General features: G+C 34.5%; 42 protein-coding genes and 3 tRNA genes (1 of these 45 running past the window's edge). 18 read left to right on the top strand and 27 right to left on the bottom strand.

What is annotated here, in order from left to right; translation table 11 throughout:
- The 4 genes from BT156_RS15880 to BT156_RS15865 form a co-directional block, all read right to left on the bottom strand.
- A partial coding sequence (locus tag BT156_RS15880) for an ISAon1 family transposase N-terminal region protein (RefSeq protein WP_449384798.1) occupies positions 1-221 on the bottom strand: 221 nt, incomplete at its 3' end.
- A gap of 197 nt (positions 222-418) precedes the next feature.
- A tRNA-Lys gene (locus tag BT156_RS15875) sits at positions 419-491 on the bottom strand.
- A gap of 76 nt (positions 492-567) precedes the next feature.
- Positions 568-650 (bottom strand) — tRNA-Leu (locus tag BT156_RS15870).
- Positions 651-691: 41 nt separating this feature from the next.
- Positions 692-764: transfer RNA gene (locus tag BT156_RS15865), tRNA-Lys, on the bottom strand.
- Between the two features lie 115 nt (positions 765-879).
- On the opposite strand from BT156_RS15865, the gene BT156_RS15860 reads away from it, so the two are divergent.
- Positions 880-1,395, top strand: coding sequence for a shikimate kinase (locus BT156_RS15860; RefSeq protein WP_072411495.1), 516 nt, complete (start codon positions 880-882; stop codon positions 1,393-1,395).
- Here BT156_RS15860 and BT156_RS15855 read toward each other — a convergent pair.
- On the bottom strand, positions 1,390-1,851 hold the full coding sequence (locus BT156_RS15855) for an RNA-binding S4 domain-containing protein (RefSeq protein WP_072411493.1): 462 nt from the start codon (positions 1,849-1,851) through the stop codon (positions 1,390-1,392). The two genes, BT156_RS15860 and BT156_RS15855, sit on opposite strands and share 6 nt — an antisense overlap.
- 55 nt (positions 1,852-1,906) lie before the next feature.
- On the opposite strand from BT156_RS15855, the gene BT156_RS15850 reads away from it, so the two are divergent.
- Positions 1,907-2,650 (top strand): hypothetical protein, encoded by a 744-nt coding sequence (locus BT156_RS15850; RefSeq protein WP_072411491.1) that lies wholly within the window; start codon positions 1,907-1,909, stop codon positions 2,648-2,650.
- Between the two features lie 77 nt (positions 2,651-2,727).
- Here the strand turns inward: BT156_RS15850 and BT156_RS15845 are convergent, their stop codons facing one another.
- The 3 genes from BT156_RS15845 to BT156_RS15835 form a co-directional block, all read right to left on the bottom strand.
- Positions 2,728-4,245, bottom strand: coding sequence for an FMN-binding glutamate synthase family protein (locus BT156_RS15845; RefSeq protein ID WP_072411489.1), 1,518 nt, complete (start codon positions 4,243-4,245; stop codon positions 2,728-2,730).
- A 54-nt stretch (positions 4,246-4,299) separates the two neighbouring features.
- The gene (gene mtaB / locus BT156_RS15840; protein WP_072411487.1) at positions 4,300-5,646 is read right to left on the bottom strand and encodes a tRNA (N(6)-L-threonylcarbamoyladenosine(37)-C(2))-methylthiotransferase MtaB; all 1,347 of its coding nucleotides are present in this window, start codon (positions 5,644-5,646) and stop codon (positions 4,300-4,302) included.
- A 67-nt stretch (positions 5,647-5,713) separates the two neighbouring features.
- On the bottom strand, positions 5,714-6,304 hold the full coding sequence (locus BT156_RS15835; protein WP_072411485.1) for a DUF1572 family protein: 591 nt from the start codon (positions 6,302-6,304) through the stop codon (positions 5,714-5,716).
- 59 nt (positions 6,305-6,363) lie between these two features.
- Here BT156_RS15835 and BT156_RS15830 point away from each other — a divergent pair, with 59 nt between their 5' ends.
- Complete coding sequence (locus BT156_RS15830; RefSeq protein WP_139255499.1) at positions 6,364-6,723, top strand: nuclear transport factor 2 family protein; 360 nt, start codon at positions 6,364-6,366, stop codon at positions 6,721-6,723.
- A 46-nt stretch (positions 6,724-6,769) separates the two neighbouring features.
- On the opposite strand, the gene BT156_RS15825 is transcribed toward BT156_RS15830, so the two are convergent.
- Entirely contained in the window at positions 6,770-8,875 is a 2,106-nt protein-coding gene (locus BT156_RS15825) for a T9SS type B sorting domain-containing protein (protein ID WP_072411481.1), read from the bottom strand.
- 159 nt (positions 8,876-9,034) lie between these two features.
- The gene (locus BT156_RS15820) at positions 9,035-9,832 is read right to left on the bottom strand and encodes a hypothetical protein (RefSeq protein WP_072411479.1); all 798 of its coding nucleotides are present in this window, start codon (positions 9,830-9,832) and stop codon (positions 9,035-9,037) included.
- A 204-nt stretch (positions 9,833-10,036) separates the two neighbouring features.
- On the opposite strand from BT156_RS15820, the gene glgP reads away from it, so the two are divergent.
- Positions 10,037-11,701, top strand: a complete 1,665-nt coding sequence (gene glgP, locus BT156_RS15815; RefSeq protein WP_072411477.1) for an alpha-glucan family phosphorylase — start codon at positions 10,037-10,039, stop codon at positions 11,699-11,701.
- Positions 11,702-11,875: 174 nt separating this feature from the next.
- Here glgP and BT156_RS15810 read toward each other — a convergent pair whose 3' ends face one another.
- Both BT156_RS15810 and BT156_RS15805 read right to left on the bottom strand, forming a co-directional pair.
- The gene (locus BT156_RS15810) at positions 11,876-12,058 is read right to left on the bottom strand and encodes a DUF6496 domain-containing protein (RefSeq protein ID WP_072411475.1); all 183 of its coding nucleotides are present in this window, start codon (positions 12,056-12,058) and stop codon (positions 11,876-11,878) included.
- Between the two features lie 11 nt (positions 12,059-12,069).
- Positions 12,070-12,543: a hypothetical protein gene (locus tag BT156_RS15805; RefSeq protein ID WP_072411473.1), complete on the bottom strand. Its 474-nt coding sequence runs from the start codon at positions 12,541-12,543 to the stop codon at positions 12,070-12,072.
- Between the two features lie 213 nt (positions 12,544-12,756).
- Between BT156_RS15805 and BT156_RS15800 the strand changes: the two genes are divergently transcribed.
- The 7 genes from BT156_RS15800 to BT156_RS15770 all read left to right on the top strand — a co-directional run bounded on the left by BT156_RS15800 (position 12,757) and on the right by BT156_RS15770 (position 23,531).
- On the top strand, positions 12,757-13,938 hold the full coding sequence (locus BT156_RS15800; RefSeq protein ID WP_072411471.1) for a hypothetical protein: 1,182 nt from the start codon (positions 12,757-12,759) through the stop codon (positions 13,936-13,938).
- Positions 13,939-13,944: 6 nt separating this feature from the next.
- Positions 13,945-15,333 (top strand): hypothetical protein, encoded by a 1,389-nt coding sequence (locus BT156_RS15795; RefSeq protein WP_072411469.1) that lies wholly within the window; start codon positions 13,945-13,947, stop codon positions 15,331-15,333.
- 132 nt (positions 15,334-15,465) lie between these two features.
- Positions 15,466-17,595: a S9 family peptidase gene (locus BT156_RS15790; RefSeq protein ID WP_072411468.1), complete on the top strand. Its 2,130-nt coding sequence runs from the start codon at positions 15,466-15,468 to the stop codon at positions 17,593-17,595.
- A 149-nt stretch (positions 17,596-17,744) separates the two neighbouring features.
- Entirely contained in the window at positions 17,745-19,400 is a 1,656-nt protein-coding gene (locus tag BT156_RS15785) for a peptide MFS transporter (protein WP_072411467.1), read from the top strand.
- A gap of 133 nt (positions 19,401-19,533) precedes the next feature.
- On the top strand, positions 19,534-21,288 hold the full coding sequence (locus BT156_RS15780) for a peptide MFS transporter (RefSeq protein ID WP_072411466.1): 1,755 nt from the start codon (positions 19,534-19,536) through the stop codon (positions 21,286-21,288).
- A 153-nt stretch (positions 21,289-21,441) separates the two neighbouring features.
- Complete coding sequence (locus tag BT156_RS15775) at positions 21,442-22,953, top strand: peptide MFS transporter (protein WP_072411465.1); 1,512 nt, start codon at positions 21,442-21,444, stop codon at positions 22,951-22,953.
- A 44-nt stretch (positions 22,954-22,997) separates the two neighbouring features.
- Positions 22,998-23,531: a thioredoxin family protein gene (locus BT156_RS15770; protein WP_072411464.1), complete on the top strand. Its 534-nt coding sequence runs from the start codon at positions 22,998-23,000 to the stop codon at positions 23,529-23,531.
- Positions 23,532-23,586: 55 nt separating this feature from the next.
- On the opposite strand, the gene BT156_RS15765 is transcribed toward BT156_RS15770, so the two are convergent.
- Positions 23,587-24,570, bottom strand: a complete 984-nt coding sequence (locus BT156_RS15765) for a hypothetical protein (protein ID WP_072411463.1) — start codon at positions 24,568-24,570, stop codon at positions 23,587-23,589.
- Positions 24,571-24,773: 203 nt separating this feature from the next.
- On the opposite strand from BT156_RS15765, the gene recG reads away from it, so the two are divergent.
- The gene (recG, locus tag BT156_RS15760) at positions 24,774-26,864 is read left to right on the top strand and encodes an ATP-dependent DNA helicase RecG (protein ID WP_072411462.1); all 2,091 of its coding nucleotides are present in this window, start codon (positions 24,774-24,776) and stop codon (positions 26,862-26,864) included.
- A 616-nt stretch (positions 26,865-27,480) separates the two neighbouring features.
- On the opposite strand, the gene BT156_RS15755 is transcribed toward recG, so the two are convergent.
- The 4 genes from BT156_RS15755 to dapA all read right to left on the bottom strand — a co-directional run bounded on the left by BT156_RS15755 (position 27,481) and on the right by dapA (position 30,378).
- Positions 27,481-27,927 (bottom strand): response regulator, encoded by a 447-nt coding sequence (locus tag BT156_RS15755; RefSeq protein ID WP_072411454.1) that lies wholly within the window; start codon positions 27,925-27,927, stop codon positions 27,481-27,483.
- Complete coding sequence (locus BT156_RS15750) at positions 27,920-28,501, bottom strand: helix-turn-helix domain-containing protein (RefSeq protein WP_072411453.1); 582 nt, start codon at positions 28,499-28,501, stop codon at positions 27,920-27,922. Before BT156_RS15750 ends, BT156_RS15755 begins: the two co-directional genes overlap by 8 nt.
- Positions 28,502-28,796: 295 nt before the next feature.
- A complete protein-coding gene (locus tag BT156_RS15745; RefSeq protein ID WP_072411452.1) occupies positions 28,797-29,300 on the bottom strand; it encodes a GNAT family N-acetyltransferase in 504 nt (167 codons plus the stop codon).
- 205 nt (positions 29,301-29,505) lie between these two features.
- Positions 29,506-30,378, bottom strand: coding sequence for a 4-hydroxy-tetrahydrodipicolinate synthase (gene dapA / locus BT156_RS15740; RefSeq protein ID WP_072411451.1), 873 nt, complete (start codon positions 30,376-30,378; stop codon positions 29,506-29,508).
- A 116-nt stretch (positions 30,379-30,494) separates the two neighbouring features.
- On the opposite strand from dapA, the gene BT156_RS15735 reads away from it, so the two are divergent.
- From BT156_RS15735 to recO, 4 genes are read left to right on the top strand one after another with little or no spacing between them, the layout of a single operon-like run.
- The gene (locus tag BT156_RS15735; RefSeq protein WP_072411450.1) at positions 30,495-31,253 is read left to right on the top strand and encodes a 5'-nucleotidase C-terminal domain-containing protein; all 759 of its coding nucleotides are present in this window, start codon (positions 30,495-30,497) and stop codon (positions 31,251-31,253) included.
- A complete protein-coding gene (locus tag BT156_RS15730) occupies positions 31,253-32,203 on the top strand; it encodes a bifunctional metallophosphatase/5'-nucleotidase (RefSeq protein ID WP_072411449.1) in 951 nt (316 codons plus the stop codon). The genes BT156_RS15735 and BT156_RS15730 overlap by 1 nt, the downstream gene beginning before the upstream one ends.
- 1 nt (position 32,204) lies before the next feature.
- Positions 32,205-34,484 (top strand): type IX secretion system anionic LPS delivery protein PorZ, encoded by a 2,280-nt coding sequence (gene porZ, locus BT156_RS15725; protein WP_072411447.1) that lies wholly within the window; start codon positions 32,205-32,207, stop codon positions 34,482-34,484.
- Positions 34,484-35,170: a DNA repair protein RecO gene (gene recO, locus BT156_RS15720; protein WP_072411445.1), complete on the top strand. Its 687-nt coding sequence runs from the start codon at positions 34,484-34,486 to the stop codon at positions 35,168-35,170. The genes porZ and recO overlap by 1 nt, the downstream gene beginning before the upstream one ends.
- 19 nt (positions 35,171-35,189) lie before the next feature.
- Here the strand turns inward: recO and BT156_RS15715 are convergent, their stop codons facing one another.
- From BT156_RS15715 to BT156_RS15700, 4 genes are all read right to left on the bottom strand, one after another.
- A complete protein-coding gene (locus tag BT156_RS15715) occupies positions 35,190-37,844 on the bottom strand; it encodes an MGH1-like glycoside hydrolase domain-containing protein (protein WP_170857331.1) in 2,655 nt (884 codons plus the stop codon).
- Between the two features lie 326 nt (positions 37,845-38,170).
- On the bottom strand, positions 38,171-38,980 hold the full coding sequence (locus tag BT156_RS15710; protein WP_072411443.1) for a glucose 1-dehydrogenase: 810 nt from the start codon (positions 38,978-38,980) through the stop codon (positions 38,171-38,173).
- Positions 38,981-39,055: 75 nt separating this feature from the next.
- Positions 39,056-39,529, bottom strand: coding sequence for a GNAT family N-acetyltransferase (locus BT156_RS15705; RefSeq protein WP_072411509.1), 474 nt, complete (start codon positions 39,527-39,529; stop codon positions 39,056-39,058).
- Between the two features lie 7 nt (positions 39,530-39,536).
- Positions 39,537-40,154 carry a DUF1684 domain-containing protein gene (locus BT156_RS15700; RefSeq protein ID WP_072411441.1) on the bottom strand — a complete coding sequence of 206 codons (618 nt, stop codon included), beginning with the start codon at positions 40,152-40,154 and terminating at the stop codon, positions 39,537-39,539.
- Between the two features lie 265 nt (positions 40,155-40,419).
- Between BT156_RS15700 and BT156_RS15695 the strand changes: the two genes are divergently transcribed.
- Positions 40,420-41,997, top strand: a complete 1,578-nt coding sequence (locus tag BT156_RS15695; protein ID WP_072411439.1) for a GMC family oxidoreductase N-terminal domain-containing protein — start codon at positions 40,420-40,422, stop codon at positions 41,995-41,997.
- A 229-nt stretch (positions 41,998-42,226) separates the two neighbouring features.
- On the opposite strand, the gene BT156_RS15690 is transcribed toward BT156_RS15695, so the two are convergent.
- The 4 genes from BT156_RS15690 to BT156_RS15675 all read right to left on the bottom strand — a co-directional run bounded on the left by BT156_RS15690 (position 42,227) and on the right by BT156_RS15675 (position 47,533).
- Positions 42,227-42,628: a hypothetical protein gene (locus BT156_RS15690; protein ID WP_072411437.1), complete on the bottom strand. Its 402-nt coding sequence runs from the start codon at positions 42,626-42,628 to the stop codon at positions 42,227-42,229.
- 96 nt (positions 42,629-42,724) lie between these two features.
- Positions 42,725-44,230, bottom strand: coding sequence for a malate dehydrogenase (quinone) (gene mqo, locus BT156_RS15685; RefSeq protein WP_072411435.1), 1,506 nt, complete (start codon positions 44,228-44,230; stop codon positions 42,725-42,727).
- 297 nt (positions 44,231-44,527) lie between these two features.
- Positions 44,528-45,568 carry an NAD(P)H-dependent glycerol-3-phosphate dehydrogenase gene (locus BT156_RS15680; RefSeq protein ID WP_072411433.1) on the bottom strand — a complete coding sequence of 347 codons (1,041 nt, stop codon included), beginning with the start codon at positions 45,566-45,568 and terminating at the stop codon, positions 44,528-44,530.
- A gap of 339 nt (positions 45,569-45,907) precedes the next feature.
- Positions 45,908-47,533, bottom strand: a complete 1,626-nt coding sequence (locus tag BT156_RS15675) for a helix-turn-helix domain-containing protein (protein WP_072411431.1) — start codon at positions 47,531-47,533, stop codon at positions 45,908-45,910.
- A gap of 451 nt (positions 47,534-47,984) precedes the next feature.
- Here BT156_RS15675 and BT156_RS15670 point away from each other — a divergent pair, with 451 nt between their 5' ends.
- Positions 47,985-49,343: a hypothetical protein gene (locus BT156_RS15670; protein ID WP_072411428.1), complete on the top strand. Its 1,359-nt coding sequence runs from the start codon at positions 47,985-47,987 to the stop codon at positions 49,341-49,343.
- Between the two features lie 375 nt (positions 49,344-49,718).
- Here BT156_RS15670 and BT156_RS15665 read toward each other — a convergent pair whose 3' ends face one another.
- On the bottom strand, positions 49,719-50,552 hold the full coding sequence (locus BT156_RS15665; protein ID WP_139255498.1) for a terpene synthase family protein: 834 nt from the start codon (positions 50,550-50,552) through the stop codon (positions 49,719-49,721).
- A 254-nt stretch (positions 50,553-50,806) separates the two neighbouring features.
- Positions 50,807-50,809, bottom strand: partial view of a terpene synthase family protein gene (locus BT156_RS15660; RefSeq protein WP_072411424.1) — the end only. It continues 1,014 nt past the right edge of the window; only the last 3 of its 1,017 coding nucleotides appear in the window; its start codon lies off the right edge, out of view — the gene reads right to left on this strand; it ends in the stop codon at positions 50,807-50,809.

Here is a 50,809-nt window from a genome sequence, read left to right as displayed (position 1 = left end):
AGTTTTACTGTTTTTCCACGAAGAGGAAAATCGTCAACGCTAATTTCCGGAACAAAACCTTTTGACTGCAATAACAGAGACGAAAACTCTTTCGGAGCTGTATTTTTCTCGTCAAAATAGATGTGGAGGATTTTATTTTCTTCCTCAAATTTTACAATCTCAAAATGCTCAATCAAGAGTTCAGGTAAAAATAATTTGAGGAGTTCGGCATCGTTTAACATTCCACAAAATTAGCAATATTTTTTTCCTCCCCAACTTTTGAGATTGATCCGTTTATTATTGATGAAATTCTAAGATTAATTTAAAAAATTGATTTAGCTTTAATATATATAAAAAATCAAAGGCCACCGTTAGGAAGCCTTTGAACACCAAATCACAAAATATTAATATGAAAAAAATTTACTTTTCAGTAAACTTGTGACCCGGCTGGGATTCGAACCCAGGACCCATACATTAAAAGTGTATTGCTCTACCAGCTGAGCTACCGAGTCGGTCACTAAATTTTAAGATTGCAAAAGTATGAAAAATAATTCACATCTTAAAATAAAATTTCAATTTTCTTTGCAGTGCCTGCGACTGGATTCGAACCAGCACATCCTTAGGAAACCACCCCCTCAAGATGGCGTGTCTACCAATTTCACCACGCAGGCTAAAAAGAATTACAAAAATCTAGTAATCATTTTTTCGCTTGTGACCCGGCTGGGATTCGAACCCAGGACCCATACATTAAAAGTGTATTGCTCTACCAGCTGAGCTACCGAGTCGGTCACTTTATTATCAAGTTTTGTTGTGAGTAACGTCCCTTGTTTTGAGTGGTGCAAAGATATAGCTTTTTTTTATTTCTCAAAACTTTTTCGCAAATTTGTTTAAAATAAATTCATGATAATTTCACTGGTAGGATACATGGGAAGTGGCAAATCTCACATTTCCAAAATATTAAGCGAGAAAATAAATTTTAAATTAATTGACCTAGATAAAGAGATTTCTAGGCGAAATAAATTAACCATTCCTGAAATATTCGAAAAAAAGGGAGAAATCTACTTTAGAAAGCTGGAAAGAGAAACTTTGGAAGAGCTCCTGGCTACGGAAGAAAATCTTGTTTTAAGCCTGGGCGGAGGGACTCCTGTTTATTACAACAATATGGAAATTGTTAATCTTAACTCTAAGAGTGTATTTTTAAGAGCTTCGATTAAAACTTTATCAGAAAGGATTTCAAAACAAAAAGAGAAAAGGCCGATAATAGCCAACATTTCGGATGAAAACCTTCCTGAATTTATTGCTAAGCATTTATTCGAAAGAAATGAATTCTACAGCAAAGCACAGTTTAACATCATTACAGATTCGCGAGAACCGGAAGACATCGTTAATGAAATCATTGAAAAATTGTATTTATAAATCTTTTTCATTTTTCTCATCTTCGTTTGTATCATTGGAGTCACCTGTTTCGCCAAAAAAGTCATCCCAGTCTGTAAAATCTCCGGAAATATCATTTCCTGAATATTCATCCATGTCTCGTCTGTCTTTTTTGGTGGGTCTTCCCTCTCCTCTGGTTCTGTAATAATCTTGGGTCATTTTACGCATTTTGAGTATTTCATACTGCTCTTTGTCCGTCATATCCTTGATATGAAGCGGAACCAACTTGGCTCCCATTCTGCTTTTAGGAATCTGGATGACCTTAATTTTGTAATCAATCTGATTTTTACGGATTTTAATAACATCTCCTTCCTTCACTTCTTTAGAAGACTTTACAACCGATTCACCAACGGAAACTCTATTTTTCTTAATCTCCTCAGTAGCAATGGTTCTGGTTTTATAAAAACGAATGCTCCATAAAAATTTATCTATTCTCATAATTTTTTATACTTTTGTCGTTATATTATTTGTAAAGTAATCAAAGTTTTTTGAAATGAAAAAAATATTTTTATATATCCTTGCGGGATCACTGTGCTTTTCTGCTTGTAAAAAGGATGATGATGTTGAAACTTATGTAGAACCAGAAGACATCGCAGTACAAAACACCTATGACGACCAGTCTATTGATAAGTTTTTAGATGCTAATTATTTGGATACACAAGGAAATATAAAAGCTTTCAGCGCAACAGATACAGCTGATGATCATCAAACAAAACTAAGTGCTATGATTCCTGCTCCTGTAAAATTGCCTTCAGGTGTCGTTTATATCGTAAAAGCTAATGCACAACCTACAACAGGTACAACAATTGGCGCTACGGATATTACCAGAACGATGATGAGAGCTAGAACTTATCTTGCTGCCAACACAGATGGAAATGTTGCTTTCATCTCAGGGACTGATATGACAGGATACAATACAATTGACGGGTCTGGTTCGCCTGTAGTAGATCCAAAGTTTTACTATATTGATCCACTAACCGATCCTTTAATAACTCAAGCAACAACTGATGCTGCAAAACAACCAAGTTATTACGTAATTGAAGGTTATAACGAGGCTTTACAAAAATTTAAGGCTTTTGATCAAACTGATGGTTCTCCTTATAACTTACAAGGTGTAATCATTGTTCCTTCCAGAGCGGCTTTTGCAAGGGATGCTCACTATAATTACAGTGGTTATTCGTTCAGAAACAGAACGTTTGTTTTCAACTTCCAGGTTTATAAAACGACTGCTAGATAAGAATATTCAATCTATAAAATAACAAACCCGCTATGAAATTCGTAGCGGGTTTTATTTTGAAATTACTTTTTGATAGTTTAAAATCTCGCTTTCTGCTTAACATTCCCCAAAATATCAGGGAAATAAAGGTCTGCCAGATGATCAAATTCATCACCTCTCATAAACATTGTGGCATCAACTTCTTCATAAGAACTTTTTCCTGCTGCTGCAATCAACTCATTACAAGTGTGAAGTGTATTCTTATGAAAATGATATACTCTTTCTGCTTTATCCGTAACATCAAGACCTTTAATTAACATTTTATCCTGTGTTGCAACTCCCGTCGGACATTTATTGTTATTACATCTCAACGCCTGAATACAGCCTAAAGAAAACATAAATCCTCTCGCATTATTACACATATCTGCACCCATTGCAACGGCTCTCAGAATATCTAAACTTGTTAAGACTTTTCCACTGGCAATGACTCTTAATTTATCTCTTACATTATAGCTGTTCAGGGTTCTGTTAATAAAGATCAGAGCAGGTTCTAAAGGCATTCCTACTCCATCAGAAAATTCCGGTGGTGCAGCTCCTGTTCCTCCTTCTGCGCCATCAATGGTGATGAAATCAGGATAGATTTTAAGAACATTCATCTGAACGCAGATATCTTCAAATTCTTTAGTATCCCCGATACACAATTTAAATCCAACAGGTTTTCCTCCGGAAAGTTCTCTTAATTGCTGTACAAACCTCAACAAGCCTGCTGCATTAGAAAAAGCTGAATGTGAAGGCGGAGAAATAATCGTCATTCCCGGTGTGACGTGACGGATTTTTGCAATTTCAGGGGTATTTTTTACTCCCGGTAAAACTCCACCGTGACCTGGTTTTGCACCTTGAGATAATTTAATTTCAATCATCTTTACGTTCGGAAGATTGGAATATTTTGTAAATAATTCAGGGTTAAATTTACCCTCATCATCTCTACATCCAAAATATCCCGTCCCAATTTGCCAGCAAAGGTCACCTCCTTCCAAATGGTGGGGAGAAATCCCTCCTTCACCTGTATTATGGTAAAAATTCCCTTTTTTAGCACCTCTATTTAAAGAAATTTGAGCTCTGTCACTCAGTGCCCCGAAACTCATTGCCGAAATATTAAATAATGAAGCGTGATAAGGCTGCGAGCACTGCTCCCCTCCTACCCAAACTCTAGGAAGTTCTTCTACGGGAGATTTAGCATAAATGGAATGCTTAATTCCTTCATATTTTCTGTGATTAACTTCTAACTGAGTTCCAAAAGGCACCGTATCACTCAAGTTTTTAGCACGTCTGTATACTGCGGAACGTTGATTTCTTGGAAAAGGTTTCCCGTCAGTCTCTCTTTCGATAAAATATTGCTGCATTTCAGGCGAAATACTCTCGAAAAAGTATCGAAAATACCCCACAACAGGAAAGTTTCTTAAAATAGCGTGTTTCGACTGATAGGCGTTGTATACGCCTAATGCATAGAACGCAGACAACGAAATTGGTATCCAATAATCTGCCCTGATTAGTAAAGCTACAATCCATGCAACAATTACTAATACAATTCCCCAAGATAAAAACTTATCTCTCATAGAATGTAATATTTAAAAGTTAAAAATAAATTTAGTAGAAATTTTGCAAAGAGACTACGCTTTTGCTAAAAAACTTTCATAAGAAGATTGCACAGAAACCGTGCCATCTGACAGGATTTTTTCTAAATTCAGAAATTCTATCTGGTTTACAGACGCTTGGTCAAAATCTTTTTGCACTCGCACATAATTTTCTGTGAAGCCAAACATTTTGCCATCCTTATTTTCATGCTCCCAAAGAACAGGAAGCGTTTTGCCCAATTGTGTTTGATAAAATGCCATCTTTTTCTTTTCAGAAAGGATTCTAAGCATTTTATTACGTTTTTTTCTTTCGGGAACCGGAACAACACCTTCCATACCTACAGCTTCTGTATTTTCTCTTTCAGAATATGTGAAAACGTGTAGATAAGTGATTGGAAGATCATTCAGGAAGTTATAAGTTTCCATGAATTTTTCTTCTGTTTCTCCCGGAAAACCAACGATTACATCAACACCGATAGCCGCATCAGGCATTACCTCACGGATCTTATTGACTCTGTCGTTGTATAATTTTGTTAAATAGCGACGTTTCATTTTTTTCAACAAATCATCGCATCCCGATTGTAACGGAATATGAAAATGCGGAACAAAACTTTTACTTTTAGAAACCAACTCGATACTTTCATCCTTTAAAAGATTCGGTTCGATAGAAGAAATACGGATTCTTTCGATCCCCTCAACCTGATCAAGCTCTGAAATTAAGTCTAAGAAAGTATGTTCGTGTCTTTTGTTTCCAAATTCGCCTTTACCGTAGTCACCAATGTTTACCCCTGTAAGAACGATTTCTTTGATATCTCTCGAAGCAATTTCTTTAGCATTTTTCAGGACATTTTCGATGGTGTCTGAACGGGAAATTCCTCTCGCTAAAGGAATCGTACAATACGTACATTTATAATCGCAACCATCCTGAACTTTCAAAAAAGCTCTGGTTCTGTCACCGATAGAATAACTTCCGATAAAAAAATCAGTTTCTTCAATTTCACAAGAATGTACAACTCCCTCGCTTTCAGATTTTTCTAAATCATCCAAATAGCTTAGGATATTGAATTTTTCTTTGGCTCCAAGAACCAAATCAACGCCGGTAATCTGTGAAATTTCTTCAGGCTTCAACTGCGCATAACATCCAACAATTACTACCAGCCCTTCTGGATTGGCTTTCATTGCTCTTTTTACGTGAAGTTTGCACTCACGGTCTGCGTTTTCAGTTACCGAACAGGTATTGATTACATAAATGTCCGCTCTATCATCAAAACTTACCTTATCATAACCGGCATCTGTTAATTGACGGGCAATAGTAGATGTTTCCGCAAAGTTTAATTTGCAGCCGAGTGTATGAAAAGCGGCAGTTCTATGAAAATGGGACATTGAGTATTCCTTATTTTTTATGGGTGCAAAGATAGTAATTTAAATAAAAACTCTGAATTGATTCAGTCTATTGTTTATATTCGTCTCTCACTTCGCTACTATTTCGAAAGCAAACAGGCGAAGAATTTGAATTAAAATCAGTCTCAGAGAATTTATTTTTCATTTCAGAATTAAATTCCTGTGATTTATTTCTGGCAATGGAAAGTGTTTTCCAATCGTCATTTTTCATCATTTTGGCGATGTAAACTATTTGCCCAATATGATAAGGATAATGTGCCAATTGACGGAAAACCGCATCTACAACCAACTGAGGTTCGCCTCTTATATAAAGTGTAGAATATAAATTTTCATCATTAATTTGGTTTAAAGCATCAAAAAAACATTTCCAGCCTTCTTCCCAAAAATCTACAATCTCTTTTTTAGTTTTAAAATTATTGACAAATTCTTCGTCACGGTTTCGCCAGCTTTTTTCGCCGTCTTCCGTTAAAAAATTCGTCCATCTTGAGAGCATATTTCCTGCAAGATGCTTCACAATAATAGCTATTGAGTTACTTTCTTCATTAAACTGCCAAAAGATCTGCTCCTCAGAAAGTTGCTCAAATGTTTTGTCGCCAAGAGATTTGTAATATTCGAAACGTTTGATGAATAGCTCTTTCATATCATTTAAAATAAAAAACCAAGTTAATAATTTTCGCGTATATTACATAAATGAAAATTATGAATTGTAAGATCAGTCATTTTATGAAGGATTTAAATTCTTTAAAAACAGAACAGCTTGAAAAATGGTTTACTGATGAAAGTATCATCTGGATCCCTCCTTCCAAAGAAATTTCGGGTAAAAACAGAATTTTGGCTTTGTTCAGGGCTATTTTCAGACGTTATGAAAATATCGAATGGCGGGTTTCTGAGATTTTCCCTTTAGGAAACGGAAAATATTTCTACCAAACCAATTCTTTGGGAAATATGTCAGGAAAAGGTATTTATGAAAATGAAATATGTACAATTATCCAGTTTTCAGACTGCGGAAAAATATTATATCTCTCTGATTACTTTAAAGATACAAAAATATTTAATTAAAAAACCATCTCGTGAAAGATGGTTTTATTATGTATTGATAATTTAATTATTCCCGGTTTTTAACCATTACCCATCCGGTATATTTGAACAAGGTATTCTTTTTATCTTTTTCATTCCATGATACTGAATACCAGTAATTTCCTGTAGGAACTTTCTTTCCGCCATTAGTGGTTCCGTCCCATTTATAGCCGTTAAATTTATCAGCCTGGAAAATTTCAGATCCATATCTGTCGAAAATATTGAAGACCAGATTTTGTTTTGAAGCCAATGCAGAATAATCAATCACATCATTTATGCCGTCACTGTTTGGCGTGATGACGTTAATAAGATTCGGAACAACAATCGTAATATTAATCGGTTCACAATCATAAGCATCTTTTACATAAATCATATTATCACCCCTCGGAACATTCGTGAAAATGTTAGAATCCTGCCAAGTGATATTGTCCATTGAATATTTGTATGGAGCAGTTCCGCCCATCACAGAAATCGTAACCTTATTTGTTGAAATATCAACACTGGAAATCACAGGCTGTTCTGAAGCATATACTTTTACTGTTTGAGTTGTGATACAGTCACCTGTCTTAAGCTTAACCCAATACGTTCCAACGCCGACATTGGTAATAGATTGCGTTGTAGCTCCCGTGCTCCATTGATAAGAACTGAATCCTGGCCCTGCATCCAATGTAGTTTTGTCTTCCATACAGATTGTTTTATCTTTTAAAACTGTAGAATAAACGGGAGCTATCACTATTAAAGTAACTTTAGCAATGGCAAAACAACCGTTTCCGTTCGTTACTTTTATATAAACAACACCACTCGGAGCAATATATGCAGCTGCTAATGTGGAAGGAATTTCATTTGTCCCGTTCAATGCATCAGTTAACGATGGATAATACTTTTTGGTAATTCCTCCCTGTGTTGTAACCGAAGCGTTGGTAAGATTAAATAATCCTGTGGAAGGATTGGTTTCAATAAAACAAGATCTCAGCGTTGCATCATTTACCACAACTACCGGGAAAAACTTCAGTGTGATCACCGCAGTTCCGATACATCCGAACTGAGACGTTATTTTTACATACACTGTACCTTCTGCGGCAACATAAGCCGTAAAATTCAGGATTTCATTAGTTCCTGCATTAAGGTCAGTCATTGTAGGATAATATTTCTTAGTCGCGGTAGGATCCCCAAAAACTGCTGCGGTTGTAAGATTAAATGTTCCTAATCCGGCATTGTTATTATTGCAGGTAAATAAATTAACATTAATTCCTGTAATATTTCCCATCTTAAATTTGAATGCACCAACCTGTCGACAGGAATTGATAGGATTTGCAGGGTTTGCGGGATCCAGATAATGAATGCTGTAATAATAAGTAGTCGTTGTATTAACCGTAATTGGCGTTAAAATAGGATTCGTTCCCGAAAGTGCATTATTTTGTGAAGTATGATAACTGATCAGGAAATTCGGATTATTATTAAGAATTCCCGCTGATAAAGTCGTGAAATCAAAAACCGCAGGATTATTACATACAATTACCTCTCTCGGATCCGCCGGATTTGCGGCAGGCATTCCCGGAGCTACAAACGGATGAGGCTGTATTGCCGGATCTGTAAAAGGTGAAGCTAAAGTAGCGGTTCCTCCCCATGTCAAAGCAAATGGAGCCATTGTAGGATTAATCCCATCGACCCAGTTATCAATATATAAATAATAGGTCTGTCCCGGCAGAACATCCAAATATTTGCAGTAAGGCGTTAATGAGCCTCCTGCAGCATTTGTAATCGTGCTTGTCATATTTAATCCTGTAGATGCTCCGACTCCGATAACAGTTGCAGCGTTACAGCGTATTGGCGAACCCAAACTTCCGCAGGCAACATTAGGACCATAAACTGCCCAGTCATAATCCGCCGCAGGATCGTTCGGAACCAGATCAAAAGTAAGAGTTCCTCCTGTAGCAATCGTGAGTTTGTACCATATCGAATTATGTTCACCTGTTGTTAAGCATCCTCCCAAACTTTCATTAACGGCGCCAATTCCGGAAGGAGAATACGTTATACTCGAGTTTCCACAAACCGACAATGCAGATGTACAATCTGCCTGTGAAAAAAAGGTCTGTGAAATAAATAAGAGAAGAAATAGTAGAGTTTTTTTCATATATTTTTTTTCAATGGTTATTAATTTAAATGATTGTAAGACAGTGCATATCAAATATAAACATTTTTCCAATCAATAATAACAATATTCAAAAAAAATAATACATTTAAGTGTGAAAAATTAAAATATATTCATCATTTAAAAAGAAAACAACAATGATTATTTTATACTCGTAATATTTCCGCAAAGATTTTCAAGATGAAATATCTTATGGAAAGGGCTTTTTACTTCATTCAAATGTTCTTTATCCTGAATGAAAGTATACCGTGAAGCAATGGAGTTCATATCAGAAACAATAACCAGCCAACATTCGTCCACAGAAGTGTCGTAGTAAGGAAATTTTTCGTTTTTCTTTTCTATTAACTCTAAAATTTTCTCGGAACAAAGCTCGTCAAACAAATTCATGTTATACTCATGAGTGATGAAAACATTTCTGCGATGAAAAGACTTTCTGATACTTTTTACACAGCCAAAAGGTTTTCCCTTTTTAATACTTTTATAAATATTCAGAATGTTTTCCTCCTGCTCTTCCAGACATTCAAATCTGATATTCGGGTGAAATCCTAAAAAATAAACACCACGATATTTCGTAGTGTCTTCCTGTTCTAATAATATTTCTGCCTGACGGAACATCTTATTAAGATTACTTTCCATCTTCTTCATTTCCAAATGGTTGATAACTTCCGTTAATTCTATCCCGATTTTTTTATCGTTGAATTTTGCGATAAAGTCAGGGCTTTCGCAGGTAAGATCTTCAAATTTAACTTCAGGAAAATGATGCATGAAAGAATTAAGGAGCAAGATCTCGGCTTTCTTCTTATATTTTTCGCGGTCATGAAGCGGAGATTCATCTATCGTACGGTGATACTTCTCCATCGGCTTTTTTTTCAAATGTCGGTTCAGATAGTATAAACTCAGATTTTTGATCAGATCTTCATCGGAAAATACCTTTTTCATGACTTCTTTTTTATTATGTTAAACAACAAATACCCGCTACGATTTCACTAATAAAGTTTTTGATTATCAATTTCTTACACTTAAAGATAAGCAAAAAAACTGTTCAGAAGATGCTTTTAAAAATAATTTATTATATAATTAATGTAGAGTTTATTTTCATAATCAATACATTTGTTTTTCGATTACAAAAAAAAACATTGATGTATGGATTTTAAAAATTTTAAAATGCCGTTTGGTATTAATCCTCAATATTCTAAAAAAGTTGCCTATTTCTCAATGGAATTTGCCCTTGAGCAGGTCTTAAAAATATATTCGGGAGGTTTGGGTTTCTTGGCGGGTTCTCACATGAGAAGTGCTTATAATTTAAAGCAAGACCTTATCGGGATTGGGATTCTCTGGAAGTTTGGATATTATGATCAGGCAAGAAATCATGATCAGACCTTACAGCCGACCTGGACAAAAAAAATGTACAGTTTTCTGGAAGATACAGGAATAAAATTTCAGATCGAAATTCACAGCGCCCCTGTTTGGGTTAAAGTCTGGTATTTAGATCCTGAAATCTTCAATACGGCACCGATGTTTTTCCTTTCAACAGACGTTCCTGAAAATGATCATATTTCTAAAACAATTTCGCACAGATTATACGACGCCAACGAGTCTACAAAGCTTGCACAATACATTTTATTAGGAAAAGGCGGTGCCAAATTGCTGGATGAAATGAATCTTGAAAGAGATACTTACCATCTTAATGAAGCTCACGGACTTCCCGCAGCGTTCCATTTATTGAAAAAATATAAAGGAGATCTTAATAAAGTGAAAGAGAAATTAGTTTTCACGACTCACACGCCTGAAGAAGCCGGAAATGAGAAGCATAACATGAAATTATGTTACGACATGTCTTATTTTTCTGGTTTCAGCATGGAAGAAGTAAAAAGTATTGAAGGTTTTGATGATGACCGTTTCAACCATTCGCTCTGCGCTTTGAAAATGGCAAAAGTTGCCAATGGAGTTTCCCAACTTCACGGGGTTGTTTCCAGAGCAATGTGGAGCAAATATCCGGGAATTTGTGAGATAACTTCAATCACCAACGCTCAGGAATTCAAATACTGGTCGGATAAACCGCTTTATAACTCTAAAGATGAAAACAACGAAATCGTATTTGATTACCGTAAAAAACATCTAAAAAAGAGACTTTTCAAAATTGTTGCAGACCAAACCGGGAATTTATTTAATCCAAATATTTTCACGATTGTCTGGGCGAGAAGATTTGCAGGCTACAAGCGTGCGGACTTGCTTTTACATGATAAAGACAGATTTTATAAATTATTAAATAATCCAAAATATCCTGTACAGATTATCTGGGCCGGAAAGCCTTATCCGATGGATTATTCCGCAATTTCTACTTTCAACACGTTGGTTGAAGAAAGTAAAAATCACAAAAATATGGCGGTTCTTACAGGTTATGAACTTTCATTAAGTAAATCTTTAAAACAAGGTTCTGATCTTTGGTTAAACAATCCAAGAGTTCCAAGAGAAGCTTCCGGAACATCGGGAATGACGGCATCAATGAACGGTTCTGTAAACCTTTCAACAGACGATGGCTGGATCCCGGAATTTGCAAAACACGGAGAAAATTCTTTCGTGGTTCCAAAAGCAGATTATCATAATATGAGTATTTACGAACAGGATAATTATGATCTGAATAAATTATACGAAATCCTTGAAAACGAGATTCTTCCAACCTATTACGACAATCCTAATCAATGGAGAAAAATTCAGCATAACTCGATGAATGATGTTAAAGATCAATTCAATAGCGATAGAATGGCTGATGAATATTATAAAAATCTTTATAATTATAAAGGATAATTTTTAGGTAAATATTCGTTATATAGATGCTTCGACTCCGATTAGCATGACATCTCTAATACTAATTGTTCTTTATTAGCGATTAATTTGCAGCGTTGTCATGCTGAGCGTAGCCGAAGCATCTTTTATATATAAAAAATAGATTTGTGAAATTTACAAACCTATTTTGTTTAACTAATTTTTCTTTTTAGGAACTTTTAAACCTTGTTCTTTGGCTTCAGAAATTCCGATGGCAATCGCCTGTTTTCTGTCCGTCACCTTTTCTCCCGAAGAAGATTTCAGTTTTCCTTCCTTGAATTCGTGCATTACTTCTCCTATTTTTTCCTGAGCTTTATCTGAATATTTTTTTTTGCTCATGATACTATTTTTTAAGATTTTGGCAACGTAACTCCTAATTCATAAACATCAGCATGCTTCAAATATTTTGAACGCTCTCTTGAAGTCACTGATTCTAAATGATCATTTTTGATCACAATAATCGGATCTTCTATATTTTCAATTTCAAAATTGGCAAAATATCTTTCATCAGGGCTCGTTTTATCATTACTCGCCTTTATTTTTTGTAATTCGTCGGCATATTTTCTAAATCCGGGATCAGAAGAATGAATAAACTTATATTCATCACCAGCATAGACATAAAAATGAAGTTTTTTCTCAATAAGTCCGGCTTCATCCGTAATTTGAGGATTATCATTTCCATCTTTAAAAGCGACTTCAACTAAAGTTCCTCCTTTTTTCTGCGCACAGGCTTCAGCATCTTGAAAGCTTGAAAAGCCTGTGTATACAATTTGATCACTCAAAACATAACGGTTAAGTTTCTGATCGTATGCATTCGTTTCCATAATTATTATTTTAAATTGATTGATATGATGATATATCCAATTTTTTTGCCAAACATCATCTATTTCTCTAATATTTATTAAATATTCAAAAATACTATGAAATATGATTGTCACTATGAATTTTAAACCATTTTTGATATATAATTAAAAATTAATTATTTAAATCCATAATATTCATTTAAAGAATTAAATTTGCAGACTAAATTTTACCTTATGAAATTGAATTTTATTTTCTCAATTTTTCTATCATTAACAGCCGTATTGGGTCAGGCGCAAAGAATCGACTCAGAAAACATTTCTTTTCAGATATTAAAAGAACCTGCGAATGCTGTCGAAGCTCAAAACAGAAATTTTTCGGTAGTCGTAAATTCGCCTTACAACATTACAAAAGAAAATGTGGTGGCAGATGCTAAGGCTGATTTCCAAAAAAAGGTAGATAATTACGACCAAAGCGTAGCCGATGCAAAACTTCAGCACGAAGAAAGATTAAAAGAGTACGATCTTGAAGTAAAAAAACTTCAGGAAAAATACAAAATCGAATCTGCAGAATATAACAAACTGAAAACCGTTGAAAAAATTGCGATGAATGCAACTCCTCCGGTTTTGAGAATTCCTTCCCGTCCGCAACTGAATGTACCGCAAAAACCAGTTTATACTGAACCGGATTTAAGAAACGCTTTGATTGTTGACAACAAAGTTCTGGCTTCACAAATCAATATTGACGGCTTTTCAAGAGGCGGAAATTACATCGAAATCTCTGTAAACATGGAAAGAACAAACTTTCAGGATAACGCAGGAAAATCTTTTGCCAACCAACCTACAAAATTGGTTGTAAAGCAAAATGGTACTGTAAAAATCGACAAAACTTTATTCTCAGATTTTGAAGAAATCGCATCAAGCCCAACAAACGAAATTAATTTAAGTGTTCATGAAAAAAATTACCTTCAAAAAGTAATCAATAGAATTAATGACATCCTAGCTGAGAATTTTGCGTATTCAAAAATTATTTCAACTGTAAAATTGGAGAATGTAAAAAATAAAGGAGATTATGATAATTTAGATAAAGCATACATCTACGTAACAACCAATCTTAAAAAAATGCAGGCAAAACCGGATTACGCTCCAAACAAGGCTGCTTTTGAAAACCTAAATAAAGGTGTTGAGATCTGGAAAAGTACTTTATTAAAAATTGATTACAATGATAAAAAAGCAATATACAACGGTAAAATTGCAACGTATCTTTATATGAACTTAATTCGTTTGAATCTTGCATTAGGAAACAAAGCTGAAGCAGAAAAATATTTAAATGAAATGCAGGAACATCTTGTTGACCTTAAATTATCTTGGGATCAAAACAACGAACTCAAAGCTCTTGAACTAAAAATCTATAACTAATATTCCATGAAAAAAACTTTAATCATTTCGCTTACCGTAATTAGCGCTCTTGCTTTCGGGCAGAAGAAATTCGTTTATGGTGACGCTTTCGAATTCAACTCAAAATACGAAAAAGACATCAAATTAGTTCTTTGTGACGACTATAACCAATATGTTTTCAGTGATATTAACGAAGACGGTTACAGCTCGTATCCTCACAAAAAGATTTTCATGAGAAAACTTGATCAGAACGGAAACTTGATCGACACTTATATTAAAGATTACGCCAATAAAACCAATGGCGTTTTGCATAATTATTTAGGTTCTATCCAGACCGGCAACGATCAGTTTGTGATTTTCACAGAAGAAATTGAAACCAAGATCAACAGAAAAGAGATTTTCCAACATGTTTTCAACAGAAAAGATGGAAATTTTACAACGACAAGCGTTGCAAAACTTTTCACAGAAGGCGGAATGAAACAAGGAACAACTTTCCTTAGATTCTCTGAAAACGGAAAATATGTTGCCATTGTAAACGACAGATCTGTATCTAAAAAAACAGCGAACACCATAGACAATATCGTGATCGACCTTTCTACCCTTTCAAAAAAATGGGATAAAGAAATTACTTTAGACACTGAATATTTTGAATCTGACGCTGCAGTTACCAACTCAGGAAGAGTTTTAATTCTTAGAAAATCAACAGGTTGGAAAGAATCTTCTAAATTGGTTTACGTTTCGGCTCAAGGCGAGCAGGATATTGCTTTAAAAGAGAAATTAATTCTAAAAACGTTGACTCCGGTTTCTATTAATGATCAGGATTATTTGGTTTCTTTCGGATATTTTACGGGAGTGAGAATCAACCAAAGTAATTTTGGAGATATGGCGTTCATCAACCTTCAGAACGGAAATATTACGATGAGCGAGGTTTCTGACTTCAGATCAAATACCAATATGTCGGGAGTAGATATTCCTTTGGTTCAGGTTGTAGACGGAAAAGCATTTTTATACGGATTTAATGTAAATAAAACATTACCGCCGTCAACGCCTGCTAACCGCTTCCCTGATCCTATTTATTCTTATGGTCCGGGCAAATGGTTTACTGTAAAATCTGACGGAACTGCCAGTACTACTTCAACTCAAAAACCAGGAAATATAGGGTTTTTCACAAAAGATAATATTAACTATTTTTTCACTGACAGTTACGGTTTCACGCCTTATAAAGCAGGAAGTGATTTCACGGATAAAAGTAAATTTGTAGAATTCCAGAACAGATATACAAGCACTGACCCCAAGATAGGACAACCTATTTTAACTTCTGTGAAATACATTCCGCAGTCTGACCGTGTGATTTTCCTGAGAAAAGTAGGTGACAGTAAATTGCTTACTCAAAGCCTTTATGGTTGGCAGAATTAATAATTTTTATTGATAAATAAACGAAAAGTTGGCAGAAATGTCAACTTTTTTGTTTTAAATAATTCGCCAAACCTCAAACTTCATCTGTAAGATTTAAATATTTTATATATTTGAATTCTTTTAAAATTAGAAATGAAAAAATTCTTACTAACGCTTACAGTTGCCGCTGTATTTCAAAGTTTATCCGCACAGGAAATCACTTTAGATAAAATATATTCAGGATATTACCGCGGAAAAGGCATTGCCGGAATCACTTCCATGAAAAACGGTGAAAATTATTTAGTTATCGAACAAGGTGGAATTGCCAAATATTCTTACAAAACTTCTCAAAAAGAAGGAAATATTGTTGACGGACAATTCCAAAGCTATGAGTTTTCTGATGATGAGTCTAAAATCCTTTTGCTAAAGGAAAGTCAGCCCATTTACAGACATTCTTTTTTAGGAACTTTTGATGTTAAAGATTTAAAATCAGGAAAAGTTATCCGTTTAAATAACGGAAAACCTATTCAGGAACCAAGATTTTCTCCTGATGCAACCAAAGTAGCTTTTATCGTTGATAACAATTTATTTTATCAGGATTTAAGTTCAGAAAAAATTACACAAATCACTGAACACGGCGTTAAAAATAAAATATTAAACGGTCTTGCAGACTGGGTGTATGAAGAAGAATTCGGGCACGCAAGATTATATGAATGGACAAAAAATTCTGATGCCATTCTTTTCGTTAAATTAGATGAAACTGAAGTTCCGGAAATCTATATTCCAATCTATGGAAAATCTTTGTATCCGCAGGAAATGCGTTACAAATATCCGAAAGCGGGAGAAAAAAACTCTGTTGTTTCTGCTCACATTTATCAGTTAAGTGATGGTAAAAAAACGAGAGTTAATTTAGATAGTTTTAAACATTATTATATTCCGAACGTGATTCAGACAGCAAAACCGGACGAAATTGTTCTGATAACTTCTGACAGAATTCAAAATGCTTCTGATGTTTTAAAAGTGAATACAAAAACGGGAGCCGTTCAGAAATTATTCACGGAAACTGATGAAAAGTGGATCGATACAGACAGTCCGACATTGGAATTTTTAGAAGATAATTCTTTCCTTTGGGGTTCTGAAAGAGACGGAAACCGTCATTTATACTGGTACGACAAAGATGGAAAACTTAAAAAACAGGTTACAAAAGGAAACTGGGAAGTAACCGATTATTATGGATTTAATCCAAAATCAAAAGAAATTTACGTTCAGACAACTGAAAAAGGAAGCATTAATAAAGTGGTTTCTAAAGTTAATATTGAAAACGGAAAATCTCAGTTGCTCTCAAACGGAGACGGAAATAATTCTGCAAGTTTCAGTAAAAACTATAATTATTTTATTGAAACATCTTCTACAGCGGCAAAACCTTTCACTTATGTTTTAAAAGACGGAAATGGTAAAGTTGTAAAAGAACTTCAAAACAATAATGATCAGCTTCAAAAATTAAAGTCTGATAATTTTGTTGAAAAAGAATTCATCACGATTCCAAACGAAGCCGGAGATCAGATGAATGCATGGATTATTAAACCTAAAAACTTTGATAAAAATAAGAAATATCCATTATTCATGTTCCAATATTCAGGTCCGGGCTCTCAACAAGTTGCCAATTCTTGGGACAACGGAAACGCAATGTGGTTTGAAATGCTGGCACAAAAAGGTTACGTTATAGCTTGTGTAGACGGACGTGGAACAGGCTACAAAGGTGCTAAATTCAAGAAAGTTACGTACATGAATTTAGGAAAATACGAAATTGAAGATCAGATTACTGCTGCAAAATGGTTTGGAAACCAATCTTACATCGATAAAACCAGAATCGGAATGTTTGGATGGAGTTTCGGAGGTTATATGACGAGTTTGGCAATGACCAAAGGAGCTGATGTTTTCAAAATGGGAATCGCGGTTGCACCTGTTACCAACTGGAGATATTATGACTCAGTTTACACAGAAAGATTCATGAGAACGCCTCAGGAAAATGCTGATGGTTATGATAAAAACTCTCCTACTGAATACGCTAATTTATTAAAAGGAAAATTCCTATTAATTCACGGAACAGCTGATGATAACGTACATTTCCAAAATTCTATGGAATTTTCAGAAGCGTTGATTCAAAACAAGAAACAGTTTGATTTCATGGCTTATCCAGACAAAAACCACGGAATTTTTGGTGGACAGACAAGACCGCAATTGTATCAGAAAATGACTGATTTTATCTTGGAAAATTTATAAAGACCAAAAAAATATATCTAAAACAGAATCCCTTTCAATTTTTGAGAGGGATTTTTTATATTCATTTCATAAATCGGTTTCATAAAACTTTATTTATTTTATCAATTAAAATTAAAAAGCTATTTTTGGGAAAATTGAAATTTGAACATATGAAGACTAAACATCCTAAAGGGTTGCCTTTCCTCTTCTTTACTGAAATGTGGGAGCGTTTCGGGTACTATTTAATTCTCGGAATTTTTGTGCTTTACGTTATTGAACCTACCGGAATGAAGGGCGGTCTCGGACTTCCTGACAAAACCGCAGACGATATTTTCGGAACTTATATTGCTTTGACTTATTTAACTCCTTTCATCGGAGGATTTTTGGCGGATAGAGTTTTAGGATACATTAAATCCATTTATTTGGGGGGAATCTTAATGGCAGCCGGATACATCGGGATGGGAGTTTTTAAAGAACTTCCTTTGTTTTACGGATCTTTAGCATTAATTATTATCGGAAACGGCTTCTTTAAACCAACGATTTCTACATTACTAGGAAATTTATATTCTGAAGAACCTTATAAAGCGAATAAAGATTCCGGATACAATATTTTTTACATGGGAATCAATATTGGAGCGTTTATTTGCAACATTATTGCTGCTTTTATGCGTAATAAATTCGGTTGGGGTGAAGCATTCATCACTGCAGGGGTCGGAATGTTAATCGGAATGGTCATTTTTACCATCGGTAGAAAACATTACATTCATGCAGCTCAGATGAAACCTGTTCAGGAAGGTGATACCAAGCTTTCTGAAATTTTGCTTAAAGTTTTTCTTCCAGCAATTATCGCAGGGGTAATCGGATGGTTTATTCCTGGCAATATCTTTGGAAGCGATAGTACAGATGCATTTATTTTCGCGTGTATTCCTGTTATTTACTTTTATGCTTCACTATACTTTAAAGCTAAACCTGCAGAAAAAGCCTCTATCGGAGCTCTTTTATCTGTGTTTATGATCAGTATGTTCTTTTGGGCGGTTTTTAAACAAAACGGAACAGCTTTAACGAGATGGGCTAATTATTACACCGACAGAAGTGTTCCTGTGTCATTAGAAAAACCATTAGAAAACATTTACATGGTAGAAGGAAAAAGCTTTGAAGACAAAGATGTTCCTGTTTATAATGATCAATATCAGTCTCAAAAAGATAAAGATGGGAAACCACTTAAAGAAGTTGGAAAAGATATTTATTTTAAAAATATTTCTCCCGAACAGAAAGCTGAACTGGAAAAGAATCCCGAAAAAAAGGTCTTCTTATATAATACAGAGCTCTTTCAATCCATCAATCCGTTTTGGGTAATTGCGCTGACGCCTGTTGTCGTAGGATTCTGGGCTTTATTAAGAAGAAAAGGAAAAGAACCTTTGACCCCAACAAAAATTGTCTTAGGATTATTTATTTCAGCATTATCTTGTCTGGTCATGGTATTGGCAGTAATGGCTGGAGAAAACGGAGCCGTAAAAGTCTCATCATTATGGCTGGTTGCCGGATATGGAGTAATCACAATTGGAGAACTTTGTCTTTCACCCATGGGATTATCTTTTGTGTCTAAGCTTTCTCCTGCAAGATTAACAGCATTAATGATGGGAGGTTTCTTCTTGGCAAACTCTGTAGGAAATAAGCTTTCAGGGATTTTAGCAAGTACCTGGTACAATTATGATAACAAAGTAAATTATTTCCTAGTTAATTTCGCTTTGTTGATATTTGCTACACTTTTAGGCTTATCAATGCTGAAAAGATTAAACAAAATCATGAAAGAAAAAGGACATTAATCCTTATCTTCATAAAGAATATCAAAGCTGTAGACTCGTTCCGCAGCTTTTTTCTTTAAATATAAAATTAAAACCTTGCCAAAAACCCAAAAAAAACTATATTTGCTAGTCTTAACAAAAATTAACAATAGAAATGGATAATATTGAAGCATTAAGTCCGAAACCGGATGAATTTGTAGAGAATAAGGGTTCCAGACATCCGAAGGGATTATGGGTTCTTTTCGGAACGGAAATGTGGGAGCGTTTCAACTTTTATGGAATGAGAGCGTTGCTTACCTTGTTTATGGTAAACTCCTTATTAATAAAAGAAGCTGATGCAGCAATTATCTACGGTGGATTTTTAGCTTTATGTTATCTGACTCCGCTTTTGGGAGGTTTCATTGCAGATAAATATATCGGAAACCGAAATGCAATTTTAATTGGTGGATCATTAATGGCAATTGGCCAGTTCTTATTATTCATCAGTGCATCAAGTTTTTCTGCTGATTTAGGAAGCGCAAAAACAATTATGTGGCTGGCATTGTTCGTTATTATTTTCGGTAACGGATTCTTCAAACCAAATATTTCCTCGATGGTAGGAAGCCTTTATCCTAAACAGGAAAAATCAAAATTAGACTCTGCTTTCACGATTTTCTATATGGGGATCAACATTGGAGCGTTCTTAGGACAGTTTATTTGTCCATACGTAGGAGACGTAAAAGATGCCGCAACGGGAGTAAGAGATATCTTTGCTTTTAAATGGGGATTCTTAGCTGCTTCAATTGCCATGGTAATCGGAACAATAACATTCTTTATCCTTAAAAACAAGTATGTAGTAACACCGGAAGGAAGACCTATCGGAGGCTTACCAAAAAACAATACAAGTGCAGATTTTGAAGAAGGAGAGACTCAGACAGCAAAATTCACTGGAGCATCATTAGGAATTACCGGAGGTATTTTCGTTGTTTTATTCTTCGTTTTCAGATATTTACTTGTTGGTGAATTCGGATTCAAAGCTGTAGAGATGGGGCAATTAATCAAGGGAATTATTTATCCTTTCATTTATGCTGCAGGTATTTCTTTGGCATTCTTAATTATGAGTTCTGCCGAAAATAAGATAGAAAGACAAAGAATTTGGGTGATTTATATCGTATCATTCTTTATTATTTTCTTCTGGGCAGCTTTCGAGCAGGCAGGATCTTCATTAACATTTATCGCAGATAACCAAACTGACAGAAGCATTTTCGGATGGAATATGCCACCGTCAATGGTGCAGATTTTCAACGGTATATTTGTTGTATTATTGGCCGTTCCTTTCAGTTTATGTTGGGATAAATTAAGAGCAAAAGGAAAAGAGCCGGTTTCTCCAATGAAGCAGGCAATGGGATTAGCTTTAATCGCTTTAAGTTATTTCATTATTGCACACAATGTAAAAGATCTTGGAAACTCAGGATTATTGGCTATCAAATGGTTAATGCTATTATATTTCATCCAAACTTGTGGTGAACTTTGTTTATCTCCAATCGGTTTATCTTTAGTAGGTAAATTAGCTCCAAAAAGATTCGCATCTTTATTATATGGTGTATTCTTTATTTCTAATGCTGCCGGTTACGCATTGGCAGGTTCATTAGGAGCATTGATTCCTGCGACTGGCGACAAGTTTTCTAAAGCACAGGAAATCGGAGTAAATCTTCAAGATGTTTTAGATAAAAAAGTAACATTAAATGCTGCTCAGGTTGCAGCGTTTGAAAAAGCTCAATTACCTTTGGCAAATCCAACTTTTGCAGGAGTTGAAATCCACAACTTATTCGAATTCTTTATGGTATTCGTTGTATTGTGTGGTATTGCTGCTGTAATTTTAGCTTTAATTTCACCAATCTTAAAGAAAATGATGCACGGTGTAAACTAACCGCATCAATAAAATATTATTAAAACCTCTGCTAAGTCAGAGGTTTTTTTTATTTTCGTGTGTGCTTATCAAAAAAAATCTAATATGTGACGCATTGCGTCATGAATTTAATTAATTGATAGTAATCTTAATTAAAAAATTATCATAAATATTATGAGCTTAACTTTAGATGAAATACAAGATTTCAAAGGAAAATATCCAAAACAAATATGGAGTTTATTTTTCTCTGAAATGTGGGAACGTTTTTGTTTCTACGGAATGCGCGGGATGTTGGTATTCTTCATGATCTCACAACTTAATTTCCACGAAAAAGAAGCCAATCTTCAATACGGTGCAACACAGGCATTTGTGTATGCCTTTACGTTTATCGGTGGACTTTTTGCTGATAAAATATTGGGATTCCGAAAATCCCTTTTTTGGGGTGGACTATTAATGATTGTCGGAAGTTTAATCCTTGCAACAGATCCACACAAATTCTTTTTCCTTGGAATCGCGTTTACCGTTGTAGGCACAGGTTTCTTTAAACCGAATATTTCATCAATGGTTGGTCAGCTTTACAAACCGAATGACTCAAGAGCCGATGCAGGTTTCTCACTTTTCTATGCAGGAATCAATCTTGGTGCATTACTAGGTGGTTATTTATGTATTGCAATAGGGAAAGGAGAGCTTTTTACAAGTTTTATCCCTGAAGAACTAAGATGGCATCTTGCTTTTGGATTTGCTGCTATTGTAATGGTTATAAGTTTAATTAATTTTGTTTTTACTCAAAAAAGTTTAGGAACAATCGGGCTTCAGCCAGGACATCCGGATAATGAAATAAAATCTGCCCCAATCCCAAAATGGCAGGAGTATGGAGTTTATGTTTTATCATTGATCTTCGTTCCGATTATTATGGTGATGGTTGCAAAGACGCAGTATACAGACTATTTTATGTACACAATCGGGCCACTAACGCTTATTTATCTGTTCTATGAAATGACAAAAGTAACTGCTGCAGAACGTAAAAAACTTTGGGCTGCATTGGTTTTCATTTTATTCTCTATCCTATTCTGGGGAATTTATGAGCAAAGTGGAGGTTCACTAAGTATTTTCGCTGCTAAAAATTTAAATAAAGATCTTTTAGGACTAGACCCGAATGGGGTTAATAATTCAGGAGGTGCATTTTTCATCATTTTCTTAGCTCCGATCATCGGTTTGCTTTGGATTTGGTTGAATAAAAGAAAAATAGAGCCCAACACGATCATAAAATTCGGTCTTGGATTTATCTTCCTTGGACTTGGTTATTACGTATTATTTGCAACTAAGTTTTTTGCCACTTTACAAGGAATCACTTCATTAAATTTCTTTACCATAGCTTTATTAGTCATCACTTTGGGTGAACTTTGTCTCTCTCCGATCGGATTGTCAATCATGACTAAACTTTCCACAAAAAACCTTCAGGGAATGATGATGGGAATGTGGTTTTTGGCCTCAGCTTACGGACAATACGTTGCAGGAATCATTGGAGCGGGCTTGGCAACAGCAAAAGAGGGTTCAACCAACTATGATGCTTTAATCACTTATACTGATGGATATAAACAATTAGGATTATACGCTATAATTGCCGGAGTTGTATTAATTTTGATCTCCCCATTCGTTAAAAAATTAATGCAGGAAGTAAAATAGAAATAAGGAAATTATGCTTATTTTTATTATTTAAAACCCAAATTATGAATAAAATTATAAGCATACTTTTCCTATTTGTTGTAAGTTTCAGCTTTGCTCAGGTAAAATGGATGACTATTGAAGAGGCTTTAAAGGCTCAGAAAGAGAATCCAAAAAAGATATTGATCGATTTTTATGCAGATTGGTGCGCTCCATGTAAGATAATGGATAAAAACACCTACGGACATCAGGTAATTGCCAATATTTTAAATGAAAACTATTATCCCGTAAAGTTCAATGCAGAAGAAAAAAAATCTGTTGAAATTTTTGACAGAACATTTTCAAATCCTAATACGGAGCAGAAAAAAGGAAGAAATTCTTTACATGAATTTACTCAATACATGAATGTATCAGCTGTTCCGAGCACTGTTTTTTTGGATGAAAAAGGTGGCCCTATCACCATTCTGCAGGGAGAATTATCCGCAAAAGAGCTGGAACCTTATTTAGAATTAATTTCAAAAGATTTATATAAGAAAATCCGAACCAGACAACAATGGGAAGATTATCAGAAGAAATTTAAATCTAAAATAAAAGATTAAAAAAAATGTCTCAAAACAGTAAATTTTGAGACATTTTCATTTTTGTGAAATGTGATTACTGTTTATTAAGTGTTATCAAAGCATAAGCTTCCGCAGAAGTACTTCCATCAGGATATGCAAGTTTTGCTATAATATTAAATTGTTTTCCTGTAGTATATACCCTTCTTGTTCCCAAAAACCAACTGATCGATCCCGATGTCTCTCCTGCCGGTATAATAAAATAGCAATCCCCCATAATATTACCCAAATTATTATTACTAACAGATAATAACACTTTCAATCCTCCCGGAGGAGCAGGAGCACTTATATAAACAGTCATATTGGGTTCTTTATCATTTTTACCGCCTTTGAGAGTATTCGTACTTAACGAGATTGAGTTAATAATAATACAATGAGGGCCATTAAAATCTAATGTAATTTCATCTGAAAAACATTGAGGACCAGGTATTGAGCTGACTCCCGAATTGAAAATAGGAATCGCATAATTATATCCCATACAAAATACTTTAAAAGTAGCCAATCCATTATTTCCGCCAATTACCACGCTTGAAGAAACATAAGCTGCCTGATTATATACCTGGAAATCTATGTCAAATGTAATCGTGTGTTTATGAGTCACTTTTGTATAAGATCCTCCCATAAACTGAAGTTTATCAAACAAACCTGTTGATAGATTTTTAAAATGAATCTCCCAATAACATGTATCAGCATTAAAATTATTACTTACAGTAAATGTCTTTCTACAATTAAATCCCATACCGACCTTCCCGTTTGGAACAACCTCAAGTCCTATTTGTGATATTTTTGCGGAACTGGGATTGAATATTGGTAAATCAGACGGTATTTCAATAACAGTTTTAACAAGATTGGCACTAGATTTATTGATTTTAATACTTTCTGATAATTGTTTTACAGGTTTTGGTTTTAGCGCATAAGAAACTTCCCGTAAAGCTTCTATTTTTTCCTGAATAAATAAAAGTTCATTAGGCACATCATATCTTAAATATGGTGGCTGTAAATTTGCGATTGGAGTATCCATAATTTTCGTTTTTAATATTTAAAATTTCACAGTCTATCTGATCATTTTTATAAATCTTATATAACAAATTTTGTAATTTAATATCGATTCTATATTAGGGAAATTCACATCATTTGCTGGGGATTTCACTGCAATCACGTCTTTTGAAACACTTTCTTTCATTTTTAATTAGTTTTAACGATATTCGTAGCCGTAATTTTTACTTGGAACTTAGCACATCCATAGAATATGTTAAGGGAATCGGTCCTGAAAAAGCCAAACTCATTAAAAATGTGTTGGGAGTTTCTACCGTGGAAGATTTTCTGAACTTCTACCCTACCCGCTATCTTGATAAAAATAAAGTGTATAAAATCGCTCAGCTTCAGGAAAGTAGTATAGAGATCCAACTGAAAGGAAAAATTACTAGCGTCCAGGAAATCCAGACAGGAAAAGTGAAAAGATTGTCTGCAAAATTCAATGATGACACGGGAATGATGGATCTGGTTTGGTTTCAGTATTCAAAATGGATGGTGGAACAGCTTCCTATCAACCGCGAGATCTACATTTTTGGTAAAATTAATGTTTTCAACAATCAGTTTTCAATGCCGCATCCTGAAATTGAAATTGAAATTGACGAAAGAAAGGAAAACGACAACCGTTTAAGACCAATTTATCCAAGCTCAGAAAAGTTAACAAAAAGAGGTTTACATCAAAAATTTTTTCAGACAGTTTTAAGAAATATCTGTAAAGAAATTCCTAATCTGATACAGGAAAATCTTCCGGATTATATGATGAATTCCTTTAAATTTATGTCCAGACAGCATACGTATTTAAATATTCATTTTCCGAAGGATCTGGAACATTTTGAGAAAGCGAATAATAGATTAAAATTTGAAGAATCCTTCTTTTTCCAATTAGGATTCGGATTAAAAAAACTTCATCATAAAACCCAATCTCATGGAAATCCGTTTCCTGTAGTTGGAGCCCATTTCACTGATTTTTATGCCAATAATCTTCCGTTTGAACTCACCAATGCTCAAAAAAGAGTATTAAAGGAGATTCGTTTAGATATGAAAAAGCCAATTCAGATGAACAGGCTTTTACAGGGAGATGTAGGTTCAGGCAAGACAATGGTTGCTTTATTAACCATGCTGATAGCGATGGATAACGGTTTCCAAAGTTGTTTGATGGCTCCGACCGAAATTCTGGCTCAACAGCATTTTAACGGGATCAAAGAGCTATTGGCAGAAACAAATATTAACGTTCGTATTTTAACAGGTTCTTCCAAAGCATCCGAACGGAAAATTATCCATCAGGAACTCGAAAGTGGTGAACTTTCTATTTTGGTAGGAACTCATGCTGTTTTGGAGGATAAAGTTAAATTTAAAAATCTTGGTTTAGCAATTATTGATGAGCAACATCGATTTGGCGTTGCCCAGAGAGCTAAACTTTGGGCTAAAAATAAAATTCCGCCTCATATTCTGGTGATGACCGCCACTCCTATTCCTAGGACGCTGGCAATGAGTTTTTATTCTGATCTTGATGTTTCTGTGATTGATGAAATGCCTGTTGGCAGAAAACCCATCATTACAGCTCACAGACGTGAAAAAGACAGGGCTTTTGTATATAATTTCTGCAGAGATGAGATCAAAAAAGGAAGACAGGTTTATTTTGTGTATCCGTTGATTGAAGAATCGGAAACACTGGATTATAAAAATCTTATGGAAGGTCTTGATCATGTGATGAATTCCTTTCCGGATTACAAAGTCTCCATGCTTCATGGTAAAATGAAACCTGCTGAAAAAGATACCGCCATGAATTATTTTGCATCAGGAGAAGCAGAAATAATGGTTGCAACAACCGTAATTGAGGTTGGAGTGAATGTTCCCAATGCTTCGGTAATGGTGATTGAAAGCTCGGAAAGATTTGGTTTATCTCAGCTTCATCAGCTCAGAGGTCGTGTTGGCCGTGGAGCCGAGCAAAGTTATTGTATTCTGATGACCTCCGACAAGCTATCTAAAGAAAGCAGAACCCGCATCAAAACGATGACCGAGACCAATGACGGCTTTAAAATTTCTGAAGTTGATATGCAACTTCGAGGCCCCGGAGATATTTTAGGAACCCAACAAAGCGGTGTAGTAGATTTTAAAAGACTGGATCTGGTAAATGATTCTGCGATTATAAAAGCTACAAAAAAGACGGTAGAAAAAATTCTGGAAGCTGATCCAATGTTAGCAAAGCCTGAAAATCTCGTTATCAAAAACTACTATGTGAGATATTACAAAGGCAAAAATAAATGGAGCAAAATTTCATAAAAAAACCGCGAAAAGACTTTTCTTTACGCGGTTTCCCCTTATAAAACTGTTATTTTGAAGAAATTATTTTGTATCGTTTTTAATAAAATATTTTAATAGTTATAACTTAATATCTTGTGATTTGGTGTGAAAATATTTATACTTATTACTTGAAGCATTTATTAGTTATAACTATTAAAATAAATTGAAAAAAAACAAAATGAATTATGTTTCCAACTTGTTTATTATAAAAACTAACCGTTTTTCGTTAAAGGATTTTTTTTTAAATGAAACGAATATATTTTCCTTTAACTACTCTTGAGTTTTCATGATTGTACCGTTTTTTTAAAGATCTTCTTCGCTTTTAAAATTGGAAATTCATATAATTCATTTTGTTTTAACTAACATTGTGATTTATATAATTTAGTTTCTTGATGAAACAATTATTTCATTCATTTAATGTTTTTTTATATCTAAACATTGTGTTAAAATTGCTTTTACAAAAGTGATGATATGCAATGGAAAAAGTTTTATATTATTTTAATTATTAGTTATAAAATTTTCACCTTTGTGTGAATATTATGTAATAAATACTATCAAAACTAATATTAAATAAATTTAATAAACTTCTTATTTATCATACTTTCATGATAAAATTATCTCTATTAAGTCCAGAGGTATAATATTGCCAGTTTATAGTGATCACATCAGAAAGTACCTTTTTCAAGGCATTATAATCATTCTTCTTTTTAATAAAAATATTAGCTCCGTTTACAAAGATCTCCTCAACTTCATTTTCTGATAAATTTTCAGAATAGATTGCGGTCACCATATTATCAAACCTAAAATCAGTTTTTATTTCTGAAATACATTCCAGACTGTTTTTCTGAGAAATATGATAATTCATAAACAGAATTTCAGGAATCTGAGCTTCCTTGCTATTCAGATATTCCATTAAATTGGCTCCGTTGCCAAAACTCTGAACTTTAACTCCTATTTTCAGCTCCTTAAAAATATTCTTAAAAAGAATGCGGTTTCCTTCGTCATCATCTACCAAAATTACACTCAAATATTCTCTATTCATACTGCATTCTGGTATTGCTGATAAGGCTCTGTGCCTTTCTTCTTTTTATAATAATTTTTTGAAACTGAGAAGGCGTAACTCCCGTCGTGTTCTTAAATTGTGTACTCAAATGAGCAACACTTGAATAGTTCAGTTTATGGGCAATTTCTGTCAGGCTCTGCTTATTATTAATGATAAGCTCTTTGGCATATTCAATTTTTTGCAGAATAATAAAGTTTTCTATTGAAGTAAAACTTACCTCAGAAAACAGATTAGACAGATATCCATAACTGTGATTCAGTTTCTCTGCAATATAAATTGATGCTTTCACCGGAATCATCTCTTCAGTGAAAACCATCTCTACAATTGCATCCTTTATCTTTTGAACCAAAGCCGTTCTTTGGCTCTCAATAATTTCTATACCGTAATCTTCAAGATTCTTCTTAAAAATAGTATGCTGCTCCTGGGTAAGCGATTCATAAAATTCAACTTCTCCAAAATTCAGCAAGCGATATTTCAAACCATGTTCCTTAAGTTTTTCATCCAAAACCTTTTTACAAAGAGCATTGAAATCAAATTTTACATACATTTTCATCCTAATATAAGTGTCTCAATTTTTTAGTAAATATAATACTTTATTTCAATTTAAAGTGAAATAGGAGCAGAAAAATTGATTTTTTGTGTAAACGCAAAAAACTCCTGTATTGTTGAATACAGGAATTTAAACACTAAGGATGAAAAAAAATATACTGATAAAAAGCTAAAAAAGCTCAAAACCAAGCATATGAATGTATTGTTGTAAAGTGATTTGGTTCTATTACAAAGATGAAATAATTAATGATATCACTTGTTATAGAATTACAATGAAATGTTACAGAATTTTAAGTCATTTAATTGTGAATTAAATACTCCATTTGGAAGTCATCCATCACAAAACCATTTCCAATATTCAAAACCACTTCATTATATACTCTATATCCATGAGATTCATAAAAAATTTTCGCATTATTCTCTTTGTTTACGTTTAAGATAATTCTCTGATCTTTACTTTCAGAGACTCTCTCTTTCAGAAAATCAAGCGCTCTTTTTCCGAAACCTTTACCTTTACTTTCCGGGACAAGGTAAATTCTGTGGAGTTTTGTTGTTCCTTTTTCATACTCATGCTGATATCCGATGAACCCCTCGAAAGAGTCGCTATTTTCATCAAAAACCAAATAATAATGATAATTAGGATTTGCAAAATGTTTTAAAATTTCATCTGCTGAATACATTTCTCCCAACATATATTCAATTTGTTCCGTTGAAATAATTCCAGCATAAGCATTTTCCCAAGATCTTCTTGCCAGATCCTGAATCATAGGAATATCGTTTTCTGTTGCTTTTACCAATTTCATGACTTTAAATTTTGATATAATTTTTAGCGCAAAGGTCGCTAAGATTTTATTATTAATATTTTTTTACGTTCGCAAAGGCATTTCACCCAGCAAGGTTTCAATTAAAAAGGTGAAAAGCATTGAGCCTTTCACCTGAAATTTATTAAATGTTAATTTTAAACAGTAAATTATTAAACTCACAATTGACTTATTAACAATTCACTCTTTATATTTTCGCCATTTCGGCTTTAATTTTTGCATAAAGCCCTTCCGAAGCAGCAACAAGGGGAAGTCTTAAATAATTTTTAATGATTCCCTTTTCTGTCAAAATAACTTTAATTCCGCAAGGATTTCCTTCAGCAAAAATCAATCTGGTGATATCAACTAATTTATTATGGATTTCGTAAGCTTCTTTCACTTTTCCTTCAAATGCTAACTGAACCATTGTTGAAAATTCTTTAGGATAACCTTGTCCGATCACAGAAATTACACCATTTCCACCTGCTAAAGTTACAGGAAGCGTGTATTCATCATCACCGGAAACCAGATTGAAACCTTCAGGCTTTTTTCTTAAAATATCGAAATACTGTAAAATATTTGGTGCAGCTTCTTTAATCAAGAATAAATTCGGGAATTCATTTGCCAAACGTAAAGTCGTTTCAGCTTCAACATTTTGTCCCGTTCTTGAAGGAACGTTATAAATAATAATATTTTTTCCTGTAGAAGCTAAAGCCTTATAATGCTGATAAAGCCCTTCCTGATTAGGTTTATTGTAATATGGAGACACAGAAAGTACCGCTTCAAAAGCTGAAAGATCTGTTTCCTCGATTTGTTTTTTAACTTCAAGCGTATTATTCCCACCAATTCCCAACACCAAAGGCAAGCGTTTACTATTCACCTTAATGATATGATCTACCACCTGTTTCTTCTCCTCATCAGAAAGCGTCGCAGCTTCTGCTGTAGTACCTAAAACAACTAAATAATTGGTTCCGTTCTCGATATTATACTCAACAAGTTTTGTTAAACTGTCGAAATCAACGGATAAATCTTCATTAAAGGGTGTCACCAACGCCACACCTACTCCTTTTAAAATGCTCATCTGTTAGAATTATTTTTGCCAAATTTAATAATTTAAGCTAAGAATTTATAATAAATAATAATGTTTTATTATACATATAATTATATTTGCATATACTAAAAGATAATTTGTTGCATATGAAAAATAAATTCTTGTTACTAGGAATTGCTCTGGCTACACTTTCTGCTTGTAAGACGGCTTCTCCGTTGCAGGTAGCAAATGTGAAGACTCAGAAAAATATTTCTATTAATAATGAGCTAAAGAATGATGAGGAGTTTGTAAAAATTATTGAACCTTATAAGCAAAAATTGGATAAAGAGATGAATCAGAAGATCTCCCACACCAATGTAGACCTTACAAAACAGGGGGATAATAGTAATTTAGGCAATCTTTTAGCAGACTATACATTCGATGGAGCTGATGTTTGGGCAAAGTCAAAATTAAATAAAAATGTCGATGCCGCGTTAATTAATATCGGAGGAATCCGTACAACGATCGGACAAGGCGATATTTTGTTGAAAAATGTGTTTGAAGTAATGCCTTTTGAAAATGAAGTGGTTATCGTAAAGATGAAAGGATCATATTTAGCCGGACTTTTTGATTATTACGCTGAACATCAGGTTAACAATCCGGTTTCTCATTTATACATTGAAACAAACGGCGGACGAGTAACCAAATCTTTAATCAACGGGAAAGCAGTAAATCCAACCCAGGATTATTACATTGCAACGTCTGATTATCTGGCTTTGGGAGGTGACAATATGAAATTCTTCGCAAAAGGAGAATCTTTTCCTACAGGAATTAAAATGAGAGATCTTTTCATCGAATATTTCAAGAAAAGCTCTGAGGTAGTTCCTAACACAGATGTTCGTTTAAATTTTATCGGTAAGAAGTAATGGATAGAAAAAAGTTTTTAAAAGCAATAGGCAGTGGAACTTTAGCAATGGCTTTAGCTCCGAATATGATGATGGCGGAAGAATTAAAAATTCTAGATCTAAAATCCGCAAATAAACTGACTATTCTTCACACCAACGATCAACACAGCAGAATAGAGCCTTTTGATGCAAGCTATACTAAAAATCCCAATCAGGGAGGCTTTGCAAGAAGGGCAAGTTTAATTCAGCAAATCAGAAATCAGGAAAGTAATCTTTTGCTTCTGGATTCAGGCGATATTTTTCAGGGAACTCCTTATTTCAACTTCTTTGGAGGCGAACTGGAGTTTAAATTAATGTCCATGATGAAGTACGATGCTTCAACCATGGGAAATCATGATTTTGACAATAGTTTAGACGGATTTTTAAAGGTTTTGCCTAATGCGCAGTTTCCTTTTATCTGTTCAAATTATGATTTTAAAAATACAATCCTTGACGGAAAAACTTCTCAATACAAGATTTTCAACAAAAACGGAATCAAAGTCGGGATTTTCGGAGTCGGAATTCAGTTGGATGGATTGGTTGGCAAAAAGCAATACGGAGAAACGATTTATTCAGATCCGATTGATGTGGCTCAACATTATTCAAACTTCCTTAAAAACGAACAAAAATGCGACCTTGTGATCTGCCTTTCACATATCGGCTACGATTACAAAGACGAACCTAATAAAATAAGTGACAAAATTTTAGCTGCCAAAACTGAAAATATTGATTTAATTTTAGGCGGCCACACCCATACTTTCTTACCGGAACCTCAGACTTTTGCAAACAGACAGGGTAAAAATGTTTTGGTAAACCAAGTTGGTTGGGCAGGTCTTCTTTTAGGAAGGATAGATTTCTTTTTTGATTCAAATAAAAATGTAAAACATATTTCCTGGAATAATCAGGCAATAGACAGCTCTATAATAGCATAATATGAAAAAATTCTCTATAATTTCTCTTGGTATTTTAGCATCCCTGCAATTGGTAAATGCTCAAACTATTTCTTCAAAAAAATGGTCGGATTTGTTTTCTTACAACAACGTTATCGCCATGAAAGAAGATAATGGAAAAATAGTTGCCGCTGCAGAAAACGGACTTTTCTACTATACAATTTCCACAGGAGAAATTACAAAGCTGTCTAAAGCAAACGGCCTGCATGAGATAAAAATAACAGCTTTCGATTATAATCCGCAAACCAAAGTTGGACTTATAGGTTATCAAAACGGTTCTTTGGATGTGGTTACCCCGGATGGCGTGACGTATGTTGTAGATATTCCTATCGCAACTGGCTATAACGGAAGTAAAAAGATCAATCATATTTCAATTACAGGCGATAAAGCCGTGGTTTCTGTAGGATATGGGGTTTCTATATTTGATTTAAAAAAGAAAGAGTTTAATGATTCCGCATTCTTCTTAACGGCCGGAGTTTACCAGGCCAGTAACGAAGCCGTTTTGTTTGGAAACAAAGTGTATTCTGTAACTAATACAGGACTAAAAACTCACGAAATGAATACCACATTCCCGGTATTTACAACTTGGGTAACAGAAATGCCCGGAAATTTCACACACATAGATTCTGAATCTGTACTTACATTTTCATCACCTACCACTTCTTATATTTATAACAATGGTATTTCTACACCTATTGGGCAGACATTTACAAACGTTCATGACGTTGTTGTCAATACAAATAATATTATTGTAACAGATAAGGCGAGAATATATTCTTTTAATACAAATGGAACTGCAGGTACTGTTTCAAGTTTTGGGGAAGAATGTAATACCGCTACCACTGTTGGCGGAAGAGTTTATGGCGGAACAATATTATCTGGTATAAAAAACGAAACAAACAATACCTTTAAACCGGATGGCCCTTATCTAAACTATGCTTATAAGCTTAGTCTGTATGATAATAATCAAATATTAGTTTCAAGTGGAGGAAGGGAGGCAAGGTTCAACACTGCAATAAACAACCCCAAGAACCCTGGTTTCTATTACTTTAACGGAATGGAGTGGATCTATTCTTCCTATTTTGTAGGAAGCACAACAAGCTTTAATGTTCTTGATGCCGTCTTAGACCCGGCAAGCCCCGATGATGTATTTTTCACTAATTATACATTAACGACCGGACGTGGTCTTTATAAAATGAAGTACAACCCTTCAAGCAAAGATTTTGATTTTGTTAAATATTATCAATTATCACCCAATCTTGTATTTTACCGACCGGTAGGGTTTGTTTCTGACGACCAAAATAATTTATTTGCTTCAATAGCTTATACAGGTGATGTAAACGCAGGCGGACAGGCAACAGGTATAGCATCTTACGATAGAGCAACTGATGGTTTTATTATAAAAAGCACTTCTTCTTCAAGTGGTGCTGCCCAAAAACCTTTGTACTATGAAAATATGCTTTGGATACCAACACCAAGATTAAACAACTTGCTTGTATATGATTACAAAAAAACACCCAGCATAACAGATGACGTAGATTACAAACTTGATTCTGGAGATGGGCTGCCATCTAATGCAGGGGGATCACTTTCCATCGCAATAGACAAATCAGGTGATGCCTGGATCGGTACAGATAGTGGCTTAAGAATTTTATCAAATGCTGCTACAGCAATTAAAGAAGCCAATCCTAAAGCTGAACCTATAGTTATCGAACAAAACGGATTGGGTGAAGAACTTTTCAGAGATCTACAAATTTTGCAGATAGAAACGGATGCCGGAGATCACAAATGGGTTTCTATAGACGGTGGTGGTGTCTATTATTTATCGGCAGACGGCCAGCAAACGATTAAACATTTTACAAAAGAAAACTCTCCTTTGCCAACAAACAGTATCACCGATATTAAAGTTGACAGAAAAACAGGAAAAGTATATTTCGCATCATATGACGGAATTGTTGTTTATCAAGGCGATGTAGCGGATGTTACTTCAGGTTTTGGTAACGTATTGGTTTACCCGAACCCTGTAGTCTATTCTAACTTCAAGGGCAAGGTTACCATTAAAGGTCTGGCTGAAAAAACAAATATCAGAATTACAGATGTTGCAGGAAATGTAGTGCATTCAGCAGTTGCAAGAGGAGGTTATTACGAATGGGATCTTAATAATATGAGAGGAACAAGAGTAGCTTCAGGAATCTATTTTGTATTAATGACCAACGAAGATGGTTCCGATAAAGCTACCGCAAAAATAGCTGTGGTTAATTAATGAATTCTCAAAACGGATTTTTACTTTCATTCATAAAATATGGCGAAAATGATGCTGTTTTGCATTGTTTTACCGAAGATGACGGGTTTCAGACTTACTTCTTAAAAGGAATTTATGCCAAAAGAAATAAGAAAAAAGCCTTGCTTTTGCCTTTGAGTAAACTTAATTTTTCTCTAAATCCGTTAAAAGGAAACGGAATACAGACAATTTCGAAATTTGAATTGGCAAAAAGCAACGATATTTATACAGATATCAGATGTAATTCTGTAGTTTTCTTTGTTTCAGATTTTTTAAACCAAAATTTAAAACATGAAAACAAAAATCACAATATTTTCTTTTGCCTTGATGAGTTTATAGATGAACTGGAGAATCAGAATTACCAGTCTCACTTAATTTTTCTAATTAAAATTTTAAAGATTCAAGGTGTTGCGCCTTTGCTTGATGAGAAGAAATATTTAGATCCGGAAACAGGAACTTTTTCTTTTACTCCTACTCATCATCTTTTCAATGAAGAAATTTCATTGATCTGGAAAAATATTATTTCCTCGGCAAATCCGTATCAGATAAAAATTCATTCTTCACTAAGAAAAAACTTTCTGGATAGTGTTTTGGTTTACTATCATTATCATATTACAGATTTTAAAACACCTGCTTCATTAGAAGTGATACAGCAGATATTTGAGTAATTTTTATTGCAATCATTAATTATTTTGCATCTTCAGGCATTTCTGTTTCAGATTCTGCAATTTCTTTTTTGGTGAATCTTGGCTGAAGAATTTTTGCAACTAAACCCGTCCATCCCGTTTGATGGGAAGCTCCTACTCCACGGCCATTGTCTCCGTGAAAATATTCATAAAATAAAATATAATCTTTAAAATCTGGATCAGTCTGAAATCTTGGATACTGCCCGTTAAAAGGTCGGTTTCCATTTTCATCTTTTAAAAAAATCTTAGATAATCTTTTACTTAAAGCGTCCGCAATTTGATCTAAATTCGAATAATTTCCACTTCCTGTAGGATATTCAACTATAAAATCCGGACTGTAATAAAAGAAAAACCGTTGCAGACTTTCAATGATTAAAAAATTAATAGGAAACCAGATCGGGCCACGCCAATTGCTGTTTCCACCAAAAAGTCCGCTATCGCTTTCAGCCGGAGTATATTTTACAGAATAATCTGTTCCATTTAAATTGAGCTGATAAGGATTTTTTTCATATTCTTTAGACAAAGCACGAACACCATAATCGCTTAAAAACTGATTCGGATCAAGCATTCGGCTCAACAATCTTTTCAAACGATGACCTCGCAAAAGCGACAGCAGGTGTTTGGAATCCTGTCCTTTCACTTCCCAATGGGAAACCAGAGAAGCCAGCTCAGGCTTATTCTCCAGCACCCAATTCATTCTTTTTTTAAAATTGGGGAGCTTTTCGATCATTTCGTCATCAATGACCTCAACAGCAAACATGGGAATCAGGCCAACGATTGTTCTCAATTTCAGATACATATGACTTCCGTCATTGGCAGCAAGCGCATCATAGAAAAACTCATCCTGCTCATCCCAAAGGCTGAAACATTCATCACCCATATTGTCGAGAGAATTGGCAATAGAAAGAAAATGTTCGAAAAATTTCATCGCCATCTCTTCATATATTTTGTTGTAAAGCGCTAATTCCAGGGCAATTCTCATCATGTTTAGCGCAAACATTGCCATCCAGCTTGTTCCGTCCGACTGTTCGAGTTCTTCACCGTTGGGAAGCGGCATATTTCTATCGAAAACTCCAATATTATCGAGTCCTAAAAATCCGCCTTCAAAAATATTATTTCCGTTGTTGTCTTTTTTGTTGACCCACCACGTAAAATTCATCAAAAGTTTTTGAAAAGCACTTTCCAGAAACTCCAAATCGGGTTTATTATTTAAATATTCATCAATTTTAAACACCCTGAAAACCGCCCAGGCATGAACCGGAGGATTCACATCACTTAAATTCCATTCATACGCCGGAAGCTGACCGTTTGGATGCATGTACCATTCAAAAAGGAATAATTTTAACTGATGTTTGGCAAAACCGGGATCAATTAAAGAGAAACTGATCGTATGAAAAGCCAGATCCCAAGTCGCATACCACGGATACTCCCATTTGTCGGGCATTGAAATGATATGTTCGTTGTTGAGATGCTTCCATTCATAATTCCTGATTTTTTCGCGGGATTTTGACGGATTAACTTCTGCAGGATCGCCTTTCAACCATTTTTCGACGTTGTAATGGTAGAACATCTTATTCCAAAGCATTCCTGCAAAAGCCTGTCTTTGAACCAATTTTTCGTCGTCAGTTTTTATTCCTTCCTGAATTTCATTGTAAAATTCGTCTGCCTCTTTTTGTCTTGAATTAAAAATTTCATTAAAATCTTCAAAAGGCTGTTTTAAATCTTTATCTGAAAGTCTGAATTCAAAAACTTTGATTTCTTTAGCTTTAAAATTTTCGTCAATAAAAAACGAAGCTTTTGTTCCGATATCTTTTGGATTGATAGCTTGAGAATTACCATTAATTACAAAATCATTGATTCCGTCTTTACTGTATTTTGTACTATTCGGAGACTGATAAAGCCTTTCATTATTGGTTTCATTGTCGCAAAACAACGTTTTTAAAGACTGTTTTGCATAAATATTTTTTGTTTCTAAATCTTTGTGATTAATTTTTATCGAAGTAGATTCTTCTGAGCCTAATTGAGGTTTATAATCATCATATCCCCAATTCCAGGTGTTTCTGAACCAAATTGTTGGAAGAATAATTAATGATGCTTCTTTTTCGGATTTATTGATAACTGTAAGCTTTACCAAGATATCATTCTGACTTTCCTTTGCATATTCAATAAAAATATCGAAGTATTCATTTTGGTCAAAAATTCCGGTATCGATTAATTCGTACTCAGGTTCATCTTTTGTTCTCGCTGCATTTGTTTGCACCAAATCTTCATACGGAAAAGCATTTTGAGGATATTTGTACAGCATTTTCATGTAAGAATGCGTTGGTGTGGCATCCAGATAATAGAAATATTCTTTAACATCTTCACCGTGATTTCCCTGCCCGTTTGATAAGCCAAAGAAACGTTCTTTCACCATTTTATCTTTTTTATTCCAAAATCCTACGGAAAAAACGAGCTTTTGCAGATCATCACAGATTCCGCAAATACCTTCTTCACCCCATCTGTAGGTCTTTGCTTCCGCAGAATTGTGGTTGGTGTAATTCCATGCGTCGCCATTTTCGCTGTAATCTTCACGCACCAATCCCCATTCTCGGTTGCTGACATAAGATCCCCATTTTTTCCACGAAATATCTGATAGTCTTTCCTTTTCCTTCATAATTGATAAATGATTGATGATAATTGATTAAAGGGTGAATGGTTAATTTTGCTTCGCAAGTCAATTGTCAATTTTAAACTTTGTGTGATGAAATGAATGGTCAATTTATTTTTGGCGTGAATTCTAAATTTAATGTACAAATTAAAAAAAATTGACAAACGAAGTGAATTCACTTTTCACAATTGATATTCAAATGACTACTATCTCTACTTCGACTGCAATGCGCCCCGGATTGAACGGCCTGTCTGAGCTCTTTTTGTAAGCCCCGGAAAATGCAAGGGCACAAAAAAGCGAGTAGTGAAAGCCGGAAATGTGCGCCAAAATAATTATCCTCCCGTTGAAAAGCTTTCAAAAGTCGTCATTCCGCCGTCTACAAAAATACTTGTCCCTGTGATGTAATCTGCGAGATCGCTCGCTATAAACGCAGCCAGATTTCCGATGTCCTGCGGTTGCCCGATTCTGTTGTACGGAATTAAATTAAGAAGAGAATTCAACGCTTCCGGAGTACTCCACGCATCCTTATTGATCGGCGTTTGAATCGCTCCCGGACAAATGGAATTCACACGAATTTTATCCGCGCCATATTCCTGAGCCAACGTCTGCATCAACATTCTGATTGCGCCTTTACTCGAAGCGTAATTCGCATGACCCGCCCAAGGAATGATCTCATGAACCGAACTGATATGAATGATTTTTCCGCAGGCAATAGAGCGTGTAGGATCAATTCCGCGACGGAGAAATTCTTTGACGGCTTCTCTTGCGCAAAGAAACTGACCTGTAAGATTGATTCCGATCACGGTATTCCATTGATCAAGCGTCATTTCTGTGAATTTGGCATCTTTTTGCACTCCGGCATTGTTCACAAGGATGTCTACTGTCCCAAATTGCGAAACTACATCCTGAAACATTTTTACCACCTGATCTTCCTTGGAAACATCACATTGATAGGTAATTCCGTTTCCTCCGGCATCTGTAATTTCTTTTAAAACAGCTTTGGCTTCGTCTGTAGATCTTTCCGAAGAATGATTCACAATAATTGTTGCGCCCGCTGATGCCAGTGATTTAGCGACTCCTGTTCCTATTCCGCTTGAAGCTCCGGTAACGACAGCTACCTGATTACGAAGTGATATTTCCATGTTTTATTATTTGATGTTACTCAAAGTTAGCAGAAAGTATCACGCCAAACGGGAAATTTTACAATTAAATTTTTCTTAAAGTTTCTTATACATCAGATATTGAGGTCCGCTTCTGCCCATTCTGCTTTTGCCGTCGTACAAATATCCAACTTTAATATAAAGCTTGTAAGCAGCGGAATTATTTTGGTTTACAGCTAATACTATTTCATCGCAGTTTTTGAAATTTTCTCTTACAAAATCATCAATCAGAATCATGGAAGCTTTTCCGATTCCTCTGCCTTGACATTTTGGATTGATTGATAAAGATCTCAATAAAGTGGAATTTGGATTATCCGTAAGATCAAGTTTATCTTCTCCGAAATCTAATGTAAAAAAACCTACCGCTTTTTTATCCTCAAAAATCGTTATAGGAAATTCTAAGCCGGTATTGCGATCTTTAATCCTATTTAGAGCAAATTCTGCTGTTGATGTATATTTTAACTGAACTTCATCTAAAGTATAACTGACTTCAGATAAGTCTTCCCGTTTGAAAAAATTTAACTTGATCATATCAGATTTAATGATGATAAATATCTTCATACATAACGCCTGCACGAATTTCCACTGGAAGTTTATTTTCCTCAGGAACTATCGGACAGTTGTAATCGTAAGCATTGTAAGCGCAAAATGGCTGATAAGATTTATTAAAATCTAGAACAATGGTATTTCCTTTTGGAATGGTGAGATCCATATATTTTCCGCCGCCGTAAGTTTCTTTTTCATTCGTCAGATCTCGGAAAGGAAGGAAAAGATAATCCCTATATTTCTTTTGTTTGATTAAATCTAAGCTTTGGTATAAAGTCAAAGTATAGGGTTTTCCGTCTAATTCGAAGGTTACCTTTCCGTATTCTCTGTAAGATTTTGTTTTTCCGGATGATGTCGGAAGATCAAAAGGTTTGGGATTTTTAGTTTTTACAAATTTTGCGGTGACCTTATATTTTGGGCTAAAAGGAAAGAAAGGATGCCCTTTGAAATTGGTAAAATTATCTCCACGCAAAGGCGTTTCCTTAGAATTAAGATATTCTGCATTCAGGTCTTCCTGAAATTTTTTCACCTCCATTACATCTTTCGAAACCATTTTTTGAGAAAAAACAAACAATGGAAACATCATCATGATCAATATGTATCTTTTCATAAACTCATTTAGTAATTAAAATTTAAAACTATGAAATTTTAATTTGATAAAGATTAAAAATATATTACAAAGCACCTTTTTTTCTTTAAAAATAAAATTCATTAAACAAATTTAAATAAAGATCATTCAAAATAAAAATTCAAAATAAAAATTCAAAATAAAACCGATATGGATACAAATAATTAAAATTTTAATAAGAGATAAAATCAAATTAATCCTTTAGCATGTTTTTTGGATAAAGAGAGTAGAAAAGCATAGCAAACAAATGAACAGAAAAAAATTTATTCAATCCAGTATGCTTGCCGTTGGTGGTTTTTATTTTTTAAATTCTACTTTTTTTAAGGCAGCACAACCGAAATCTATCAAGCAGAAAGAAATTGAAGCTCCTATCATCATTATTGGTTCCGGCTATGGAGGTGCAGTTTCTGCATTAAGACTTTGTGAAGCAGGAAAAAAGGTGCTTATATTGGAGATGGGACTTAACTGGGAGAAATCGGGAATTCCTTTTTCTAATTTGCTGAAACCCGGAAAAAGTGCTGCCTGGCTGAGAAAGAAAACAATCGCTCCGTTTATGAATCTCTTCAATCTAACTCCTTTTACAGGAGCATTGGACAGACTGGAATTTGAAAATATCAACATTTGGATGGGAAGAGGTGTTGGCGGAGGTTCTTTAGTAAACGGCGGAATGGCTGTAACTCCAAAGGAAACTTATTTTAAAGAAGTTTTCCCCAATCTTGACGCTACAAAATTTTATGATTTTTATTTTCCATTAGCCCGAAAAGAACTTAAAGTGAATGTAATTGATGAGCAGTTTTTAAATGACTGCCCTTACTATAAATTTACAAGAGTTGGTGAAGAAGAAGCGCACAAAGCAGGCTTTAAAACGATGAGAGTTCCGAATGTGTATGATTTTAAATATATGGAAAAGGAATATAAAAATGAAGTTCCACGTTCTGCACTGAATACAGAAGTTATTTATGGAAATAATTATGGTAAAAACAGTTTAGACAAAACTTATCTTAAAAAAGCTTTAGACACCGGAAATCTTGAAATTCTTGATCTTCATTATGTTGACAATATTAAACTTAATTCAGATAAAACCTACACGCTGAATGCTCAAAACATCAACACTTCAGGAGATGTGGTTGCGGAAAAAGTTTTTCATTGCAAAAAACTGATCTTGGCTGCCGGAACAATGGGAACATTGAAACTTCTGCTCCGTTCTAATGCAATGAATGATTTTCCGATTGGTCAAAAAGTAGGAAAAAACTGGGGAAACAACGGAAATTTTATGACCGGAAGAAACTTTGTAAATCCTTTACACGGGGGAACAGGAGCCCAACAATCTACGATTCCTGTCGGAGGTGTTGATAATTGGGATGATAAGGAACATCCGTTTTTTACCGAAATTGCTCCTCTTCCAATGGGAATGGATGTAGCAACCGCCTTATACCTCTTAATTAACAGAGTTGACAAAAAAGGTCAGGTTTCTTATGATAAAATCAATAAAAAAATAGTGTTGGATTGGGATAAAACTAACACAGAAAAGATGAAAGAAAATACTGATTATTTCATCAAAAAAATGAATAAAGCCAATGGAGGAACAAGGGCTCACCTACTTTTTGACAATGGTTTTGGGGCAAATATATGCTATCATCCGCTCGGAGGATGCGTTTTAGGAGAAGCAACCAACGAATATGGAAAATTAAAAGACCATGATAATCTGTACGTTTTGGATGGTTCTTTAATTCCCGGAACGATTGGTGTGAATCCTTTTGTGACGATTGTCGCAATCTCAGAATACTGTATTGAAAATCTTATTAAACAAAATGAATTTGCTTAAATTATTTTTCTGATTTAAAATTATTAAGATATTTTTCAACTTCAATAGATTAATAGAGTTGATTTCTTTTGCTTGATATTTTTATTTTTTTAACCGCAAAGATCGCAAAGTTTTTTTCTAATCTAACCGTTTCTAAATTCGCAAAGGCGTTTGACTACGGCGAATCTTCGATTTCACTCGGCGAAATTCACTAATATTTCTCAATTATAAAATTGAGAATAATGTTAGCTTAATATGCTTCTGAAATTTTTACACGATAAACATCCAAAGAATTTCTTTTAATAGATTCTACAAAAAAGCCGCCTTCTTCGGGAATTACTTCCATCAGGTCAAAGCTTTTACAGTCTTTCGGAAGTCCTGAAAATATTAAGGTAAACCAAAAATCTCTCATAAAAGGAACAACCGTCCAGTTTGGAGATATGGAAATATTTTCTGCGTGGATCAATTTACTTTTATGATCAGAATTATTATCAAAAAGATACGTTGAATTCCAAATTCTGATCAAATTACCCAAAAACGGAGATGCGGGAAAACAGCAATGCACAATTACCTGCTTCTCTTCTTCTATTTTTGTCTGAAGAGATTCCAGTAATTCTTTAGCAATAACAGGTTTTACAAGCGTGTCTGACATTTTCTTTATAATGAATAATTAATAATGGGCAATAAGTAATAGCTAACTGCAAAATTAATCATTTATTACTCATTGCCCATTGCTTGTTACCTATGTTTAATATTCTAATTCTAGTTTCTCTTTAGAATAATTTCTCACTTTTTCGGTCAGCTCAGGATTTCCGGCCAATTTTTGTCCGTAAGAAGGAATTATTTCCAATAATTTGTCTTTCCATTCTCCATTAAGCTTTTCCGGGAAACATTTTTCAAGAACATTTAACATTGCGTAAGCAGCTGTGGATGCTCCGGGAGATGCTCCTAATAATGAAGCTATTGTTCCGCTTTTATTTACAACGACTTCAGTTCCAAATTCTAACTTTCCACCGTCTTTTTCATCTTTTTTGATGACCTGAACTCTTTGTCCTGCCACTTTCAATTCCCAATCTGCTTCGTTGGCATCTTTTACAAATTCTCTTAAATGCTGTATTCTCTGAGCTTTAGTCATGGCAACCTGCTGAACAAGATATTTCGTTAAAGGAATATTATGCCACCAAGCTCCAAATAAAGATCTGATATTTTTAGTATTAACACTTTCGGGAAGGTCAAGATAACTTCCTTCTTTCAGGAATTTCGTTGAAAAACCTGCAAAAGGGCCAAAAAGCAATGCTTTTTTACCATCAATAATCCTTAAATCCAAGTGTGGAACAGACATTGGCGGTGCATCTACAGTTGCCTGCGTGTACACTTTTGCCTGATGCTTTTCTACCAATTCCGGATTGTGAGTTACCAGCCATTCTCCTGAAACGGGAAAACCTCCATAACCTTCACTTTCTTTGATATCCGAACTGTCCAACAATGGAAGCGCGTAACCTCCGGCTCCGATAAATACAAAATCTGCAACCACTTCCTGTTTGTGATTGTGAATTCTGTCTTTCACCTTCATTTCCCATTGTCCGTTTTCTCTGGGATCAATATCTTTTACTTCATGATACAAGAAAACCTCAACATTGGAATCTTCAAGCAAATGTCTTCCCATTTTCCTTGTTAAAGAGCCAAAATTCACGTCTGTTCCCATATCCATTTTGGTGGCAGCCATTATTTCAGACTCATTTCTTTTGCTCATTACCAAAGGAATCCATTCTCTCAGTTTGTCGTGATCAGTAGAAAACTGCATTCCTTTAAACAGAACAGATTCTGACATTTTATCGTGACGTTTTTTTAAATATTCAGCGTCTTTTTCACCGAATACCAAACTCATGTGCGGACAAGAATTAATAAAATCTTTTGGCTCCTGAATATATCCTTTGGTTAATAAATACGACCAAAACTGCTTTGAAATCTCAAACTGTTCTGCAATGCTTTCTGCCTTAGAAATATCTATTGTTCCGTCCGGTTTTTCAGGGGTATAATTAAGTTCACAAAAAGCGGAGTGACCAGTACCTGCATTATTCCAGGCTGCGGTACTTTCTTTAGCAAACCTGCCAAGCCTTTCGAAGATTGCGATCTCAAGATTGGGATCAAACTCATGTAATAATGTAGCTAAAGTGGCACTCATAATTCCGCCACCTATTAGTACAACGTCGTATTTTGGTTTCGGTGTTCTGCTCGTAAGCGATTGTGACATAATTCTAAATTTTATATCAAATTTCGGGAAAAGTTTTAAGAAAAAGGACTGCTTTAAAGATTTTAACAGGTTAATTTTTAGAAAAAAAAATATTTTAATTATTCGAAAAATATAATGGAAATTATCTATTCTGCCCGATTGGGATGATAAATTTAATGTAAAAAAAATAGGTGAAATTTATCAAAAAAATAATATAAAAACCTGATTTCGCTACGGTTTAATAATGCTAAACACATTTGTAATAGACATTTCAACCTTAGCGAAACCGAAGTTTCTGTATTTTGATCTAAATTTTCCCTAATTCAATTTTGCAGTCAGTTTTTTGAACTGTTTTTCTGCATTTTTACCTTCATATAAAATTCCGTAAATCGTATCTACAATCGGAAGTTTAAGATTTTTCTGTTTTGCTGTTTTATAGATAGAATCTGCTGCGTAATAACCTTCCGCCACCATGTTCATCGACTGGATCGCGGATTTTACGGTATATCCTTTTCCGATAAGGTTTCCTAAGCTTCGGTTTCTTGAAAATAATGAATAGGCCGTTACCAATAAATCACCTAAATAAGCACTTTCGTTAACATCTCTCGGTGCTTCATAGATCGCCTCCAGGAAAATTTCCATTTCACGGATCGCGTTGGATACAAAAACAGCCGTAAAGTTATCTCCATAACCTAATCCACTTGCAATACCTGCACCGATCGCGAAAATATTTTTAAGAATCGCGCTATATTCGTTCCCCAAAACATCTTTACTAGAATGTACTTTTATAAAATCTGAATTGAAAATATTAAACAATTTCTCAGAAACCTCATCTTCCACAGTTGCTATGGTAAGGTAAGAAAGCCTTTCCATCGCCACTTCTTCTGCATGACAAGGTCCTGCAATTACTGCCTGATTTCTAAAACCAATTTTAAATTCGTCTCTTAAATAATGGGCAACCACGTCATTCACTTTAGGAATAATACCTTTGATTGCTGAAACGAAAATTTTGTCTTTATAATCACAATTCATTTTATCTAATGTATCAGATAAATAAATTGACGGTGTCGCCAAAACAACAATATCACAGGCAGAAACCAACTCGTTGATATCTGTTGTTAATTTTAAATTTTTAAGATTGAAAGTTGCCGCAGTAAGATAGTTCGGGTTATGGCCACGAAGCTCGATTGCTCCTTTCACAAACTCACTCCTTACGCACCAATGCACTAATTTACAGTTCTCAACAAGCATTTTTACAATTGCTGTTGCAAAACTTCCACTTCCCACAACACCCACGGAAACTTCCTTTTTATTCTTTTTAGGATTTGAAGATTCTGAAATTGTTTTCTTTTTCGTCATAATTGAAATGTGAACTGCAAATATATTAAAACAAAGATTCAACAAAGCTTTTCCAGCAACGATAAACGTTATTTTCTGAAAAAATTAACACTTCAACATAATTAAATATCTAATTGAACGTTAATTACAGAAACAACTAAAGTTTTGTTAAAAAAGATATCGTGTAGAGTTTGTTCATTTTGTACCAAAGCTTATTAATTTACTGTTGATTCTAATACAATCTGCTGAATTTTTTTTACGTCAGTTTTCATATTAAACTTATCAAATTTACATTTCATATATCGCGAAGTAAAATCATCATGAGTAGATAATAGAATTTGGCAGTCCATAAAATCGTTTCTAACAAGTTTTTTCTACATCATTTTGTAGATCAATTTTTAATTGATCAATGAAATAAGATGGAGTCATTCCAGTTTCTTTTTTGAATGCTATCCCAAAAACATCTCGTGAGGCAAAGCCACAGTACTCGGATAAATAAGAAATCTTATATTGTCTGAATATGGGTTCTTTATATAATACTTTGACAAGATAGTGTATTCTAAGACCATTAAGATAATTATTGAAATTTTTGCCTTTATGCTGATTGATTATCGTTGAAAGATAATTGGGATTGGTATCAAACGAGCTGGCAAGATAAGAAAGGTTCATATCTTTTTTAAGGAAACGTTCTGACTTTTCAAACTTATCCAGTTTTAATAGTAACTGATTGATGGTGTTATCATGAATGTAAGATTTCCTTTCAAATTCTATTGTCTTTAGATCCGTATTTTGTTCAAAAACCAAAATCTTTTTATCCTTATATTTAAGTTCCGTGATGATTTTTTCATATCTGGAATGCAGTACCTTTTGGTTTCTTCGCCACAAAAAGAATATAAGGATTGCCAATGCAGCAGCAACGCCCCCGATGATTACAAGAATTATAGTCAGATTATCTTTATGATCATCCTCTTTTTTTTCTATCAAATTTTTAACAGGCTCGTTGATAGCTACTTCCTGGGCATCAAGGATACTGTCATTAAGCTTCATATAAAGTTTGGTATACTTTGAAGAATTCTCGGCATCTCCCTTTTCTGAATAAGATTTGTATAATACTTCATAAAGGTCTCTTCTCACGGTGGCTTTACTGTTGTTTTTTTCAAAAATCAGACCTTTATAGGCATATACAATACAACTGTCATATCTTTTCTGATCATATAAAAGCCACGACATTTCATTATGGACTATAAGTGGTGTTTCTTTCGTTATCCCAAACTTTTTACATACATCAAGAGACTTATGAAAATAATTCTCTGCCTCGTCCGCCCTATTCTGCTGGTTACTGATTATACCCAAATTTAGATAAAGGAAAGACAATATCCGGTTTTTCTTACTCTTGAATTTATCACTGTCATCAACTTGTTTGAGCGCCCATAATTCTTTCAGATAGTATTTTTTTGTTGGCCCTGGAAGAAGTGACTTATTTCTCATGGCTACATCAAAAGCTAAAATGCCATATATGGTAGCTAACTGAAGATATTTTTCATTGCTTTTCGGAACTTTATTGTTATATTCCAGAGCTTTGTTTAAATAACTACGCCCTTCATCAACTAATCCCAAGTTTGAATAAGCTGTGCCCATACTAGTATAATATTGAGCTAGATCATAGCTGTTTTTTACGGTACTGATCAACACATCATTTTCTTTCCCCAGTGAAATCATTTCTTTATATTTTCCGAGAGAATGGAGATTCGACATTATTAACAAATTGCAATTAAAAACACCTAAATCAAAATTGATTGCTTTGGCCTTTTTTTTAATCTCTTTGGTCATGTTCATAATCGCTGTAGGATTATCTGTGTACTGTAAATCTTCCAGCTTGTCAATTTCTTTCTGTACAGATTCCTGAGTATACTTTTCTTGTTTTTTCGGGCCGGAGCAATTAACTGCAAAAAAAAGAAATAATAGAAGCTGAAAAATTCTTGTCATGTGTATTAATAGATTAGATCAGTGAAATATCTTTATTGTTTATATAAAAAATAAGAAAAATATTTACTTTTAATAAAGTACTTTTCAAAGATAAATATACATTTAATTAGGGTTCCCTGACAAGTGCTTTTTTCAGCAAATGCAGCAGTCATTTTTAGGTAAAGTATTCACATATATTGTCAGCATTAAAAATTTGATTAAACAAAAAAGGAATCTCAATGATCCGTTTTTCGTTTTATAATTTCACGGTTAATCTCTTGGTTTACCATCCACTCAAAATGCTGATTTACAAAATATGAATACTGTAAATCAGATTTTTAACAATATTTATGGTTTATGGGATTTATGAATTCCTATTCTCTATCTTTTGTCAGAAGTTCTGTACAACATGTATTTTTGCGAAAAAATTTATCGGCAAAGCTGAGTTAATAACCAAACAATAACTAATACTATGAAAAAAAACTTTTTATTATCAGGAATCTTATTCGTCTCAGGATTAGCTTTCTCGCAGGTAGGTGTTAACACAGCAACGCCTCAGGCTACACTAGATGTGGTAGGGAAACCTACAGTTATTTCATCTCTGGATGGAGTGATAGCTCCAAGACTTACAGGAGAGCAATTAAGAGCAAAAAGCTATACTGTTTTGCAACAAGGAGCTTTGGTTTATGTAACAGCTGCAGATATTGCTCCGGCAGGACAAACGGTAAATGTTATCAATGCAGGCTATTATTATTTCGATGGAACATTATGGCAGACCGTGAAATCTTCTACCAACATTTACAATACCGATGGTTCCTTAACTAATAGCCGTACTTTAACGCTTAACGATTTTTCTTTAAATTTCACAGGAACAAACCAAACATCTACATGGGATCCCGATGGCAGGATTATTGTACAAAACCTACTGACCAATGGTGGTGAAGCTACTATTGGTTTTTTAGGAGGAAACGACAGCAATTTTTATATCCAGCAGTTCAGAAACGGAGATGCTCAGATGTTAGCAAGTGGAAACAGTACCCGACTTGTCCTTGGGACCGGCTCTACGACATTGCCTTCTGATATAAGTTTTTCTACAACTCCGGGAGGTAACGTGGCAGGACAACTAAGAATGTTCATTACACCTATTGGAAACGTGAAAATAGGAGATAACAATGTAGGAACAGAAAAACTGGATGTAGATGGTATCGCAAGAATACATCAGTTACCACTAAATGGTGCAGCAAATGCACATAACACAACAAGCTCAGGCGGCTTATCAGCAGTTCAAGATCAAACCTTCACAGCGACCAGAACTGTTGTTGCAGATAATAATGGAGTTCTAGGATATGTAAATTCTTTACCCTCAGATGCAGGAACATCCAGAGCAGTTGTAATTACAAACGCACCGGGAACACAAAATGTAGGAGGTCAGTTTATACCTAATGCGGCCATTGGTCAATTTACCAATGAGAGTCTTGATGTATATAATGCCTGGAATAATAATGTTTTTACGGTTCCTGCAAATATGGGAGGTATTTATATAATAGTTATGCAAAATTCTAATACCCATGTTAGCACAGGAACGGCAACACCTACCTGGCATACCGCAGCTTATTATGAAAAAAGTACTGATGGCGGAACAAGCTGGAATACAATGATTAGACACACCTATGCTGACCTGGCAGGTACAATTGTAGATAATGGCAATACATTATACTGGACAGGCTTCCTGAATGTAGGAGATCAAGTACGAGTGCGTTTCAGTTGCAATGCTACAACAAACAATATTGTGAATTATGGAGGACTTTCTATAACAAAACTTGCCCAATAATATAATACATTTTTTAGTCAATATATAATCTTACACAAGATTAAAGTCTATGTGTATAATAACTATCTTATCACAGAGCTAATTCGCAAAAGTATAACACGACATATCTAGCCAGAGAAATCTATTCCAATAATCGAGTATCATATGTAGATAATTGAAATGTTTAATCTCATAGGTTTTGCGCATAAAAAACCTGTTTATTAATTGAATTATAAGGATATATCAGAACCGACAATTCCAAAACTAAAACAGCATCAATATTGATGCTGTTTTAGTTTTGGAATTGTTAGTTGATTATTTTACCACCATATTATATATCATTATATATCATTATATATCATTATATATAATTTTTGTAACGGAACAAGTTATAATCTAAAGTGATGTATCTTCGGTTTCTCTATCTGGCCATGCAAAGCATTCGGGATCATAACGATTTGTATCTACTAGGTAAAAAGTATTCAGACCTTGTATCAGACTGCCCCAGCCTAGGAACAACTGTTTTACTTCTTCATGATACTTACCAAAATCAGGAAGGTCTTCCTGTAAAGCAACAAGTTCTGCAAGATCATCGTCATGAATTTTCATGGCTCTAGACAAGGCATCTTCCAATGACAAGTTATAGTTTCTCTGTAAGACGATAACGATATTCATTACTTCGGTATCCTTGCTTAGTTCTTTTTTCAATCCCTGGATATCATTCTGCCAGGCAATAATTCTGGACCATACAGATCGAACACGCTGTATCACAGGATGGCGCTCTACCTCTTCTGTTAAAAAGGTATGAAACTCTGCATCAACCAAATAGAAATAAGGAAATATTACAATTGAATATTCACGGAGTACTTTAAACAATGCAAGTGAAGGTACTGTTTGGGTTGCCTTATAAGTTGCCTCTTCCTGAGCACCATATCTTGTAACGGTGTAAAAAGTATCTGCCAGGCGTTTCATCCATTCATCAGGCATAAAAGCTCGAAATTCATCTCTGATTTTGGCGGCCTGGATGAAATAACCGGGATCTTCCGGAGTAAGGCTGTCTCCTCTGAATATTGCTACGAGTCGGTCGCAATATCTACTGACCTCTTCTTCGGTTGCATATTCAAGCTGATCATCAAATATGGTATGGAAAACAACATACCGATGCATAGGTGTAACGCGCTCATAACTTGCATAAGGATACATTCTTGCCGAACACCTGTGCAGGTTCATGCTCTTGTATCGTTCACGTATATTTTCAGATAAATATACATAATCAGTATCAATCCAGCTTCTGTAATCAATACCCATTTGTTCCACATTCGGATTGATTTTATCTGGCCAAGGGTAATAACCTTGAGGCAGGTAATTCGACGGGTTGTAATCTTCTGGTTTCATTTTTTTTAAAATTAAAGTGATAAAGTGATGTTTGATAGTTTGTTATTATGATAGAATATTTTAAATTAAAAATATTCTTTTACGAAGTATTA

Origin of the sequence: Chryseobacterium limigenitum, from assembly GCF_900114875.1 — a bacterium.
GTDB classification, from domain to species: domain Bacteria; phylum Bacteroidota; class Bacteroidia; order Flavobacteriales; family Weeksellaceae; genus Chryseobacterium; species Chryseobacterium limigenitum.
The sequence above is the reverse complement of the archived record's forward strand: the minus strand, read 5'-3'. Positions and strand labels throughout refer to the sequence as shown.

Bases quoted from the DNA above. Each gene is read 5' to 3' on its own strand.
- BT156_RS15860 (WP_072411495.1), top strand. From the start codon at position 880: ATGATAATTTCACTGGTAGGATACATGGGAAGTGGCAAATCTCACATT.
- BT156_RS15855 (WP_072411493.1), bottom strand. From the start codon at position 1,851: ATGAGAATAGATAAATTTTTATGGAGCATTCGTTTTTATAAAACCAGA.
- BT156_RS15850 (WP_072411491.1), top strand. From the start codon at position 1,907: ATGAAAAAAATATTTTTATATATCCTTGCGGGATCACTGTGCTTTTCT.
- BT156_RS15845 (WP_072411489.1), bottom strand. From the start codon at position 4,245: ATGAGAGATAAGTTTTTATCTTGGGGAATTGTATTAGTAATTGTTGCA.
- mtaB (WP_072411487.1), bottom strand. From the start codon at position 5,646: ATGTCCCATTTTCATAGAACTGCCGCTTTTCATACACTCGGCTGCAAA.
- BT156_RS15835 (WP_072411485.1), bottom strand. From the start codon at position 6,304: ATGAAAGAGCTATTCATCAAACGTTTCGAATATTACAAATCTCTTGGC.
- BT156_RS15830 (WP_139255499.1), top strand. From the start codon at position 6,364: ATGAATTGTAAGATCAGTCATTTTATGAAGGATTTAAATTCTTTAAAA.
- BT156_RS15825 (WP_072411481.1), bottom strand. From the start codon at position 8,875: ATGAAAAAAACTCTACTATTTCTTCTCTTATTTATTTCACAGACCTTT.
- BT156_RS15820 (WP_072411479.1), bottom strand. From the start codon at position 9,832: ATGAAAAAGGTATTTTCCGATGAAGATCTGATCAAAAATCTGAGTTTA.
- glgP (WP_072411477.1), top strand. From the start codon at position 10,037: ATGGATTTTAAAAATTTTAAAATGCCGTTTGGTATTAATCCTCAATAT.
- BT156_RS15810 (WP_072411475.1), bottom strand. From the start codon at position 12,058: ATGAGCAAAAAAAAATATTCAGATAAAGCTCAGGAAAAAATAGGAGAA.
- BT156_RS15805 (WP_072411473.1), bottom strand. From the start codon at position 12,543: ATGGAAACGAATGCATACGATCAGAAACTTAACCGTTATGTTTTGAGT.
- BT156_RS15800 (WP_072411471.1), top strand. From the start codon at position 12,757: ATGAAATTGAATTTTATTTTCTCAATTTTTCTATCATTAACAGCCGTA.
- BT156_RS15795 (WP_072411469.1), top strand. From the start codon at position 13,945: ATGAAAAAAACTTTAATCATTTCGCTTACCGTAATTAGCGCTCTTGCT.
- BT156_RS15790 (WP_072411468.1), top strand. From the start codon at position 15,466: ATGAAAAAATTCTTACTAACGCTTACAGTTGCCGCTGTATTTCAAAGT.
- BT156_RS15785 (WP_072411467.1), top strand. From the start codon at position 17,745: ATGAAGACTAAACATCCTAAAGGGTTGCCTTTCCTCTTCTTTACTGAA.
- BT156_RS15780 (WP_072411466.1), top strand. From the start codon at position 19,534: ATGGATAATATTGAAGCATTAAGTCCGAAACCGGATGAATTTGTAGAG.
- BT156_RS15775 (WP_072411465.1), top strand. From the start codon at position 21,442: ATGAGCTTAACTTTAGATGAAATACAAGATTTCAAAGGAAAATATCCA.
- BT156_RS15770 (WP_072411464.1), top strand. From the start codon at position 22,998: ATGAATAAAATTATAAGCATACTTTTCCTATTTGTTGTAAGTTTCAGC.
- BT156_RS15765 (WP_072411463.1), bottom strand. From the start codon at position 24,570: ATGGATACTCCAATCGCAAATTTACAGCCACCATATTTAAGATATGAT.
- BT156_RS15755 (WP_072411454.1), bottom strand. From the start codon at position 27,927: ATGAATAGAGAATATTTGAGTGTAATTTTGGTAGATGATGACGAAGGA.
- BT156_RS15750 (WP_072411453.1), bottom strand. From the start codon at position 28,501: ATGAAAATGTATGTAAAATTTGATTTCAATGCTCTTTGTAAAAAGGTT.
- BT156_RS15745 (WP_072411452.1), bottom strand. From the start codon at position 29,300: ATGAAATTGGTAAAAGCAACAGAAAACGATATTCCTATGATTCAGGAT.
- dapA (WP_072411451.1), bottom strand. From the start codon at position 30,378: ATGAGCATTTTAAAAGGAGTAGGTGTGGCGTTGGTGACACCCTTTAAT.
- BT156_RS15735 (WP_072411450.1), top strand. From the start codon at position 30,495: ATGAAAAATAAATTCTTGTTACTAGGAATTGCTCTGGCTACACTTTCT.
- BT156_RS15730 (WP_072411449.1), top strand. From the start codon at position 31,253: ATGGATAGAAAAAAGTTTTTAAAAGCAATAGGCAGTGGAACTTTAGCA.
- porZ (WP_072411447.1), top strand. From the start codon at position 32,205: ATGAAAAAATTCTCTATAATTTCTCTTGGTATTTTAGCATCCCTGCAA.
- recO (WP_072411445.1), top strand. From the start codon at position 34,484: ATGAATTCTCAAAACGGATTTTTACTTTCATTCATAAAATATGGCGAA.
- BT156_RS15715 (WP_170857331.1), bottom strand. From the start codon at position 37,844: ATGAAGGAAAAGGAAAGACTATCAGATATTTCGTGGAAAAAATGGGGA.
- BT156_RS15710 (WP_072411443.1), bottom strand. From the start codon at position 38,980: ATGGAAATATCACTTCGTAATCAGGTAGCTGTCGTTACCGGAGCTTCA.
- BT156_RS15705 (WP_072411509.1), bottom strand. From the start codon at position 39,529: ATGATCAAGTTAAATTTTTTCAAACGGGAAGACTTATCTGAAGTCAGT.
- BT156_RS15700 (WP_072411441.1), bottom strand. From the start codon at position 40,154: ATGAAAAGATACATATTGATCATGATGATGTTTCCATTGTTTGTTTTT.
- BT156_RS15695 (WP_072411439.1), top strand. From the start codon at position 40,420: ATGAACAGAAAAAAATTTATTCAATCCAGTATGCTTGCCGTTGGTGGT.
- BT156_RS15690 (WP_072411437.1), bottom strand. From the start codon at position 42,628: ATGTCAGACACGCTTGTAAAACCTGTTATTGCTAAAGAATTACTGGAA.
- mqo (WP_072411435.1), bottom strand. From the start codon at position 44,230: ATGTCACAATCGCTTACGAGCAGAACACCGAAACCAAAATACGACGTT.
- BT156_RS15680 (WP_072411433.1), bottom strand. From the start codon at position 45,568: ATGACGAAAAAGAAAACAATTTCAGAATCTTCAAATCCTAAAAAGAAT.
- BT156_RS15675 (WP_072411431.1), bottom strand. From the start codon at position 47,533: ATGACAAGAATTTTTCAGCTTCTATTATTTCTTTTTTTTGCAGTTAAT.
- BT156_RS15670 (WP_072411428.1), top strand. From the start codon at position 47,985: ATGAAAAAAAACTTTTTATTATCAGGAATCTTATTCGTCTCAGGATTA.
- BT156_RS15665 (WP_139255498.1), bottom strand. From the start codon at position 50,552: ATGAACCTGCACAGGTGTTCGGCAAGAATGTATCCTTATGCAAGTTAT.